The organism is Actinoplanes auranticolor (assembly GCF_018332655.1).
Taxonomy (GTDB): domain Bacteria; phylum Actinomycetota; class Actinomycetes; order Mycobacteriales; family Micromonosporaceae; genus Actinoplanes; species Actinoplanes auranticolor.
The window spans coordinates 170,359-225,346 of sequence record NZ_BOQL01000006.1 but is presented as its reverse complement, the minus strand read 5'-3'; the positions used below and the strand labels follow the sequence as shown (position 1 = coordinate 225,346).

57 protein-coding genes and 1 pseudogene (2 of these 58 running past the window's edge) are annotated in these 54,988 nt (G+C 72.2%); 30 read left to right on the top strand and 28 right to left on the bottom strand.

The genetic code is table 11. The features are described 5' to 3' along the window. Positions 1–839: the 5' portion of a serine hydrolase domain-containing protein gene (locus Aau02nite_RS04020; RefSeq protein ID WP_212986928.1), read on the bottom strand. It extends 508 nt beyond the left edge of the window; only the first 839 of its 1,347 coding nucleotides appear in the window; the start codon lies at positions 837–839; its stop codon lies beyond the left edge, outside the window. 783 nt (positions 840–1,622) lie between these two features. On the opposite strand from Aau02nite_RS04020, the gene Aau02nite_RS04015 reads away from it, so the two are divergent. After that, the gene (locus Aau02nite_RS04015; RefSeq protein ID WP_212986927.1) at positions 1,623–2,816 is read left to right on the top strand and encodes a right-handed parallel beta-helix repeat-containing protein; all 1,194 of its coding nucleotides are present in this window, start codon (positions 1,623–1,625) and stop codon (positions 2,814–2,816) included. Positions 2,817–2,824: 8 nt separating this feature from the next. Here the strand turns inward: Aau02nite_RS04015 and Aau02nite_RS04010 are convergent, their stop codons facing one another. Continuing rightward, a complete protein-coding gene (locus tag Aau02nite_RS04010; protein ID WP_212986926.1) occupies positions 2,825–3,238 on the bottom strand; it encodes a rhodanese-like domain-containing protein in 414 nt (137 codons plus the stop codon). A 154-nt stretch (positions 3,239–3,392) separates the two neighbouring features. Here Aau02nite_RS04010 and Aau02nite_RS04005 point away from each other — a divergent pair, with 154 nt between their 5' ends. From Aau02nite_RS04005 to Aau02nite_RS03995, 3 genes are read left to right on the top strand one after another with little or no spacing between them, the layout of a single operon-like run. Next, positions 3,393–3,815 carry an ArsR/SmtB family transcription factor gene (locus Aau02nite_RS04005; RefSeq protein ID WP_212986925.1) on the top strand — a complete coding sequence of 141 codons (423 nt, stop codon included), beginning with the start codon at positions 3,393–3,395 and terminating at the stop codon, positions 3,813–3,815. Further along, positions 3,748–4,230, top strand: a complete 483-nt coding sequence (locus tag Aau02nite_RS04000; RefSeq protein WP_246594875.1) for an SRPBCC family protein — start codon at positions 3,748–3,750, stop codon at positions 4,228–4,230. The genes Aau02nite_RS04005 and Aau02nite_RS04000 overlap by 68 nt, the downstream gene beginning before the upstream one ends. Further along, on the top strand, positions 4,217–4,801 hold the full coding sequence (locus Aau02nite_RS03995) for a TIGR03086 family metal-binding protein (protein WP_212986924.1): 585 nt from the start codon (positions 4,217–4,219) through the stop codon (positions 4,799–4,801). The genes Aau02nite_RS04000 and Aau02nite_RS03995 overlap by 14 nt, the downstream gene beginning before the upstream one ends. Here the strand turns inward: Aau02nite_RS03995 and Aau02nite_RS03990 are convergent. Both Aau02nite_RS03990 and Aau02nite_RS03985 read right to left on the bottom strand, forming a co-directional pair. Then, a complete protein-coding gene (locus Aau02nite_RS03990; RefSeq protein WP_212986923.1) occupies positions 4,798–5,727 on the bottom strand; it encodes a diacylglycerol/lipid kinase family protein in 930 nt (309 codons plus the stop codon). The genes Aau02nite_RS03995 and Aau02nite_RS03990 overlap by 4 nt on opposite strands. A 61-nt stretch (positions 5,728–5,788) precedes the next feature. Then, complete coding sequence (locus Aau02nite_RS03985) at positions 5,789–7,390, bottom strand: alkaline phosphatase D family protein (RefSeq protein WP_212986922.1); 1,602 nt, start codon at positions 7,388–7,390, stop codon at positions 5,789–5,791. 206 nt (positions 7,391–7,596) lie between these two features. On the opposite strand from Aau02nite_RS03985, the gene Aau02nite_RS03980 reads away from it, so the two are divergent. Next, the gene (locus Aau02nite_RS03980; RefSeq protein WP_212986921.1) at positions 7,597–7,800 is read left to right on the top strand and encodes a hypothetical protein; all 204 of its coding nucleotides are present in this window, start codon (positions 7,597–7,599) and stop codon (positions 7,798–7,800) included. Between the two features lie 7 nt (positions 7,801–7,807). On the opposite strand, the gene Aau02nite_RS03975 is transcribed toward Aau02nite_RS03980, so the two are convergent. After that, positions 7,808–8,488 carry an alpha/beta fold hydrolase gene (locus tag Aau02nite_RS03975; RefSeq protein ID WP_212986920.1) on the bottom strand — a complete coding sequence of 227 codons (681 nt, stop codon included), beginning with the start codon at positions 8,486–8,488 and terminating at the stop codon, positions 7,808–7,810. Between the two features lie 61 nt (positions 8,489–8,549). On the opposite strand from Aau02nite_RS03975, the gene Aau02nite_RS03970 reads away from it, so the two are divergent. Then, positions 8,550–9,212 (top strand): winged helix-turn-helix transcriptional regulator, encoded by a 663-nt coding sequence (locus Aau02nite_RS03970; RefSeq protein WP_212986919.1) that lies wholly within the window; start codon positions 8,550–8,552, stop codon positions 9,210–9,212. A 6-nt stretch (positions 9,213–9,218) separates the two neighbouring features. Here Aau02nite_RS03970 and Aau02nite_RS47260 read toward each other — a convergent pair whose 3' ends face one another. Beyond that, complete coding sequence (locus Aau02nite_RS47260; protein WP_281420955.1) at positions 9,219–9,344, bottom strand: hypothetical protein; 126 nt, start codon at positions 9,342–9,344, stop codon at positions 9,219–9,221. A gap of 239 nt (positions 9,345–9,583) precedes the next feature. Between Aau02nite_RS47260 and Aau02nite_RS03965 the strand changes: the two genes are divergently transcribed. Genes Aau02nite_RS03965 through Aau02nite_RS03955 form a run of 3 tightly spaced genes read left to right on the top strand, consistent with a single transcriptional unit; the run spans position 9,584 to position 11,996 of the window. Then, positions 9,584–10,102 carry a SigE family RNA polymerase sigma factor gene (locus tag Aau02nite_RS03965; RefSeq protein WP_212986918.1) on the top strand — a complete coding sequence of 173 codons (519 nt, stop codon included), beginning with the start codon at positions 9,584–9,586 and terminating at the stop codon, positions 10,100–10,102. After that, positions 10,099–10,923, top strand: coding sequence for a hypothetical protein (locus Aau02nite_RS03960; RefSeq protein WP_212986917.1), 825 nt, complete (start codon positions 10,099–10,101; stop codon positions 10,921–10,923). Before Aau02nite_RS03965 ends, Aau02nite_RS03960 begins: the two co-directional genes overlap by 4 nt. Next, positions 10,920–11,996 carry an amidoligase family protein gene (locus Aau02nite_RS03955; protein ID WP_212986916.1) on the top strand — a complete coding sequence of 359 codons (1,077 nt, stop codon included), beginning with the start codon at positions 10,920–10,922 and terminating at the stop codon, positions 11,994–11,996. Before Aau02nite_RS03960 ends, Aau02nite_RS03955 begins: the two co-directional genes overlap by 4 nt. Before the next feature lie 7 nt (positions 11,997–12,003). On the opposite strand, the gene Aau02nite_RS03950 is transcribed toward Aau02nite_RS03955, so the two are convergent. Then, the gene (locus Aau02nite_RS03950) at positions 12,004–13,041 is read right to left on the bottom strand and encodes a Gfo/Idh/MocA family protein (protein WP_212986915.1); all 1,038 of its coding nucleotides are present in this window, start codon (positions 13,039–13,041) and stop codon (positions 12,004–12,006) included. Positions 13,042–13,087: 46 nt separating this feature from the next. On the opposite strand from Aau02nite_RS03950, the gene Aau02nite_RS03945 reads away from it, so the two are divergent. Continuing rightward, positions 13,088–13,855 carry a lipase family protein gene (locus Aau02nite_RS03945; RefSeq protein ID WP_246594874.1) on the top strand — a complete coding sequence of 256 codons (768 nt, stop codon included), beginning with the start codon at positions 13,088–13,090 and terminating at the stop codon, positions 13,853–13,855. Here the strand turns inward: Aau02nite_RS03945 and Aau02nite_RS03940 are convergent. From Aau02nite_RS03940 to Aau02nite_RS03920, 5 genes are read right to left on the bottom strand one after another with little or no spacing between them, the layout of a single operon-like run. Then, a complete protein-coding gene (locus tag Aau02nite_RS03940; RefSeq protein WP_212986914.1) occupies positions 13,852–14,685 on the bottom strand; it encodes an ABC transporter permease in 834 nt (277 codons plus the stop codon). The two genes, Aau02nite_RS03945 and Aau02nite_RS03940, sit on opposite strands and share 4 nt — an antisense overlap. After that, a complete protein-coding gene (locus Aau02nite_RS03935; RefSeq protein ID WP_212986913.1) occupies positions 14,682–15,596 on the bottom strand; it encodes an ABC transporter ATP-binding protein in 915 nt (304 codons plus the stop codon). The genes Aau02nite_RS03940 and Aau02nite_RS03935 overlap by 4 nt, the downstream gene beginning before the upstream one ends. Beyond that, on the bottom strand, positions 15,593–16,723 hold the full coding sequence (locus tag Aau02nite_RS03930; RefSeq protein ID WP_212986912.1) for a LolA-like protein: 1,131 nt from the start codon (positions 16,721–16,723) through the stop codon (positions 15,593–15,595). The genes Aau02nite_RS03935 and Aau02nite_RS03930 overlap by 4 nt, the downstream gene beginning before the upstream one ends. Next, a complete protein-coding gene (locus Aau02nite_RS03925; protein ID WP_212986911.1) occupies positions 16,723–17,817 on the bottom strand; it encodes a Gfo/Idh/MocA family protein in 1,095 nt (364 codons plus the stop codon). The genes Aau02nite_RS03930 and Aau02nite_RS03925 overlap by 1 nt, the downstream gene beginning before the upstream one ends. Further along, on the bottom strand, positions 17,802–18,503 hold the full coding sequence (locus tag Aau02nite_RS03920) for a ThuA domain-containing protein (RefSeq protein WP_212986910.1): 702 nt from the start codon (positions 18,501–18,503) through the stop codon (positions 17,802–17,804). The genes Aau02nite_RS03925 and Aau02nite_RS03920 overlap by 16 nt, the downstream gene beginning before the upstream one ends. 202 nt (positions 18,504–18,705) lie before the next feature. Between Aau02nite_RS03920 and Aau02nite_RS03915 the strand changes: the two genes are divergently transcribed. Together Aau02nite_RS03915 and Aau02nite_RS47255 are read left to right on the top strand one after the other, a co-directional pair. Further along, on the top strand, positions 18,706–20,091 hold the full coding sequence (locus Aau02nite_RS03915; protein ID WP_212986909.1) for an AI-2E family transporter: 1,386 nt from the start codon (positions 18,706–18,708) through the stop codon (positions 20,089–20,091). A 116-nt stretch (positions 20,092–20,207) separates the two neighbouring features. Further along, complete coding sequence (locus Aau02nite_RS47255; protein WP_212986908.1) at positions 20,208–20,891, top strand: DivIVA domain-containing protein; 684 nt, start codon at positions 20,208–20,210, stop codon at positions 20,889–20,891. A gap of 117 nt (positions 20,892–21,008) precedes the next feature. On the opposite strand, the gene Aau02nite_RS03905 is transcribed toward Aau02nite_RS47255, so the two are convergent. Beyond that, positions 21,009–22,403, bottom strand: coding sequence for a PepSY-associated TM helix domain-containing protein (locus Aau02nite_RS03905; protein ID WP_212986907.1), 1,395 nt, complete (start codon positions 22,401–22,403; stop codon positions 21,009–21,011). 388 nt (positions 22,404–22,791) lie between these two features. Here Aau02nite_RS03905 and Aau02nite_RS03900 point away from each other — a divergent pair, with 388 nt between their 5' ends. The 3 genes and pseudogenes from Aau02nite_RS03900 to Aau02nite_RS47805 form a co-directional block, all read left to right on the top strand. Then, positions 22,792–24,300, top strand: coding sequence for an FAD-dependent oxidoreductase (locus Aau02nite_RS03900; RefSeq protein WP_281420954.1), 1,509 nt, complete (start codon positions 22,792–22,794; stop codon positions 24,298–24,300). A gap of 140 nt (positions 24,301–24,440) precedes the next feature. Continuing rightward, entirely contained in the window at positions 24,441–24,686 is a 246-nt protein-coding gene (locus Aau02nite_RS03895) for a PspC domain-containing protein (RefSeq protein WP_212986906.1), read from the top strand. A 393-nt stretch (positions 24,687–25,079) separates the two neighbouring features. Next, positions 25,080–25,415, top strand: a pseudogene (locus Aau02nite_RS47805) (DedA family protein); the annotation flags it as partial. 180 nt (positions 25,416–25,595) lie between these two features. On the opposite strand, the gene Aau02nite_RS03885 reads toward Aau02nite_RS47805, so the two are convergent. After that, a complete protein-coding gene (locus Aau02nite_RS03885) occupies positions 25,596–28,262 on the bottom strand; it encodes a M14 family zinc carboxypeptidase (RefSeq protein WP_246594871.1) in 2,667 nt (888 codons plus the stop codon). A 225-nt stretch (positions 28,263–28,487) separates the two neighbouring features. Here Aau02nite_RS03885 and Aau02nite_RS03880 point away from each other — a divergent pair, with 225 nt between their 5' ends. Further along, positions 28,488–29,783 (top strand): M20 metallopeptidase family protein, encoded by a 1,296-nt coding sequence (locus Aau02nite_RS03880; RefSeq protein WP_246594870.1) that lies wholly within the window; start codon positions 28,488–28,490, stop codon positions 29,781–29,783. Between the two features lie 179 nt (positions 29,784–29,962). Here the strand turns inward: Aau02nite_RS03880 and Aau02nite_RS03875 are convergent, their stop codons facing one another. After that, on the bottom strand, positions 29,963–32,029 hold the full coding sequence (locus tag Aau02nite_RS03875) for a cellulase family glycosylhydrolase (protein ID WP_438841096.1): 2,067 nt from the start codon (positions 32,027–32,029) through the stop codon (positions 29,963–29,965). 1,077 nt (positions 32,030–33,106) lie between these two features. On the opposite strand from Aau02nite_RS03875, the gene Aau02nite_RS03870 reads away from it, so the two are divergent. The 3 genes from Aau02nite_RS03870 (at position 33,107) to Aau02nite_RS03860 (ending at position 34,190) form a co-directional block, all read left to right on the top strand. Continuing rightward, entirely contained in the window at positions 33,107–33,433 is a 327-nt protein-coding gene (locus tag Aau02nite_RS03870; RefSeq protein ID WP_212986904.1) for a hypothetical protein, read from the top strand. Positions 33,434–33,492: 59 nt separating this feature from the next. Continuing rightward, positions 33,493–33,825: a hypothetical protein gene (locus Aau02nite_RS03865; RefSeq protein ID WP_212986903.1), complete on the top strand. Its 333-nt coding sequence runs from the start codon at positions 33,493–33,495 to the stop codon at positions 33,823–33,825. A 134-nt stretch (positions 33,826–33,959) separates the two neighbouring features. Then, positions 33,960–34,190: a hypothetical protein gene (locus Aau02nite_RS03860; RefSeq protein ID WP_212986902.1), complete on the top strand. Its 231-nt coding sequence runs from the start codon at positions 33,960–33,962 to the stop codon at positions 34,188–34,190. A gap of 383 nt (positions 34,191–34,573) precedes the next feature. Here the strand turns inward: Aau02nite_RS03860 and Aau02nite_RS03855 are convergent, their stop codons facing one another. Further along, positions 34,574–34,780: an LLM class flavin-dependent oxidoreductase gene (locus Aau02nite_RS03855; RefSeq protein WP_212986901.1), complete on the bottom strand. Its 207-nt coding sequence runs from the start codon at positions 34,778–34,780 to the stop codon at positions 34,574–34,576. After that, the gene (locus tag Aau02nite_RS03850) at positions 34,777–35,124 is read right to left on the bottom strand and encodes a hypothetical protein (protein ID WP_212986900.1); all 348 of its coding nucleotides are present in this window, start codon (positions 35,122–35,124) and stop codon (positions 34,777–34,779) included. Before Aau02nite_RS03850 ends, Aau02nite_RS03855 begins: the two co-directional genes overlap by 4 nt. Positions 35,125–35,200: 76 nt before the next feature. On the opposite strand from Aau02nite_RS03850, the gene Aau02nite_RS03845 reads away from it, so the two are divergent. The 5 genes from Aau02nite_RS03845 to Aau02nite_RS03825 all read left to right on the top strand — a co-directional run bounded on the left by Aau02nite_RS03845 (position 35,201) and on the right by Aau02nite_RS03825 (position 38,435). Next, positions 35,201–35,554, top strand: coding sequence for a LysR substrate-binding domain-containing protein (locus Aau02nite_RS03845; protein WP_212986899.1), 354 nt, complete (start codon positions 35,201–35,203; stop codon positions 35,552–35,554). Between the two features lie 97 nt (positions 35,555–35,651). After that, positions 35,652–35,810, top strand: coding sequence for a hypothetical protein (locus Aau02nite_RS03840; RefSeq protein WP_212986898.1), 159 nt, complete (start codon positions 35,652–35,654; stop codon positions 35,808–35,810). Between the two features lie 9 nt (positions 35,811–35,819). Then, the gene (locus tag Aau02nite_RS03835; RefSeq protein WP_212986897.1) at positions 35,820–36,041 is read left to right on the top strand and encodes a hypothetical protein; all 222 of its coding nucleotides are present in this window, start codon (positions 35,820–35,822) and stop codon (positions 36,039–36,041) included. Positions 36,042–36,074: 33 nt separating this feature from the next. Next, on the top strand, positions 36,075–36,950 hold the full coding sequence (locus tag Aau02nite_RS03830) for a bifunctional helix-turn-helix transcriptional regulator/GNAT family N-acetyltransferase (RefSeq protein WP_212986896.1): 876 nt from the start codon (positions 36,075–36,077) through the stop codon (positions 36,948–36,950). 21 nt (positions 36,951–36,971) lie between these two features. Continuing rightward, entirely contained in the window at positions 36,972–38,435 is a 1,464-nt protein-coding gene (locus Aau02nite_RS03825) for a protein adenylyltransferase SelO (protein ID WP_212986895.1), read from the top strand. 15 nt (positions 38,436–38,450) lie between these two features. Here Aau02nite_RS03825 and Aau02nite_RS03820 read toward each other — a convergent pair whose 3' ends face one another. From Aau02nite_RS03820 to pdhA, 5 genes are all read right to left on the bottom strand, one after another. After that, positions 38,451–39,308, bottom strand: coding sequence for a hypothetical protein (locus Aau02nite_RS03820; protein ID WP_212986894.1), 858 nt, complete (start codon positions 39,306–39,308; stop codon positions 38,451–38,453). An 11-nt stretch (positions 39,309–39,319) separates the two neighbouring features. After that, complete coding sequence (locus tag Aau02nite_RS03815) at positions 39,320–39,814, bottom strand: SigE family RNA polymerase sigma factor (RefSeq protein ID WP_212986893.1); 495 nt, start codon at positions 39,812–39,814, stop codon at positions 39,320–39,322. A 148-nt stretch (positions 39,815–39,962) separates the two neighbouring features. Further along, positions 39,963–41,216 (bottom strand): dihydrolipoamide acetyltransferase family protein, encoded by a 1,254-nt coding sequence (locus Aau02nite_RS03810; RefSeq protein WP_212986892.1) that lies wholly within the window; start codon positions 41,214–41,216, stop codon positions 39,963–39,965. Beyond that, positions 41,213–42,214, bottom strand: coding sequence for an alpha-ketoacid dehydrogenase subunit beta (locus Aau02nite_RS03805; RefSeq protein WP_246594869.1), 1,002 nt, complete (start codon positions 42,212–42,214; stop codon positions 41,213–41,215). Before Aau02nite_RS03805 ends, Aau02nite_RS03810 begins: the two co-directional genes overlap by 4 nt. Next, complete coding sequence (gene pdhA / locus Aau02nite_RS03800; protein ID WP_212986891.1) at positions 42,211–43,305, bottom strand: pyruvate dehydrogenase (acetyl-transferring) E1 component subunit alpha; 1,095 nt, start codon at positions 43,303–43,305, stop codon at positions 42,211–42,213. The genes Aau02nite_RS03805 and pdhA overlap by 4 nt, the downstream gene beginning before the upstream one ends. Before the next feature lie 131 nt (positions 43,306–43,436). Between pdhA and Aau02nite_RS03795 the strand changes: the two genes are divergently transcribed. The 3 genes from Aau02nite_RS03795 to Aau02nite_RS03785 all read left to right on the top strand — a co-directional run bounded on the left by Aau02nite_RS03795 (position 43,437) and on the right by Aau02nite_RS03785 (position 44,914). Next, a complete protein-coding gene (locus tag Aau02nite_RS03795) occupies positions 43,437–43,901 on the top strand; it encodes an Lrp/AsnC family transcriptional regulator (protein WP_212986890.1) in 465 nt (154 codons plus the stop codon). Between the two features lie 81 nt (positions 43,902–43,982). After that, a complete protein-coding gene (locus Aau02nite_RS03790) occupies positions 43,983–44,498 on the top strand; it encodes a hypothetical protein (RefSeq protein ID WP_212986889.1) in 516 nt (171 codons plus the stop codon). Beyond that, positions 44,495–44,914 (top strand): adenylyltransferase/cytidyltransferase family protein, encoded by a 420-nt coding sequence (locus Aau02nite_RS03785; RefSeq protein ID WP_212986888.1) that lies wholly within the window; start codon positions 44,495–44,497, stop codon positions 44,912–44,914. The genes Aau02nite_RS03790 and Aau02nite_RS03785 overlap by 4 nt, the downstream gene beginning before the upstream one ends. A gap of 131 nt (positions 44,915–45,045) precedes the next feature. On the opposite strand, the gene arfA is transcribed toward Aau02nite_RS03785, so the two are convergent. From arfA to Aau02nite_RS03765, 4 genes are all read right to left on the bottom strand, one after another. Next, entirely contained in the window at positions 45,046–46,554 is a 1,509-nt protein-coding gene (gene arfA, locus Aau02nite_RS03780) for an arabinosylfuranosidase ArfA (RefSeq protein WP_212986887.1), read from the bottom strand. Between the two features lie 26 nt (positions 46,555–46,580). Further along, positions 46,581–47,426, bottom strand: coding sequence for a carbohydrate ABC transporter permease (locus Aau02nite_RS03775; protein ID WP_212986886.1), 846 nt, complete (start codon positions 47,424–47,426; stop codon positions 46,581–46,583). Next, positions 47,423–48,385, bottom strand: a complete 963-nt coding sequence (locus Aau02nite_RS03770) for a carbohydrate ABC transporter permease (RefSeq protein WP_212986885.1) — start codon at positions 48,383–48,385, stop codon at positions 47,423–47,425. The genes Aau02nite_RS03775 and Aau02nite_RS03770 overlap by 4 nt, the downstream gene beginning before the upstream one ends. 90 nt (positions 48,386–48,475) lie before the next feature. Then, positions 48,476–49,804, bottom strand: coding sequence for an extracellular solute-binding protein (locus Aau02nite_RS03765; RefSeq protein WP_212986884.1), 1,329 nt, complete (start codon positions 49,802–49,804; stop codon positions 48,476–48,478). 300 nt (positions 49,805–50,104) lie between these two features. Between Aau02nite_RS03765 and Aau02nite_RS03760 the strand changes: the two genes are divergently transcribed. Both Aau02nite_RS03760 and Aau02nite_RS03755 read left to right on the top strand, forming a co-directional pair. Further along, complete coding sequence (locus Aau02nite_RS03760) at positions 50,105–51,130, top strand: LacI family DNA-binding transcriptional regulator (RefSeq protein ID WP_212986883.1); 1,026 nt, start codon at positions 50,105–50,107, stop codon at positions 51,128–51,130. Positions 51,131–51,297: 167 nt separating this feature from the next. Further along, entirely contained in the window at positions 51,298–52,335 is a 1,038-nt protein-coding gene (locus Aau02nite_RS03755; protein WP_212986882.1) for a hypothetical protein, read from the top strand. Between the two features lie 45 nt (positions 52,336–52,380). Here the strand turns inward: Aau02nite_RS03755 and Aau02nite_RS03750 are convergent, their stop codons facing one another. Then, complete coding sequence (locus Aau02nite_RS03750) at positions 52,381–53,064, bottom strand: DUF4190 domain-containing protein (protein ID WP_212986881.1); 684 nt, start codon at positions 53,062–53,064, stop codon at positions 52,381–52,383. A gap of 135 nt (positions 53,065–53,199) precedes the next feature. On the opposite strand from Aau02nite_RS03750, the gene Aau02nite_RS03745 reads away from it, so the two are divergent. Beyond that, positions 53,200–54,819: a methyl-accepting chemotaxis protein gene (locus Aau02nite_RS03745; protein WP_212986880.1), complete on the top strand. Its 1,620-nt coding sequence runs from the start codon at positions 53,200–53,202 to the stop codon at positions 54,817–54,819. 12 nt (positions 54,820–54,831) lie between these two features. Here the strand turns inward: Aau02nite_RS03745 and Aau02nite_RS03740 are convergent, their stop codons facing one another. After that, a protein-coding gene (locus tag Aau02nite_RS03740) for a DMT family transporter (protein ID WP_212986879.1) crosses the window boundary here: on the bottom strand, positions 54,832–54,988 show its final stretch. It continues 164 nt past the right edge of the window; 157 of the gene's 321 nt are visible here — the last part of the coding sequence; its start codon lies beyond the right edge, outside the window — the gene reads right to left on this strand; its stop codon occupies positions 54,832–54,834.

Here is a 54,988-nt window from a genome sequence, read left to right as displayed (position 1 = left end):
CAGCCCCGCGCCAGCCCGAACGGAACCGCGCCGGGGACCACCGACCGCATCCGGGCGGCGTATCCGGCCGGCAGTACCGACGGCACACCACCGTCCACGTGCAACCGGCCGAGAGCTACCAGGTCGGCCGCGCTCAGCGCGAGGGCGCCGGCCGCCGCCTCGGCTTCCGGCAGAGACTGCCGGACCGGCCGTACGCGGCCCGTGCGCTCGTTGACCGAATGACCGATCGCCAGCGTACGGCGCGGACCGGCGGCGGCGATCAGCCCGGGAGTCACGCCCAGCGGTTCCAGCACGATCGACTGGATCGCGTCGGCCCAGCTCATGCCGGTGACGACCGTGATGAGCCGGCCGAGCAGCACGTAACCCACGTTGGAGTACGAGAACGCCGTGCCGGGCGGCAGCACCATCAGCTCGGGACGGCAGGCGCGGGCCAGATAGCGGGGCACGGACAGACCGGCCGCATCCTCGGCGGCGGGTCCGCACGGCAGGCCACTGGTGTGGCTGAGCAACTGGCGTACGGTGATCCGGGCCGCCGCCCCGGTCAGGTCGCTGAGCAACCGGCCGACCGGCTCGTCCAGCTCGAGATCGCCGTCGGCGACCAGGGCCAGCACCGTGGTGGCGGTGACGGCCTTGGTGATCGAGCCCACCGGGAAGGCTGTGTGTGCGGTGACCCGCCGGCCGGTGCCGTACTCGTCCTCGCCGTACTCCGCAGTGACAGTCGCGCCACCCTGATGGATCGCCAGCTGCGCGCCGGGTACCCGGTGACGCCGGGCACATCCGGTCAGAATATCCGCGGCCACTCGCTCGTCGAGAGCGGATCGCAATGCCACACCGATCATCGGGACACCTCATTCCCGCAGGCCGGCACAGATCCGGTAATGGGCACTGAACGCCTTCGCGACAGGCGAGAACGCACGTGTCCGTCCTTTCGTCGACAACAGATTCGTCTTGCGCGTGCAACTTGCACGCCCGGTGGCACGCACCGCGTCACCGGAGCAACGACCGGACGAACAATTCGAGCCGGTCGGTGTATTAGCTTGGCCGCTTGGTACCCGGCGGCACGGCGCCCAATCCGCAATCCGGCCGCATTCAGCCGGCAAATGTGTCGCCAATCCATCAGGTCGCGGGCAGATCAACGACACAAGGAATGTGTCGCACACCGAGTCCGGCCGCCATTGACCCGATTGCGGTATTGACATTCGTCGCGCCGACGACCCGATCATCACCCGGACCTGAACCAGAACCTGAACCGAACCCGAACCTGAACTCCCAGACCGGTCACCCGCGTTTGATCACCCGGACCGCTCACCCGCGTCCGATCACGCGGACCGGCCGCGCGGACGGAGCAGCCCGGCTCGCAGAACTCGGGCCAGCCGCGGACCGAGCCCAGACCGATCACGAACCGGGGCGCGCAAGCCAGGCGCGCGGACATCGTTGACAGTCGATCGACGCCTGGCTAGCCTCGCCAGGAAAGCGCTTACCAGAGCCGGGCGCTTCCCGGGATCCCACCGCGCCCCAGGGCAGGACGCGAGTGCAGGCCCCTCGACACCGGCGCGCACACGGTGGACATCGACGCGATGCCCCTCGCCGCGCCTTTCTCCCTCACCCCTCGGAGGTCCCCCATGCCTGCCCGCAGCACCGCCACGCTCGCGGCCGTCGCCGTCGCCCTCGCCGCCGGAGTCACGCTCGGCCCACCGGCCCCCGCGACCGCCGCCGCCCCGGCTCCCCTGTTCGTCGCCACCACCGGCAACGACAGCAACGCCGGCGACCAGGCCCGTCCGCTGCGCACCATCCAGCGGGCCGTCGACCTGGCCCAGCCCGGCACGGTCATCTCCGTTCGCGGCGGCACCTACGCCCTGACCACCAACATCCAGATCACCCGCAGCGGCACCGCGAGCCAGCCGATCACCCTGACCCGGTACGGCTCCGAGCGGGTGGTCATCGACGGTGAGGACCTGCCCAACACCCCGGCCCCGGTCGGCGGCAGCGTCCCCCGGGCACAGCGCGGCGCCGTGCACATGGAGGCCTCGTACTGGCGCCTGGTCGGCCTGGAACTGGTCAACGGCCCGTACGGGCTCTACTGCGACGGCTGTAACGGCAACGTCTTCGAACGCCTGTCGACCCATGACAACTACGAGTCCGGCCTGCAGATCCAGGGCGCGTCGAGCAACAACCTGGTGCTCAACCTGGACAGTTACCTCAACCGGGACCCGCGCAAGAACGGCGAGAGCGCCGACGGCCTGGCCATCAAGGAGGGCAGCGGCAGCGGCAACGTGGTCCGCGGCGCCCGGCTGTGGAACAACGTCGACGACGGGTTCGACGCCTGGATGTTCACCTCACCGATCACCGTCGAGGGCAGTATCGCCTACGGCAACGGGGTCAACCGGTGGAACTTCCCGGACTTCGCCGGGGACGGCAACGGCTTCAAGATGGGTGGCGGCGATCCCGACCCCGCGGCCAACCACGTGATCCGCAACAGCATGGCGTTCAGCAACGCCGCGCACGGCTTCACCGACAACGGCAACCCGGGGACGCTGGTCTTCGATCGCAACACCGCGTACGCGAACCCGAAGACCGGCTTCGACGTGGATTCCAGCACGTCGCGGCTCACCGCGAACCTGTCCGTCCGCAACGGCACCGCGGTGGCGCCCGGCCGTTCCACCGGCAGTGGCAACTCCTGGAACCTGAGCTCGGTGCCCGCGCCGGCCAGCACGGACAGTTCGGTGATCACCGGGCCGCGGACCGCCACCGGCGCCATCGCGAGCTCGCCCTTCCTGCGCCCGGCGGACGGAGCCGACCTGGGCGCCCGGATCTGAGCGTCCCCTCACAGACGGACGTCGGCGGGGCCGTCGGTCATCGGCAGACCGGCGGCCAGCCACGCCTCGACCCCGCCGGCCAGATCCGTGGCCCGGCGCAGTCCCACCGCCTGCAGACCGGCCGCGGCCAGGCTGGAGCTGTAGCCCTGCCGGCAGACCACGATGACGTGCCGGTCGTATCCGGTGGCTTCGGGGATCCGGTCCGGTGACGCCGGGTCGAGGCGCCACTCCAGCACCGTACGGTCGATCACCAGCGCCCCCGGCAGCTCCCCCTGCACCCGCCGCTGACTCTCGGTGCGGGTGTCGACGAGCAGCGCGCCGGCGGCGACAGCCGCGAGGCACTGGTGCGGGTCGAGCCGGCGCAGGCCGGCCCGGGCCCGGGTCAGCAGGGCGTCCACTCCCCGCGTCTCAGTGATCGTCATGCCCCGATCATTCCCCCGGCCCCGGACCGGCGCACGGCCAGGCATCTCCGCGAAGGACCGGCTTGCGGGAGGAGACGGCAGCAACGGCGGTCGTTGACGTACCGGCCGGCCCGGTCTACCGTGCGTTTCAACCGATGAGTTGAAACCAGGGACCATGACCGGAGACACGCTGACCCGGGTGTTCGCCGCCCTCGCCGACCCGACGCGCCGCGACATGGTGGCCCGCCTGGCCGAGGGCGACGCGACCGTGAGCCAGCTGGCCGAGCCGTACCGGATGACGCTGCAGGCCGTCTACAAACACCTGCGGGTGCTCGAGGACGCCGGGCTGGTCAGCCGGCCCCGCGGGCCGCAGCCCCGGCCGGTGCGTCTGGAGGCCGGGGTCTTCGACCTGATGGATGACTGGATCGAGCGCTACCGGGCCCGCGCCGAGCAGCGTTACCGCCGCCTCGACACCGTGCTGGCGGAGATGAAGCTCGACGCCGTGCCGGCCGAGATGAAGGGAGACGAGCATGACCACGATCGCGCAGACATCGATCGAGGCCGACCCCAAAGTGCCGGTGATCCGGCTGAGTCGTGACTTCGAAGCCACACCTGAACAGCTCTTCCGCGCGCACACCGACCCCGTGCTGTTCGCCCGGTGGGTGGGACCCGACGCCATGACCACCCGGATCGAGCACTGGGACGCCACCAGCGGTGGCAGCTGGCGCTACGTCTCGGTGCGCGACGGCACGGAGTACGGCTTCCACGGCTGCTTCCACGAGGTCCGGCCGGACCGGATCGTGCAGACCTTCACCTACGACGGCGATCCGGACGGGGTGTCCCTGGCGACGATGTGGTTCGAGGATCTGGGCGGCGGCCGCACGCGACTGCGCAGCCAGTCGCTGGTCGACAGCTTCGAGGCCCGGGATTCGTGGCTGCGCAGTGGGATGGAGGTCGGCGTCGATCAGGGTTACGCGAAGCTGGAAAGGATGATCCACGATGGCACTGTCTGAGATCCCCGCCGAGCGGCACCGGCAGATCGCCGGCCTCTTCACCGACCGCGTCCGCGGCACCCGGTCCTGGGACGTGCCGGCCCCGGTGGCCGGCTGGACCGCCCGCGACGTCGTGCGGCACCTGACCGACTGGTTCCCCGGTTTCCTCGCCGCCGGCGCCGCCATCGACCTGCCCCGCGGCCCGTCGGTGGACGACGACCCGGTCCGCGCGTGGCAGGTGCACTGCGACGGCGTGCAGGCGGTGCTCGACGATCCGGCGACCGCGCACCGGGAGCTCAGCAACCCGCACCTCGGCAGCCTGCCGCTGGCCGACGCGATCGACCGGTTCTACACCTCGGACGTGTTCATGCACACCTGGGACCTGTCCCGGGCCACCGGTCAGGACGACCGGCTGGACCCGGCCTTCTGCGCCGGCCTGCTCGCCGGGATGGAGCAGATGGAAGAGGTCATGCGCTCCTCCGGCCAGTACGGCGCCCGGGTCGAGGTACCCGCCGACGCGGACGTCCAGACCCGGCTGCTGGGCTTCATCGGCCGCGACCCGGCCTGGCGGAGCGAGGTGACCCGGCCCTAGAGGTCACGTGTGTCGGCCGGGGCCATCAGGCGCAACGCGTTGGGGTCCAGGCCGATCCGCAGCGGGGTCCGGCCGGACGGCTCGCCGTCGACCTCGACCCGGGCCGGGCGGTCGGTCTCCACCCACAGTTCGCCGACCGCCAGGAACGGCTCCTCGCCGAGCGTGCGCCGGTGGCCGGTCGCCGCGTTGCGCGCCGTCTCCCGCAGCAGGCCCCATCGCCCCCGGCCACCGACCGGATACGCCACCAGCAGCCGGTCGTCGGCGTGGGCGTCAGCGGCGATCGGCCGCCCGGCGTGGAAACCGCCGTTGGCCACGTACAGCTGATGCGTCACGAACGTGTGCTCCCGCCCGCCCGCGCGCACGGCGATCCGCAATGGACGGTGCCGGGCCAGCAGACCCAGAGCCGTGATCGGGTACGCCGTCCGGCCGATCACCCGTTTCAGCAGCCGCGGTGCCGACAGCATGAGGTCGGCGGACAGTCCCACACCGACGTGGTTGGTGAACGCGGTCGCCCCGGCCAGCCCCAGGTCGACGTCGATGACCTTGCCGTCGGTCAGCGTCGTCACGGCGTCGTCGAGGGCCAGCGGCACGCCGACCGTGCGGGCGAAGTTGTTGGTGGTGCCCAGCGGCAGCAGGCCCAGGGCGATGTCGCGGTGGGCGAGCAGCCGGGCGGCCGTGCTGATGGTGCCGTCGCCGCCGCCGGCGACGAGCAGGTCCGGGCCGCGGTCGATGACGGCGGTGAGGATCGCCTCCAGCTCCCGGGGCCGGTCCACCGGGTACGCGTCCAGCAACGTGAACCCCGCCGCGAGCAGCCGGGTCCGGGCGGCGTCGTACAACCGCATCCCCTGCCGGGAGTGCGCGTTGACGACGAGCGCCGCCCGCCGGTCCCGTTTGACTGCCTCGGTGAGCTCCTGCTTGGTCCGCATCCGAGCAGTTTCCCGTACGGGTCCGAAGCGATGTCATCTGGGTTTTCCGCCGCGGGTGAGCTCAGGACGGGTGCACAGCCGAGGTCCCCGCTTCCACCGAGTACGACGCACTGGTGCTCACCGGCGTACGCCGTACCTCGATGGTCTCGACCGTGCGCACGTCGGTGCGCCACTCGCCCCGCCCGACCCGGCAGCGCAGGTAGCCGCGCCGGGAGCCGTCGAAGTACCGCACGTGCGGGTTCAGGGTGGGGTTGACCGCCTTGAGCGGGGCGTCGTAGGCCGCCGGGAAGTCGGAGCTGATCGAGGTGGCCGTGAACTCGGCGGCGACCGGCGCCTGCTCCGGACGGTCGAAGTCGGTGCGCAGCTCGCTGATCCAGGTGGAGTGGATGTCGCCGGCCAGCACGACGGGGTTGGCGATCGGGGCCTGGGCGAGGTGGCGCAGCAGCCGGTCGCGTTGCGGCGCGTAACCGTCCCACTGGTCGAGGTTGGCCAGCAGCGGCGGCACCGGCCCAGCCGGGTTGGGAAACTTGATCCGGCTCATCATCACCTGCTGGGCGATGACGTTCCACCGGGCCGGGGAGTGGTCGAGCCCCGAGCGCAGCCAGCGTTCCTGCGCCTCGCCGGTGAGCGTGCCGGTGGCGTTCGCCGTGCCGGCCGCCGCGAGGCCGAAGTCGCCGGGGAAGGCCCCCGGCTGGTCGCTGCGGTACTGCCGGGTGTCCAGGACGTGGAACCGGGCCAGCCGGCCGAAGTCGAAGCGGCGGAAGATCCGCAGGTCGGTGCTCCCGGGGCGCAGGTCGGCCCGGATCGGCATGTGCTCGTAGTACGCCTGGTAGGCGGCGGCGCGCTGGCGGGCGAACACGGCCGGGGTCTGCCGGGCCGCCCCGGTGTCGTCGATCTCGTCGAGCAGGTCGGCGTAGTTGTTCTCGGTCTCGTGGTCGTCCCACGTGACGATCCACGGGAACGCGGCGTGCGCCGCCTGCAGCGCCGGGTCGCTCTTGTACTGCGCGTGCCGGTCGCGGTAGTCGGCCAGGGTGACCAGCTGGTTGAGGCCCGGCGTACGGGTGGCGGAGTGCCGGCGGTCGGCGAACCGGCTGCTCGCGTCGTACTCGTAGATGTAGTCGCCGAGGTGCAGCACGACGTCCAGGTCCTCATCGGCCAGACCCCGGTACGCCGGCCAGTACCCGTTCTGGAAGTCCTGGCAGTTGACGACGCCGAAGCGCAGGCTCGACCCGTCGTGCCGCGGGTGCGGGGCCGTCCTGGTGCGACCGGCCGGGCTCAGCGCGCCCAGCGCCCGGAAGCGGTAGAAGTATTCGTGTCCCGGCTCCAGGCCCCGCGCGTCGACGTGCACGGAGTGCGCCAGCTCGGGCCGGGCCACCGTACGCCCGCTGCGCACCACCCGCCGGAAGCGCTCGTCCCGGGCGACCTGCCAGCCGACCTCGACGGGCCGGCGCGCCCACCCGGCGGCGGCCGATCCGCCGTCGCCGGTCATCAGCCGGGTCCACAGGATGACGCCGCCGGGCAGCGGGTCGCCGCTGGCCACACCGAGGGAGAACAGTCCGGCGGCGGAGGCGGCGTGCGCGGAGGCGCGGGCCGGATCGGCCGGCAGCGCGGCGGCTCCCGCGGTGACGGCGATGCCGGTGAGCAGCTGACGGCGGGTGAGCATGTGACCTCCTGCGGTCCGGACCGGCACGATCGCCGGGCCCCTGCCGGGTGACGCTAGGGACCGCGGGCCACGCTGAGTCCACGCGCAGGTATCCGGCCGGTGATGACCTGACGGATGCGGCAGGTGCGACGTGGGCCCGGGTGAAGGATCGGTGAACATCACCGGCTGCGGGCATGCCCCCGCGCCGACCAGGGTAGCCCGCCGGCATGACGAACCCGCATGACGATCTCAGCAGTGTGGCCGACCCGGGCTCGATGGACCCGGACGCGATGACGGAGCCGGACAACGGCAACCCCGGCGACCTCACCTACGACGAGGCGCACCGGGCGCAGGACGGCGGACCCGGCGTTCCCGGCGAGGCCGCGGACAGCCCGGCCGCGCAGGGCGCCCCGGTGGGACCGCCCGACTAGACCCTGATCACGCGGTGAGCAGGGTGGCCAGCTCCGCCGGCCGGCTGAGGGCCAGCAGGTGACCGCCCGGCATGGTCTCGGCCGTGACCCCCAGCCGTTCCCGGGCCACCCGGATCTGGAAGTCGACCGGGAACAGCCTGTCCTGCCGTCCGCAGAGCACCCGGGTCGACACGTCCGGCCACCCGTCCAGCGGCCACGGCTCACCGAACGGCGTGCCCGACTGCCCCGGATCGACCGTCAGGCCCTGCTCGGTGACCTCCGCCGGCACGTCGTGGAAGAACATCACGCGCGGGTCGAACGGCGCGTCCGGGTCGCGGCCCTCGCGCCGGTCGAGCTCGCGGCGGGCCTGCTCCTGGCCGGTCGCCGTCCACCAGTCACCGCCGGTCTCGCCGGGCGCCGGGATCATCGCGTTGACCAGGACGATCTGCTCGGCATCGAGGCGGTCGCAGGTCAGCGGGGCGCTGAGGCCGCCCATCGACTGGGCGACCAGCACCACCCGCCGGTGGTCTCCCGCGGCGGTGACGATGGCGTCGGCGTAGTCGCGCAGGCCGGCTTGGTCGTCGGCGGCCGGCAGCTCGACCGCGATCGCCTCGTGGCCACGACGGCGGAGCTCCGGCCCGAGCCGGTGCCAGTACCAGGCGCTGCCGCCGGCTCCGGGAACCAGGACGTAAGTGCGCGTCGTCGGCATGAACCCTCCGCATGTGGTTCTGTTTTCGTACCTTCAGGTTCGGCAACGATACTATGGGGCCATGGCCCGGACCTACGACGACCCCTGCGGAGTGGCTCGCGCGCTCGATCTCGTCGGTGACCGGTGGGCGTTGCTGGTCGTCCGGGAGCTGCTGCTGGGCCCCAAACGCTTCAGCGAGCTGCGCCGCGGCCTGCCCGGCGCCGGGCAGAGCATGCTGACCCAGCGCCTCGCCGAGCTGGAGCGGGCCGGCGTGCTGCGCCGCCGGCAGCTGGGGCCGCCGGCCAGTGCCCAGGTGTACGAGCTGACCGACCGCGGCCTCGGCCTCGAGCCGGTCCTGCTGGCACTGGGCCGCTGGGGCAGCCGCACACCGATGACCTCGACCGCGGCGCTGAGCGTGGACGCCCTGGCCCTCGCGATGCGTACGACCTTCGACGCGACCGCGGCGGGCACCCTGGCCGCCCGGTGCGAGCTGCGGCTCGACGGCGACATCCTGCTGGCCGAGGTGGGCGAGGGCCGGTTCACGCTGACCCGGGGCCCGGCTCAGGTGCCGGACGCGGTGATCGAGACCAGCGCGACGGTGTTCCGGAGGCTGATCTTCGGCGGCAGCACTCTCGCCGCCGCTGAGGACGCGGGGCTGGTCACCGTTCGCGGGAACCGGGAGGCCGCCGACCGCTTGCTGACGGTGTTCCCGCGGCCCCGGGCCGAGGCCGCCCCGGCGCCCTGAGCGGGCTCAGGCGCCGCGGATGAGCCGGTAGGACCGGCGCAGATGCACAGCCCAGACCGCGACGAGTTCGCGGGCGGTGTCGAGGCGACCCTGCGGCTTGTCGGTGATGCTCCACCGGCTGATGACGACCATGGGCCCAGTCTGGACGGCCCGGGGCGGCACGCCGGGAGCCGTCGAGCAGCAGGACGGTTGCAGGGACCGATCGCGAAGAACGCAGCCGGGGGGTGCGGAGCACCTCTAGAGTCGGCGGCGCGGTGCACCGCCATCACCGTGCGTGACCACTTCATCGCCGGCGCGGGGAGCACACCATCGTGGGAAAAAGTTCGGATCATGAGTGCACAACCGACCACCCGGCACCCGTCCTAGAGGGTGTGACCTTCGAGCAGTTCGCGGTGGCCCGGCTTCCCAGTCTGCTGCGTTACGCGGTCGTCCTCACCGGCGACCGTGACCTGGCGCAGGACGTCGTCCAGGAGGTGCTGGCCAGAGCGCAGGTCCGGTGGCGGCGGATCACCGTGGCCGACTCCCCCGAGGCCTACGTCCGCCGGATGGTGCTCAACGAGTATCTGTCGTGGCGGCGCAGCTGGGCGGCGCGCAACGTGCACGCCGTGGGGGAACGGCTGGTCGACATCGACGACGCGAGGGGCGGGGTACGCGACCACGCCCACGACGTCGTCGAGGCCGACGAGCTGTGGAACCGTCTGGCGGCGCTCGGGCGCAAGCAACGGGCGGTGCTCGTGCTGCGCTATTACGAGCAGCTCGACGACGATGCCATCGCCGATCTGATCGGCTGTTCACCGGCGACGGTGCGCAGCCACGCTTCGAGGGCGCTCAAGACACTCCGGCTCTCGTCGGAGCACCAGCACAGGATCCACGCCGAGGAGAAGTCGTGACCGAGCACGGAGACCAGCTCCGCACCGCCTTTGAAACGCACGAACATCTGGCACCCGACGCGGCCGAGGTCTACAGCCGGGTGCAGGAGCTGTCCCGCTCGTACCAGCGCCGCCGCTGGGGCATGCAGGCCGCCGGCGGCGCCGTGCTGGGCGTCAGCCTGATCGCGGGGGCGATCAGCCTGCCCGGCCTGCTGCCGGGACAGCAGCAGAATCAGTCCGTCGACGCCGGCGCCGCCGCCACGATGCCGAACATGGCCCCGCCGGCCGCACCCTCCACCCCGTCGCCGGCGACCGAGCTGGAGAAGCAGTACGACGCCTTCTTCGCCGCGGGCTACGACTACGACGACGCGCTCAAGCTGGCCGGCATCTGGCGGTCGAGGGACATCGACACGGTCAAGGCCGAGGCCGGGCGCCGGCTGCTGGCCGGCGAGACGCTGCCGATCACGCCCACGCCGGGTGACCCGCTGCCGGACGAGGAGATCGACCCGAAGGAACAGAGGCAGCTCGACGCGTACTTCGCCGCCGGTTACAACTACGACGACGCGGTCAAGCTGGCCAAGCTGTGGAAGCTGGCCGACCCGTACGCGGCCAAGGTCGAGGGCGGCAAGCGCCTGCTGGCCGACAAGAAGTTGCCGGTCAAGCCCAGCGCCCTGGCCGAGGCCAAGGAGGCGGCCCGGGTGAACAAGTTCTTCACCGCCGGGTACGACTACGACGACGCGGTCAAGCTGGCCAAGACGTGGAAGCTGGCCGACCCGTACGCGGCCAAGGTCGAGGGCGGCAAGCGCCTGCTGGCCGGCGACTCTCTGCCCTTCAAGCCGTGACCGCCACGCTGCACCGGCGCACGGGATTCGAGATCGAGCTGATGGCCCCGCCGGGTCACAGCCGGCGGACTCTCGCGCGGGACCTGGCCGACCGCTGCGGCGGCCGGGTCCACCCGGTGTGGCACCACGACAGCGAACCGTCCCTGGTCCCGGGCCTGGGCCGGTTCCTGCACCTGACACAGGGCTTCGAGGTACGCCGGGCCGACGGCTCACCGCTGTGCACGCTGGTGGACGACGTCACCCTGATGGCGGGCCTCGACCCGCGCACGCCCGCGCCGCCGGGCTGGTTCCGCATCCTCAGCGACGACCCGCGCCTGCTGAGCCTGCTCGCGGCGCACAGCGACCCGGGCGGCACACTGGGCGCCGCGCTGGACGCGACCGCTCAGCTCTGGGGCAGCAAGGTCCACCGGTACGGCGACGTGTACCGGCTGGACGACGTCTCCGGCGCGACCATCGCGCTGGCCGCGCCGCACGGCGGGGAGCGGGAGCGCCCGTGCGAGATCGTCACGCCGCCGCTGAGCACCGATCACGGCGCCGCGCTGGAAGAGCTCCTCGGTCCCGCCCGTGAGCTGGGCTTCACCGTCCCGCGCGAGGCCGCCGTGCACATGCACGTGGACGGGGCGCCGTTCCGCGAGCCGCACGCCCTGGCCAACGTCGTCCGGCTGTTCGCCCACTGGCGCGAGCCGCTGCGGCTGCTGCTGCAGACCAACCCGGCCTGCCGGCGGCTCGCCCCGCTGCCGGAGCCGCTGGTCGAGGCGGTGGCCGGCCTGCCCTCCGCCGACGACCTGCGCAAGGCCGCGGCCGACGGCGGGCTCAGCAAGTTCTTCGACGTGAACCTGACCCAGTTGCTCACCGACACCCCGATCCGGGACACGATCGAGATCCGCATCCTGCCGGGCGCCCTGACCGCGGACGACGTCCTGCACCGCGCCGCGCTCGTGGAGCTACTGCTCGATCGCTGCGTGGACCCGGAGCCGGTGCCCGCTCCCCCGGCCGGCCCCGGTGCCGCCGTCGAGGAGTTGCTGCACATGGCGGCGCGCGTGCTCGCCGATCGGGAGGACGCGCCGCACTGACCGCGGCTCAGCCGGTGCCCCAGGGCGGCGTGCTCGTCGTGACGGTACGACCGGTCTCGGCCGCCTCCTCGATCGCCAGTCCGATCAGGTGGTCGTGAGCACCCTCGGCCAGCGGATACGGTTCCGGGCCGGCCCCGCGCACCCACGCGGCTGTCGCCTCGAGCAGCGCGGCGGTGGCGATCTCGTCGTCGTTGAAACGCGGTCCGGCGTACGGGTTGCGGAAGAGCACCTCGTCACCCAGCGTGATGTGCGCGGTGTCCGGGTCGTGGGCGCCGCGGCCGCGCACCAGCGGAGTCCGCACGATCGTGCGCGGGCCGGCGAGCCGGACGATCTCGTCGTCGCGCAGCTCGCCGTGGCTGCCGCGCACCAGCAGGCGCCGGAAGCGCAACTGGTTGCGGGTCTGGTTGTCGGTGAAGTCGTACAGCCCGCGGCGGCCGGCGCCGAAGTCGAGTGTGGCGATGGTCGTGGTGGCCGTCTCCGGCTCGGCGGCACCGGTCCAGCCGGCCCGGCTCAGCGGGTCGAGCAGCGGGGCCCGGTGCCGGGTCGCCCGGACGGTGACGGGCTCGCGGCCGGTGCCGAGCAGGCCCCGGATCAGCGACACCGCGTGGTAGAGCTGCGTCGACGAGACGTGCACCTGGCTCGGCGCGCCGATCAGCCCGCGGTCGACGACCGCCGCCCGGGCCGCATGGGTGGGCATGAGCAGATACTGCTCGGCCACCTGGACCAGCCCCGACTCGCCGACGGCGGCCCACAGCTCGCGCAGACCCGCGGCGTCGGCGGCGGGCGGCGTCTCCGCGAGCACCGGCACCCCGCGCTGCACGGCGGCGACGATGACGTCCGGATTGACCGTACGGGGCACGGCGGTGACCAGGAAATCGGGTCGGGCCCCGGCCAGACACTCGGCCACCGACCGGTACGCCGGGACCGGCAGCCGGCGGGGCGTGCGGACCACCGCGCCCACACAGGACAGACCCTCGAGCCGGGTGGCGATCCGCCAGTACGCCGCGGCCCGGAAACCCGCCCCGACGACCGCGAACGACGTCACCGGCCGATCCTAGTACGGTGCCGCGGCCGTCGAGTCATGATGAAGTGTGTCCCCACGCCGCCGTCTGCTGCTCGGTGCCGCCCTCGCCGTCCTGCTGGCGGTGCTGGCGGTGGTGGGCGTACGCCTGATCAACCGCGCGGATCCGGTCGCCCGACCGGATCAGGCCAGGCCCGGGCCGGTCCTGCTGGTCCCCGGGTACGGCGGCAGCCGGACCGGCCTGTCGCAACTGGCGGCCCGGCTGCGCGCCGAGGGCCGCACCGCGTCGGTCCTGACCCTGCCCGGCGAGGGCACCGGCGACCTGCTCGTCCAGGCCGGTACGGTCGACGCCGCCGTGCGCGCCGCGCTGGACGAAGGGGCACCCTCGGTCGACGTGGTGGGCTACTCCGCCGGTGGGGTCGCCGTCAAGCTGTGGGTGGACCGGCACCGCAGCGCCGACTCGGCCCGGCGCATCGTCACCCTCGGCTCGCCCCTGCACGGCACCCGGATCGCCGGCGCCGGCTCCGCACTGGCCCCCGGCTCGTGCCCGGCCGCGTGCCGCCAGCTCGCCCCCGGCAGCGCGCTGCTCGACACCGTCGACGAGGAGCCGGTGCCCGACGGCCTGCCGTGGCTGTCGCTCTGGACGGACGACGACGAGACCGTGCAACCACCGGACTCGGCCCGCCTGGACGGCGCTACCAACCTGGCAGTGCAGACGCTGTGCCCGGACGCGCGCATCTCCCACAGCGCGTTGCCCACCGACCCGATCGTCACCGCCCTGGTGCTGGAAGCGCTCGGGACGACACCGTGGTCGGCGCCCGCGAGCTGTCCCGCCTAGTTGGTCACGTCCTTGGTCATGAAGTTCGCCCACGCCGCGCCGAGCAGCACCACCAGATAGACCAGTTGCAGGGCGGCGCCGCGTTCGATGTCGCGCCAGAGCACCGGCTCCCGGAAGAAGTCGATCCAGGCGAGCCAGTAGCGGGTCGGCAGGTACGGCCGGACGGCGGCGGCCGCGTCCAGGGTCACCAGCACCTGGCTCACGACCAGCGCGGCCAGCGCCCCCATCGCCGCACCCAGTGCCGAGTCGGTGACGGTGGACAGGAACAGCGCGATGGCCGCCACGCCCAGCATCGACACCGTGATGTAGGCGACCGTGGCGAGCAGCCGCCAGGCCAGCCCGGCCGGGGTGATCGTGACGCCGGACAACGAGGTGACGTCGGCCGGCAGCGTGACCCCGGTGCTGTCCGGCTCCGCGCCGAACAGCAGCAGTCCGGTGAGGTAGGAGGTGACCAGCACGGTCGCGATGGCGAACAGCACGAACACCACCAGCGAGACCAGCTTGGCCACCAGCAGCCGGGTCCGGCCCACCGGACGGATCAGCAGATAGCGCAGGGTGCCCGCGGACGCCTCGCCGGCCACCGCGTCCCCGGCCAGCACGGCCACGGAGACCGGCAGCAGCACCGGCAGGACCAGGGCCATCGCGGCGGCCGGATACAGCGCGCCGTTGCTCAGCACCGCGGACAGGAAGGCACCCCCCTGTCCCGGCGGCGGCGGGATCCGGGTGGTCGCCAGGAACACCGCGACGATGAACGGCAGCGCGCACAGCAGCGCCGCGATCACGTACGTGCGCGGGCGGCGGAACAGCTTGGCCAGCTCGACCCCGATCATGGCGTGGCCCCTTCGACGCGGTCCGAGCTCGTGGTGGTGGCCTCCAGGACGACCTGTTCCAGCGAACGCCGCTCGCCGGCCAGCTCGACGATCCGCACACCGGCGCCGACCAGCTCGGCGTTGAGGTCGTCGGGGGCCTGGTGGCGTACCGTCAGCCGGTCGCCGTCGCGGGCCTCGACCCGCCCGTCGAGCAACGCGATCACCCGGTCCGCGTCCGGGGTGTGCAGCACCACCCGGCCGGTGGGCGCGCGCAGCGCGGCGAGATCGTCCTGGAGCACCAGCCGGCCGCTGTCCATGACGCCCACCCGGCTGCAGAACGCCTCGATCTCGGTCAGCAGGTGGCTGGAGAGCAGCACCGTCGTGCCCTCCCGGTTCAGCTCGGTCAGCAGGTCGCGGATCTCCCGGATGCCGCGCGGGTCCAGGCCGTTGGTGGGCTCGTCGAGGATCAGCAGCCGGGGCGTGCGCAGCAGGGCCGCGGCCAGGCCCAGCCGCTGCCGCATGCCCAGCGAGTACGCCCGGACGGGCCGCCGGTCGATACCGGCCAGCCCGACCCGTTCGAGGGCCTGGTCGACCCGCCGCCGCCGGTCGCGCCGCCCGCCGCCCGGCCCGGCCGCGTCGAAGAGGTTCAGGTTGGTGCGCCCGGGCAGGTGCGGGTACATGCCCGGGCCCTCGACCAGTGCGCCGACCTGGGGCAGCACCTCCCGTACCCGCCGGGGCACCGGCAGGCCCAGCACCTCGATCTCGCCGCGGGTGGCGAAGACCAGCCCGAGCAGCATCCGGATCAGGGTGGTCTTGCCGGAGCCGTTCGGCCCGAGCAGGCCGTAGCGGTCACCCTCGCGGACCTCCAGCCCGACCTCCCGTACGGCCGTGGTGTGGCCGTAGCGCTTGGTCAGGTCCCTGGTGATGATCATGCGGTCCCTCCGGCGAGATCGGCGGCCACCCGCTCCAGCAGCGGCGCGTCCACGAACCCGGTGACCAGGTACGTCCGCTCCGCCCGTACCGCGAGGACGTTGAGCAGGCCGGCCGTGATGAGCACGGCCTCGCCGCCGGACACGGTCAGCCGGCGGCCCCACCGGGCCGCGTTACCGAACACGTCGTCGCCGAGCCGGCCGGGCAGGCCCAGCGCCACGAACCGGGCCAGGCCGGTGCCGTACACGCCGACGACCGGCACGCCGTCGACACTGTCCTGGCGGGGGTAGCCGGCCAAACTGTCCGGCGGGGTCAGCGAGTCCCAGCGGTCGAGCGCGGCCAGCACGTCGGCCGCCGAGGTGGTGGCGGCCCCGATGCCCGGCCCGGGAACCGGTGGGTCCAGCACCGCGGCGGCCGGGGCGGTCAGCGAGACCTCCAGGAACCGGGTGACGAACACGGGCCGCCGGGCTCCCCGGGCGGTGATCTCCGCCTGCAGGGGCAGCCCGCTGTCCGGGTCGGCCCACACGTCGATGTGCGCGACGGTGGTCCCCGGCGCGACCGGGACGACCCGCAGCCCCGCCGCGACCACCCCGGCGACCCGCTTGCCGGGCAGCGGCTCGACGCGGTCACCCGCGGCCAGGCTCAGCAGCCGGCGGACCAGCTCCGGCGGCGTCAGATCGGCCGCGCGCGGCAACCGAAGCGGCTGTTCCCCGACGATCCGGGTGAGCCGGCTCTCGCCGTAGTCCCAGAGGTACTGCTCGCCGGGCAGCTGGTAGAGGCCCTGCTCGGTGCCCGGCCCCAGGACGTCGACCCGCCACCGGTCCCGGGCGCCGCGCCAGACGCGCATCTCGGTGGTCCCGCTGACCAGGGCGGTGACCTGCTCCAGGTTGGGCAGCGCGGGCAGGCCCAGCGCTCCGGCGCTCTGCGCGTACCCCTGGTGGACCTGCCCGGCCGAGGCCGCGATCCGGTCCCGCAGCGCGGCCGGCGTGATCCCGGTGGCCGGCACCGGCCGGTGGGCCAGCAGCACCGGTACGGCGCCCAGCACGACGACCACAGCCAGCACGACGCTGCACCGGCGCCGGGCCTGCCCCGCCACCACCGTCCGGCCGGCGCCCGTCAGCTGCCTCATCAGCCGAGGTCGAGCACACCGGAGATGCGGTCCGGACGCCGGCAGGTGGTGCGCACCGACACCGAGGAGCCGCCACGCGCGCTCAGCTGGATCGCCTCCATCACGTCCAGCACGTGCAGTGCGACATCGGCGGCGGCGCGGTGCGGCCGGTCCTCGACCAGCGCCTCGGCGAGGTCCAGCAGACCCACACCGCGGCCCGCATCGGCGTAACCCGCCGCCGGGGGCAGCACCCGCCAGCTCTCGCCACCCGCGGTGAACAGGCGGACGTCGCCGTCGAAGTAGTTGGGATCCGGCACCGACAGGGAGCCCCGCGAACCGTACAGCTCGATCCGCGGCAGACGGGCGGCCCAGATGTCGAAGCTCATCATCAGCGTGGTCAAGGCGCCGCTCTCGTGCTCCAGGACGCCGGTGACGTGGGTGTCGACGTCGACCGCGAAGGCCGTACCGGCGCGCGGGCCGTCGCCGATGGTGCGCTCGTGGCGGGGCCGCGACGACATGCCCATCACCCGGCGGACCGGGCCGAGCAGCTGCACCAGCGAGGTCAGGTAGTAGGGGCCCATGTCCAGCAGCGGACCGCCGCCCTGCTGGTAGTAGAACTCGGGGTCGGGGTGCCACCGCTCGTGGCCGGGACCGGTCATGAAGGCGGTGGCCGCGTGCGGGACGCCGATCTCGCCCGCGTCCACGGCGGCCCGGGCGGTCTGCACGCCCGTACCCAGCACGGTGTCGGGGGCACAGGCGACGCGGACCCCGGCGGCGGCCGCCGCCTCGACCACGGCGACCCCGTCGGCACCCGTCGCGGCCAGCGGCTTCTCGCCGTAGACGTGCTTGCCGGCGGCGATCGCGGCCAGGGCCACGGCGGCGTGCTGGTTCGGTGTGGTCAGGTTGAGCACCACGTCGACGTCGGGTGCGGCGTACAGCTCGGGCAGGTTCACCGCCCGGGCTCCCGGATGCTGCCCGGCCAGCAGCTGCGCCCGGCCCGGGTCCAGGTCGGCCACCGCGGTGACCGTCACCTGCGACAGCCGGGCGAGGGTGGCGCTGTACTGGCCGCTGATCTTGCCGGCGCCGACGATGCCGACTCTCAACGACTCGCCCACAGCAGTCCTCTCTCCACGATGGTCCGCACGTTCGGGTCCTGCAGGACCTCGACGGTGTGCCCGGGCGTGGCGACGAACACCCGGCCCCGGCCCCACTGCCGGGTCCACACCGCCGGGCAGGTCACCGGCCGCTGCCAGGGCGCCCACGGCCGGGGCGCGGTCGTGGTGGTGGCCAGCACGTCGTTGTAGTCGTCGGTCAGCACCCAGTACTGCTCGGTATCGAGGTTGAAGTCGGCCAGGCCCTCGGTGACGGGGTGCCCCGCGGCGGCCGGCGTCATGGTGATCCGGTGCTCGACGTAGTTGTCGGACTGGTCGCCGGTGCGCTCACCGGGTGCCTCCCGGGCGGCGTGCGCGGCGAACTGCCCGCCGATGAGCTGCAGGTAGTCGGCGCTGGCGCGGTAGGCGTCGGCGATGCCGCCGTGCCAGCCGGCCAGGCCGGTGCCGGCCTGCACCGCGGACACCAGGCCGGCGACCTCCTCGCCGGAGATCGTCGCCATGGTCATGCACTGCACCACCAGGTCGGTGACCGCCATCAGCGCGGCGTCGGCGTACGGGGCCGGCGAGTCCGCCACCTCCACGGCGAAACCCTGCTCGCGCAGGTACGGAATGAACAGGTCGGTGGCCTTGACCGGCTCGTGCCCGGCCCATCCACCCCGGACGACGAGTGCGCGCCGCTGAGATGTCATCTGTCCCCTCTCGTGCCACGATCCACAGCCAGCCTAACCACCGCCCGCAGCGCGGCACCGTCTCCGACTGCCCGCTGCCGGGCCGGTCATTCCCGCTGCCGGGAAACCGCGTTGCCGGACGCGTGAATCCACTCCGATGCGGGCAGTTACATGCTGCCCGGCCGGTTCGGCCGGAGTGGTTCAGCACCATCTGGAGGATCCGATGACAGGTACGCCCAGCGCGGGGAGAGGTACCTGGGCCGGGACCCTGCGGTCCCGGACGCGCGAACGGCTCGCGGCGGCCGCGGCCCGTAACGCTCCCCCGCCGTTCGTGCCGGGTGACCTCCAGGAGCCCGCCACCCCGGTGCTGGTCGTGCAGGAGCAGCGCCCCAGCACCGACGACGTCCTGCCCCGCAGCGTGCGGACGGCCGGCGCCTGGGCGCTGCGGTTCATCCTGTTCGTCGCCGCGGCGTACCTGTTCCTGCGGGTCGTCGGGCTGCTGCACGTGGTCATCATCCCGGTGGTGGTCGCGCTGCTGCTGGCCGCTCTGTTCCAGCCGGCCGCCGCCGCGCTGGTTAAGCGCGGGATGAAACGGTCGCTGGCCGCCGGGCTGGTGCTCATCGCCGCGCTGCTGCTGGTCTTCGGCGGGCTCAGCCTCATCGTGCGGACCTTCATCTCCCAGATCGACGACCTGTCCGCCCAGGTCAGCGACGGCATCAACGAGGTCCAGGACTGGCTGTCGCGCGGTCCCCTGCACCTGTCCAACGCCGAGGTCAGCCAGTACGTCGACCGGGTCCAGCAGGCGATCACCCAGAACCAGGGCGCGCTGACCTCGGGTGCCCTGAGCACCGCGACCACGCTGGGCGAGGTCGTCACCGGCTTCTTCCTGGTGCTGTTCACGCTGTTCTTCTTCCTGCGCGACGGCGGCCAGATCTGGTCCTTCCTGTGCCGGCTGCTGCCCCGCGAGGCCCGCGTGCCCACCGCCCGGGCCGGGCACTACTCCTGGCACACGCTGGTGTCGTACGTGCACGCCACGGTGCTGGTGGCGTTCGTGGACGCCGTCGGCATCGGCATCGGCCTGTTCGTGCTGCAGGTGCCGCTGGCCCTGCCGCTGGCCGCCCTGGTCTTCCTCGGCGCATTCATCCCGGTGGTCGGCGCGACCATCACCGGGCTGGTCGCGATCCTGGTCGCCCTGGTCGCCAACGGCCCGGTCACCGCGCTCATCGTGCTGGCCGTGGTCATCGCCGTCCAGCAGCTCGAGGGCCACGTGCTGCAGCCGCTGATCATGGGCCGGGCGGTCGCCCTGCACCCGCTGGCGGTGATCCTGGCCATCGCGACCGGCATCGTCGTCGCCGGCATCGTCGGCGGCCTGATCGCCGTCCCGCTGCTGGCCGTGCTCAACACCGCCATCCGCTACCTGGTCCGGCACCCGAGCGGCGACCCAACCCCGGACCGCAAGCCGCCGGGCACCGAATCGACCGACGACGGCACCGCCGAGGCCGAGGACCGGGTGGAGGACGCCGAACGCCGGACGGACCCGGCCGAGCCCCCGCCCGCGGACACCTCGGTCACCCACGACGAGCCGGCACCGGCCGCCCGGACCCCCTGAGGCGCGCGCAACCCGGCCCGCCGTCGCGGCCGGGTGATCACGCCCACGTCGCCCGCCGTGACATCGTGCGTAGGATCGATGCGCAGAACCTGAACAGACATGATCCAAGGAGCACGATGCCGTTAACTCCCGCTGACATCCACAACATGGCCTTCAAGAAGCCGCCGATCGGCAAGCGCGGCTACGACGAGGAGGAGGTCGACGCCTTCCTGGACGAGGTCGAGCAGGAGCTGATCCGCCTGCTGGAGGAGAACGGCGCCCTGCACGGTCAGGTCCAGCGCGGCCCGGGCGGTCCCGGCCCCGCGGCCTCGACCATGGTGCTCAGCTCGGAGTTCTCCGACATCACGGCCCAGCTGGAGCGCATGCAGGAGGCCCGCGCGCGGGCCGAGCAGAACGCCCGCAGTATGCAGGCGCAGCTCGAGCAGGCCCGCAACCAGGCACCGGCCGCACCCACGCACTCCCCGGACAGCGAGGACCGCAACGCCCGGGTCCTGATGATGGCTCAGCGCACGGCCGACGACCACATGCGCGACGCCCGCCAGGAGTCCGAGACGCTGCTGGCCAACGCCCGTAACAAGTCGGAGCAGATCACCAGCGAGGCCCAGCTCAAGGCCGGCACGATCGAGGGTGACGCACGTCGCAACCACAGCGAGGCGATGAACAGCCTGGGCACCAAACGCGCCGCCCTGCTGGACGAGATCGAGCGCCTGGGCCAGCTCGCGCAGAGTTACCAGGCGGCGCTGGACAGCCACATCAGCCAGCAGCTCCAGGAGCTGAACAGCTCCCCCGGAGCGAGCTAGCCCGTTGCACCCGCCGGGCGTCGCGGCGCCGCAGGTGCTCGCCGGCCGGCTCCGGCTGCGCCGCGACGGCGGTGATCCCGGTGGTCACCGCCGACGCCGCCCGGTAGGTGCTCCCTGTCACATTCGCGGAGCCACCCTTCTCGCCCGAAGGCCGCCGGCGATCGCATCCACGAGCAGAAATACCGCCAGGGGTACGCCGAACAGCGGCAACGCCCAGCCCAGGGCGAACACCAACGGCACGCCGACCGCGACGGCCCAGCCGGGCAGCCCCAGCCAGGCACCGCGGGCCGGCGGCGTACCCACCACCGCCCGGCGGCCATCCCGGGTCGGCCGCCGCTGCCACCACATCCGGTAGCCCCAGACGATCACGCAGATCAGGCCCAGGGCCAGCGCGGCCAGCAGCACCTGGTTGACCACGCCGAACAGCACGCCCATGTGGGCCTGCACGCCCAGCTTGCTGAGCTGCGCGAGCACCGGCCAGTCGGCGAAGTCGCTGCGGGCCACCACCGCCGAGGTCTGCGGGTCGACGGCTACCCGGTCCAGGCCGACCGGCCAGGTGTTGTCGACGCCGGCCACCGTCCACGCCGCGTTCGCCTCCTCCGGAACGGCCAGCTCGACCGGGCCGGTCATCCCGTGCTGCCGCGCGACGCTCCACACGGTGTCGGCCGCGGCCGGATCGACGGGCGCAGCCGGTGCCGCCGAGCCACCGTGGTGCCCGCCGGCCGGCTCGGCGGCAACGGCGGTGACCAGCTCCGGCTGATGGGCGTCGAAGGTGTCGAGCACCGCGGTAAAGTTGCCGCCGGCGTACCGGGACCAGGTCAGGCCGGTGGCGGACAGGATCACCAGGCCCACCGCCAGCCACAGCCCGGTCGCCGCGTGCCAGCTCCGGGTGCGCCGCACCCCCTTGGCGGACAGGTCCGGCACGAGCAGGCGTTTGCCGCGGGAACGCCGCCACCACAGCACGACGCCGCCCAGCGCGATGACCCACAGCCAGCTCGCGGCCAGCTCGGAGTAGAAGCGGCCGGCCGCCCCGAGGTGCAGGTTGCGGTGCAGGTCGTCCAGCCAGGTGGTGGCCGGGGTCGAGCCGAACCAGGTGGTGAGGGTGCCCTGCACCCGGCCGGTCGCCGGGTCGACGTGCACGGTGTGCTGCTTCTCGCCCAGCTCGGGCTGGGAGAACACGACCCGGGTGGTGCCGTCGCCCGATCCGGGCTGGATGGCCGACAGGGTCCCTTCGGGGTGCGCGGTGCGGGCGGCCGCGATCTGGTCCGCGAGTGGCAGCGCCGGCCCGTCCCCGCCGGACGCGGCGGTGAGCTGGTCGCGGTAGAGGCTCGCGTCGAGCTGCGGGGTGATCGTGTAGAGCAGCCCCGTCACCGCCGCCACCAGCAGGAACGGCGCGACCAGGACGCCGGCGTAGAAGTGCAGGCGCAGCAGCAGCGCGCCGAACGCGGACGGGCGCCGGGGCTGGGGGCCGCGGGTGCCGGCATCCGGCGTGGCCTCCTCGGTGATCGTCATCGGCTGTCCTCGGAGGTCGGCGGCTCGGCTGCGGAAATCGTCATCGGCTGTCCTCGGGGGTCGGCGCGCGGCCGCAGGGATCGTTATCGGCTGCCCGGGGCGGGCCGGCGACGCTCTCGCGGAATCGTCGTCGGTTGTCCTGGGCGGGTCGGTGACGCTGCTGCGGGAATCGTCGTCGGTCGATCCCGGTGTCGGCGGCGCGGTCGGGGCGGAAGTGGCAGCCGAGGCGTTCGGCGTCCGGCAGACAGGTCGGCCGGCGCGGCCGATCAGTTCCCGCCACGGGCCGGTCATTTCCCGCCCGCGCCGGGAAAACCGGGCGAACTGCGGTTGTAAGGTCGTCGGACGGGCGTAGGCCCGCATTCGCACTTCTGATGGGGGACCTGACACCGTGATCCGACGTCTTGGCGGCGAGCGTGCCCACCGTGTCGTGCGCTCCCGTCCGGAGCTGCCCCGCACGGTCGGCACACCGGTGACCGCGGTGGTCGTCGGCGGCGGGATCGCCGGGGTGACCGCGGCCCTGCTGCTGGCCGAGCGCGGCGTACACGTGACCCTGCTGGAGCGGGCCGCCCAGCTCGGTGGCCGGCTGTCCGCCTGGCCGAGCACCCTGCCCGACGGCACCCGGCACATGGTCGAGCACGGCTTCCACGGCTTCTTCCGGCAGTACTACAACTGGCGCAACGTACTGCGCCGCATCGACCCGACGCTGTCGTTCCTGCAGCCGGCCGGGCGCTATCCGATCATCTCGCAGGAGTGGCCCGAGGAGAGCTTCGCCGGGCTGCCCAAGACCCCGCCGGCCAACCTGCTGGCCCTGCTGGCCCGCTCCCCCAGCATGCGGCTGCGTGAGCTGCGCGGACTCGACGGCACCGCCGCCCTGCCGCTGCTGAACTACGACCGCGAGGAGACGTACCGGCGCTTCGACGACGTCTCGGCCAAGGACTTCCTCGACGCGCTGGGCATGCCGCCGCGGGCCCGGGCCATGCTCTTCGACGTCTTCGCCCACTCGTTCTTCAACCACCAGGAGGACATGTCGGCGGCCGAGATGCTGATGCAGTTCCACTTCTACTTCCTGCGCAACCCGGAGGGCCTGGACTTCGACGCGCCCAACCAGGACTACGAGACCGCCATCTGGACGCCGCTGGCCCGGCAGTTCGAGGCGCTGGGCGGGGAGATCCGCACCGGGACGACCGCCGAGAGCGTCGAGCCGGGCTGGACGGTCACGCTCGGCGACGGCAGCCGGCTCAGCGCGGACCACGTGGTGCTGGCGGCCGATCCCGGCGCCGCCCGTACCATCGCGGCAGCCTCCCCCGGCCTGGAGCGGCACGCGCCCGAGCTGGCAGCTCAGCTCGCCGCGGTCGAGACCACCGCCCCGTACGCGGTCAGCCGGCTCTGGACCGACCGCGACTGCCGGCCGGAGCGCGCGGTCTTCAGCAGCGTCTCGCGGGAGGCGACGCTGGACTCGGTCACGCTGTACCACCGCATCGAGCGCGCCGCCGGTCAGTGGGCGCGGCGCATCGGCGGGTCGGTCATCGAGCTGCACGCGTACGCGGCGCCCACCGGCCTGGAGGCGGCCGAGCTGACCAAACGGATGTGGACCGAGCTGGGCGGGCTCTGGCCGGAGACCGTCGACATGACGATCCTGCACGTCGAGGAGCGGGTGGGCCACGACGCCCCCGCGTTCAACGTGGGCAGCGACGCCGGCCGCCCAGGGGTGGTCACCGACGCCGACGGGCTGTACCTGGCCGGCGACTGGGTCCGGATGCCGTTCCCGTCGGCGCTGATGGAACGCGCGGCCGGCTCGGCGATCCTGGCCGTCAACGCCATCATCGAGCGGTACGGCGTGGGCCCGAACCAGGTGTGGTCGGTGGCGCCGCGCGGCCTGCTGGCCCGGGACCGCTGACGCTCCTCGCTTCCCGCAGCTCGACCCCGAGACGGTGGCTCAGGGACCGGCCAGGGTCGTTCCCCGATGCATCTGCGGCCCGCCGGATGGGACTGTTCAAGGGTCGAGTTCGACGCCACCGGCAAGGAAAGCGAGACACCATGAACACCGTCCACGACTCCATGGCCCGCCAGGGACTGGTCCGTCCGCGCGAGGGCCGGATGCTCGCCGGCGTGTGTGCGGGACTGGCCCGGCGTTTCGGGATGGACCCCTGGCTGACCCGGGTGCTGTTCGTCCTGACCCTGTTCGTCATCCCGGGCAGCCAGATCCTGATCTACCCGGTGCTGTGGCTCCTGATGCCGTCGGAGGAACGCTCCTACGCCACGACGTTCCCGCCGGCGGCCTGACCGCCCCGCTCGTCCAGCAAGGCCCGGCCGTTCGCGGCCGGGCCTTGCCATGTCCCCGGCTGCCTTCGCGTGCCCCTCCCACCTCTTGGTGCGCCCCACCAACCTCTTCGCGCGTCCCCCATGCACCTCTTCGCGCGTCCTCGCCCATCTCTTCGCGCGTCCTCGCCCATCTCTTCGCGTGTCCTCGCCCACCTCCTCGCGTGTCGTCGGTCACCCTGAGGCGGGATCAGGGGTTTCTCGGGGCTAAAACCGATATCCCCGGCGACAGCGATCGACAAGGCTGAACCTGTGCTCGCAGACCTGCTCAACGCCGCGACCGTTCTCGTCGACCGGCTGACCACGCTCGATGAGTGGTCGGTCCTGCTCTTCACGTACCTCTCGACCGCCGTCGAGATGACGTTCCTGCTCGGCCTGCTCGTGCCCGGCGAGTCCGTGGTCATGCTGGCCGCCTCGCTGCACGGCCCGGGCGGTTTCGCCCTGGCGGTCGCGGCGGGCACGGCGGGCGCGCTGACCGGGCAGGTCGTCGGGTACGCGATCGGCCGTGTCTTCGGCACCCGGCTGCGCAGCACCCGCCTGGGCCGCCGCATCGGCGCCGAACGCTTCGACCGCGCCGAGGACTACCTGCGCGAACGGGGCGCCCCCGCGCTGGTGGCAGTGCGCTTCGTCGCGGTCATCCACGCGATCGTGCCGATCGTGGCGGGCGTGGCGCGGATGCCGTTCGGCCGCTTCCTCGGCTGGTCGGCGCTGGGCACGGTGTTGTGGGTCGGCACGTTCGCCGGGGTCGGCGCGGCGACGGCGAGCGCCGACTCGACCGGTGGGGTCGGAGTCGTGCTCACCGCCGTCGCGGCAACCTGCCTCGGCGTGGTGCCCTTCGTCGTACGCCTCTTCCGCCGGTCCCCTGCCCCGGCGCTAGCCGGCAGCCCAGTAGAGAGCGCGGGCGAACTCGGCGTACAGACCCTTGGGGTGGGCGCGGAACAGCGGCTCGGTGCCGAAGAGCACAGCCCGGCCACCACGGGCCGTCCGGCCCGAGACGACCGAGGCCTGCCCGGCCGCCTGATCCGGCCCGCCTACGCCGGGCCCGGTCGGCAGCCAGTGACCGGCCACCAGTGGATCGGCGGCGTAGCGCTGCTCCACCGTGAAACCGGAGCCGGTGAACCAGATCGGCGAGTAGACGAACGCGTGCGGCAGCGCGTCAGCGCCGATCACCGCCCCGGTGTTGCGCACCGCGACGACCCCGTTGGCATCACCGCGGCCGGCCACCGCCGTCCCCGGCAGCAGACCCGCCGCCGCGTTGAAGGCCGCGCCGGTCGCGCCCCGCGTCACCACGCCACCACGGCTGAGCAGGTCGTCGACCGCCGCCTTGCCGGCCGCTGTGAGCTGCGCGTACGACAGGCCGGAGGAGACCACGAGGGCGTCGACGCCGGACAGGTCCGCACCCGCGTTCAGCAGGGCCGTGGAAACCGGGCGTACCTCGAAGCCCATCTCGCGCAACGCGAACAGCTCATCGGCAGCTACGGCGGCGGCGAGCACCGGCCGGGTGAACGGGGTGCCGGCGGAGCCGCGCGGCGCGGCGGTGAACCGTACCCCGAAACGCCGGGCCAGGACCTCGGCCTCGGGGCGCGCCGCGGCCGGGACCACGACGGTGCCCGCGTCGGTGCGGCGCAGCTTGACGCCCAGGTCGAGCAGGGCGTTCGTGGCCCGGACATCGGCTGGGTCCCGCAGCAGCAGGGCCAGGTCGCGGCCCTTGCCGGCGGTGACGGACCCGGTCGCGGACGCGGCCCTGACCGGCGTGGTGCTCACCCTGGGCGCGGCCGCACGGCTGATGTCGACCGAGGCGCCCCACAGCAGGCGGTGACTCCAGCCGGAGATGTCGTACATCTGCGGCACCAGGTCTGAGATGTCCCGGCCCGCTTCGAGCAGCACGTTGGCCAGACCGCGCTTGGGCTGGTGCATGTCGACGAGGTAGGACGCGGCTGGGTAACGCCGGCCGTTCAGCGAGAAGGCCCGGCGGGCCTTGGTCACCCGTACGTCATGAGCCACCAGGTGGTCGACCAGCCGGGCAGCGGCCGGAGCCGAGCGCTGGCCCGCGCCGACCGGGATGACGTAAGCGCGCGGGAACTCGGTCGAGTAGCGGTCCTCGGGGCCGAAGCCGGGTACGAAGCCGTCCGGGATCCGCGGCGAGGGCGCACCGGCCCAGCCGCGGCGGAACTGCTCGATCTGACCGGCGAGCAGCGAGGCCCGGTGGGTGTCGGCGTAGGTCAGGGCGGCCTCGATCGTGGCCGCGGCCACGGCGGTGTTCACCGCGGACCGCCGGCGCAGCTCCTCGACCGGCAGGCTGGTGTACGCAGCCCGGTTGACCTGCCACGGAATCTCCACGGTGTGCCCGACGGCGCCCTGATAGATGGCGTACATCGGGGTGAAGATCGGCGGCCAGTCGTCCCAGTCTCCCGGCGCGTAGTCCCGGAACGGGATGTCGACGCTCTCGGTCCCGGGCAACCCCAGCCCCTTGACCGCGGCCTCCATCCCCAGCGCGTTCGGCAGTGCGTGCTTGATGTAGAGGTCGTACTCGTAGTTCTGCCCGTGCGGCGGCGTGGCCGGCTCGATCAGCGTCGTGCCGGTGTAGCCGTGCTCGTCGAGCATCACGAGCGGCTGGGTGGCGATGACGACGTCGCGCACGGCCCGCGACTCCGGCTGCGAACTGGTCGCATGGTCCCGGTTGATGTCGAAACCGGCGCCGTTGGCCCGGGTCCCGGCGATCCGGCCGTCCGGATTGTTGGTGACGGTCACATAGAACCTGGTCCGCCGCAGCAGCGCGGCGGTGGCCTGGTCGGTGGCGGTGGCAAGGCGCTCGATCACCCGCAGGGCGCCGTCGGTGCCCTCCCACTCGTCGCCGTGGATGTTCGCGTTGATCCATACCGGGGTCTTGTAGCCGCGGTGCAGGGCCCGGTCGCGCGCGGCGGCCCGCGGGTCGTTCTCGATGAGGGCCCGCCAGCGGTCCTGCCGGGCGGCCTCGGCGGCCGACTCCGGGGCGGTCACGGTGACGAGGTAGAGGTCGCGGCCGAGGGCGGAATGCCCGACCACCTCGGCGGAGACCCGGTCGGAGGCGTCCTGCAGGGCGTTGAGCCGCGGCGCGATCGCGTGGTACGGCACCAGGCCCAGCTTGATCGACCTGTCGGCGAGGTCCTGCGGGTAGACCCTCAGCTCGGTCTGCCGGGGGTAGCCCTGGCGCTTCGGGGTCCACGGCTGGTCCGGGGTGGCGCTCAGCGGCGTGGCGGCCGAGCCACGGAGCTCGGGGGCCGTCGCGGCTACCTCGTGGCGCTCCGGGCCGTTGCCGAATTCCCTGGTCGCCGGGCTTCCCGGCGCGGGATCGGTCAGCGCGGGATCCTTCAGCGCCGGATCGGCCAGCGCGGCTCGGGCCGGTGCGGTATCGGTCAGCGCGGCTCCGGCCGGTGCGGTATCGGTCAGCGCGGCTCCGGCCGGTGCGGGATCGGCCGGCGCGGCTGAAGCCGGGCCGGCGGCGGCTCCGACGGCGAGCAGCAGGGCACAGAGTCCGGTCAACGCCCGGGATGAGTCCACAAGCACCTCCTTGTCGTGCCCTCGACCTTCTCGCGCCCACCCTCGTCCACGCAATGACGACGGTGGATGGCGGCCATACCGATCCTGCCATCACACCGGCTTGCCGACAGTGGGGTTAACCCCCGGCAGATGAGGGGGTTTACCGCAATGTGCCTTCCGGCCGAGTGCGACAGGCTCTTGTGGACCGGCTCGCCGAGGGGCAGCCGCGATCCAGGAGGAGGGGCCATGTCGGACTCGGGGGACCGCGTCATCAGCCGGCGCGTCATGCTCGGCAGCGCCGCCGGCGTCATCGGAGCGGGGCTGGTGCCGGCGGGATCCGCACAGGCTGGCGGGGGCTCCCGGCGCGGGCCGGTTGACCAGGACGCGGTGGATGCCGTCGCGGCCCGGCTGGACGACGATCTGATCGAGCTACGCCGCGACCTGCACCGGCATCCCGAGATCGCGGGTCAGGAGGAACGCACCGCCGAGGTGGTGGCCCGTCGTCTGCGAGCGGCCGGGCTCCACGTCACCACCGGCGTCGGCGGGCACGGCGTGGTGGCCTTGTTGACCGGTGCCCGGCGCGGCCGGACGGTCGCGTACCGGGCGGACATGGACGCGGTCGCGCCGGATGAGCAGGTGGGTGGCGGCCCGCAACCGGCTCACCTGTGTGGACACGACTTGCACACCACCGTGGGTGTGGGCGTCGCGGAGGTGCTGGCCCGCCTGAGACACCGGCTCGCCGGCACCGTGGCGTTCTTCTTCCAGCCCGCCGAGGAGAGGCTCACCGGTGCCGCCGCGATGCTCGACGCGGGCGTGCTGGGCCGGGTCCGTCCGGCGGAGATCCATGCCCTGCACTGCGGCCCCTTCCCGGTCGGCCAGTTCGTCGTCACACCCGGGTACGGCCTTCCCGGTCAGGATCGCGGCGTCATCACCCTCACCGGCGCCGACGCGATGGCACGGGCACAGCGACTCGCCGCACAGGTTGCAGCGCTCAGCACGGTGACGCGGCCGAGCACCGGCGCGGATCTCGAGCAGCTCGTGGCCGACTTCCAGACGCCGGACGGACCACTGGCCGAGTTCGTGGCCATGCAGGCCGGCGTCCCGGCCGGGGACCGGGCGGAGGTCCGGGTGTCCTACCGCTGCTGGCCCGAGGAGCGGTACGCCGGGGTCCGCGAGGACATCCGCCGGCTGGCACGGTCGGCCGGCCCGGCAGTGGTGGACTTCCCGAAGGACCCCTTCCCGGCCATGGTGTGTCCACCGAAGGATGCCCTTGCTCTCAAGCGGTATCTGCAGCAGACCGCCGGTCGTGGCCGGGTGGCGACGGCGTATGCCGCGCTCCCGTTCAGCGGTGAGGATTTCGCGCTGTTCCTGAACCGGATTCCCGGCACGTACACCTTCCTCGGTGTCCGTTCGCCCGGTGCCGCGATCGAGACGAGCTATCCGCACTTCGGCGCCTTCACCCCGGACGAGCGGGCCATCGGCCATGGCGTCCGCGCGATGGCGGGCTGGCTGGCCAAGCGCGCCGCCATGCCAAGAGAGTGACCGGGACGGACGAGCGAAGTCAGACGGACCGAGGGCAGAGGCGACACGGACCGAGCCCGGCCCGGGCCAGGATGAGAGACCGGAGCCGGGCCGATAACACGAGATGGACCGGGGACGACGCCCGTGCGAACGCAATTCGCGGTCTGCGTCGTCCCCGGTCCGGTTCCGAGGGGAGCCGGTCAGGCGAGGGTGCCGGTGACCGTGGTGCCGGACTTGGTGACGTAGTAGGTCACCACGGCACCACTCCAGAAGTGGAACTTCAGGGTGACCCGGGAGCCGTCCGTCACGTCCGCGAAGAACTCCGGCTTCAGCGTGATGACGTTGCCGGTGTAGTCCGGGGCGAAGGTGTAGTCGAATTCCTTGAACGGGGTCCAGTTCTGCGGGCCGGCGTTGCTGCCATCGGCGTAGGTGGCCTCCATGGTGGCGAGCTGGTCGCCGCGGAAGGTGGTCGGAATGGTGAACGCGCTGGTTGTGCCGGTTGCGGCCGACAGGACAGGGGTGTCGTGGGTGATCAGGTTGAGCCGCCACGGCACGCCGGTGGAGAAGTGAACATGCAGAGTCGCGTTGACGCCGTAGGCGCGGGACCCGGACAGGCGGGTGAGCAGGGCGGCCGAGAGTGTCAGCTGGTCGCCGGAGATGGTGTAGTCGGTGCCGCGGACCAGTTCGGTGCTGCCCTGGCGCAGTCCCGTGAACGTGGTGCCGTTGAGGTTCAGCGTCATCGTCTTGCTCGTGATGGCGGCCGAGCGGGCGCTGAAGACCAGGTCACTCGCGGCCGTGCCGGAGCGGGTGGTCCAGCTCGACCTGATCTGGGCGATCAGTTCCGGGTCCGACCACTGCAGCGACGTGCGGCCGAAGTGCTGGCCGTTGTCCCACAGCATGGTGGTGATGTTGTTCGCCCGCGCCTGGGCCCCGAACAGCTCGAAGAACTTGAGCTTCTCGCCCTGTTCGATCGTGCCGGTGTGCCGGTCGAAGCCGAGCAGGCCGTACTCGCCGATGATCACCGGGATGCCCCGGGCCACGAAGGTGGTCGAGATCCGGTCGAACATGTCGGTCAGGTCCTTCTGCGCCGTCGCGTCGAAGCGGTAGCCGCCGGCGATGTTCACGCTGAACGGCCAGTAGCCGTAGTAGTGGACCGTGGCGATCAGGTTGGGGTCGTTCATCGCCGTGAACGTCGCGGTCAGCTCGTCGAGTCGGGCCTGGTCGGCCGAGGTGTGCAGGGTCGGCAGCACCAGCAGCCGGGTCACGTTGCCGCCGCCGGAGTTGCGGACGATGGTCCGGAACGACGTGTTCAGCTCGTTGAGCAGTGTCGCGTTCTGGGCGTCACCGGAGCTGCCGGTGAACTGCGGCTCGTTCACGCTCTCCAGCACCAGCTTCGCCGGGGAGTCACGGAACGCGGCGGCCAGCTGGGTCCAGGTCGCGTTGTAGCGGGCCAGCACGTTGGTCCGGTCGGCCGGCATCGTGTTGATCCACTGCCAGGAGTCGTGGTGGATGTTGACCATGACGTAGAAGCCGTCGTCCAGTGCCCAGCCGACCACCTCCTTGACCCGGGCCAGGTAGGCGGCGTCGATGGTGTAGTCCGGCGCGCCAGCCTGGTGCTGGCCCCAGGTCACCGGGATCCGGATGCTCTTGAAACCCTGGGCCTTGATGCCGTCGAGCAGGGCCTCGGTGATCCGCGGGTTGCCCCAGGAGGTCTCGTCGGCGCCGGTGGCATCCAGCGAGTTGCCCAGGTTCCAGCCGGGCTGCATGGCGGCGACCGCGGCCATCGCATCGCCGGCCGGTGGCGGCGTGGTGGGCGGGGTGGACGGCGAGCTGCTCGCCGACGGGCCGGGGCCGGGCGCGCTGGGCGACTGGCTGGGCTGGCCGACGCTGCCGGTGCAGGCGACGCCGTTGAGGGTGAACGCCGCCGGCGCCGGGTTACTGCCGGTCCAGGTGCCGTTGAAGCCGAACGAAGCCGAGCCGTTGGTCGCCAGCACCGCGTTGTGTCCCACGTTGGCCGCGGTGACCTGGGTGCCGGAGGCGGTCACCGTCGCGTTCCAGGCCTGGCTGACCGCCTGTCCGGAGGCGAAGGTCCAGCCCAGCCGCCAGCCGTCGATCCGGTCACCGAGGTTGGTGACCGTCACGTTGGCGGTGAAGCCGCCTGGCCACTGGCCCCCGTTGGCGTAGGTGACCCGGCAGCCCGCGGCCGCGTTCGCGCTGGTCGCGGTGGCGATGCCGAGCCCGGCCACCAGCGTGGCGACCGCCCCCACGAGGAGACCGGCTCGCCACCGGTGCCTACGGAGGGACCTTTGCAAGCCGATCATGACACTCCTCGATCCGGACAGCCCACGCGAATGACCAGCGCAGATTAAGTCTGGAGTTCAAACTATGTCAATCGACCGGGCTAGATCTTCGGGGTCAGAAGTGACTCTTCGGGATCACCCCGTGCACACCCACCGTGCGGTCGACGACCTGGGAGACGGCGAAGTCCGCGGCCGCCGACAGGTAGGCGTACGCGATCGCCCGGTCCATGCCCAGGGTCGTGCTGGAGGAAGTCGAGGGCGTTGACCACCGCCCGGCGCATGGCGACGTCGAGGTCGTTGCCCTGCCCGCCCGGCGCACCGTCCGGGTCGGACAGCCCGATCGGCACCCAGGCCTGCGGCGTCTCGGCGAACGGATAGCCGAAGGCGACCGATGGTGCTCCCTTTGCGCCCTTCTTGACCACGGTCAGCCGGTACGTGGCCCGCAGCGACCCCTCCAGCGCGGTCAGCGCCACCTCGCCGTCCCCCCATCGCCAGGTGCGGGTCGCCGACGGAGAAGAGCGCGCCGGTCGCGAAGACCGGCAGGTTTGGACCTGTGTGTTTCAGTGGTCCAGATCCGTCCGGATCATGCCGCCGACCAGGACCGCCGTGTTCGATCTTGTACGCACTCGTACGCGACCGATCAGCCCGGTGGCTCCCAGCCGCGACCGTCATCCTGGTCGACCGGGGGGGGGGCTTGAAACCCAAGACCTAGATCATGATCCGACAGCCACCGACCATTTTCCGGGACTGCGGTCCTTCATCATCAACTTCCATCGTATGACAGCTCTTTACGGACTCCGGTGTTCCCGAGTTGTTCCCGATGATCTTCGGTGGCTTAGTGCTGGCGGCGCGTATGGGACGGCAACACATCTATGAACCTCACTGCTTGGGCGGCACAACTACCCGGAGCCGTGCGTTGTCTGCGGCTGGATGCGGATACGGTGGCAGATGCGTCCAGGCTCGCACTGCCGGTCATCCGTGAACGGCCATGGTCTGATCCACGTTCGATCAGTGCAGCCATAGAGACACTGCGAAGGAGTCGGAGTGCCCGACTGGCTTGTAACGCTTGGGGGTTGGACGTCCCTGGTGTTCGGAGGGCTCGGGCTGTGGCGGGGCGCGATCCTGGTGCTTCGTACTGGTCCGGAGGCCCGTGACGCCACCGGCATGCCCGGCCAACTGGTATTGGTGGAGAGCAGCGGTCTGATCCTCGTCGGTGCGGCGGCTCTGTTGAGCGGCGGCTGGGTGCATCTGATCTGGCCGGCCGTTCTCCTCCTGACCATTGGCCAGGTACGCAGGGTCAGTAGTTGGCTGGACCGTCGACGGCGCCGTCCACCCCTGCCAGCTCGCGGCGATGAACTCGCCGGTGGGTGACCGGGCAGCGGCAGTTACGACTCTGGTGATGCAAGCTACCGAGGTGCCATGATCAGCTCGTGCCGCTGTGGGAGGAGATCTGGCGCTTCGGAGCACCGCTCGTCATCGTGCTCGGCGCCGCAGCCGCTGTCTCCGGCGCCTTCTCCGACCCGCCCGACACATTCTCCCGGCCACATGGCTGGCAGTGGGCATGGGTGGGGATATGGCTGATGACGGTCGGTGATGCGGCGTTCGGCCATGAAATATCGTGGTTCGAGCGTGCTTGGAAGGGCGTCACCGCACTGCTCTTTGCCGTGGCCGTCACGGCCGCTGCATGGCGCCACTACCGGTGGCGAAAGCGCGTTCGGCCTTCGGACGACCCGGTGCCGATCGTCACTCAGCCGGATTCGTAGCCTTCTCCAGTCGCCTGAGGGCAGCCGTCGCGCGAACAACCGCCCCAGCGCCTGGCAGGCAACCGTGACAGCAGACCCCCGAAGCGCTCCCGCCGGAGGCAGGGCCGGCTGCTCGGCGGTGGTTTACTGAGGCGATGGCGGGTCGTATCGCGTGGGTCAGCATTGTGGCCACGGCGTTTGGCGTGTGGCTTGTCTGCGGCCTTGCGATATGGCACGACTGGATCGACGGGCCAACCGCCTCGTTCATCGGCTCGTCGGCGGCGGTCTCGCTGCTGCTGCTGGAAAAGCTCGGCGTGAGACGGCGACTCGTCGGCGATCGCAGTCCGGTATCGCCGCCGTCGGATCCTCATCACAGTGACACTTGAGAGCACAGCCGCGCTTGCGCGACGCCTCGATCAAGAAGAGACGGATACGTGCAACGGCCCCCACGAGGCGACATGACTCAGCGCTCGCAGCACCAGCGGGGCGTGTGCCGTGCCTGTAAACGCCTCGTGGCCCTGACCGCCGACGGAAGAGTTCAACGGCACAACGGCACCATTCGAGCCTACGCCCCGCCCGAGGAGTGCCCAGGGGGTGGACAGCGAGCGGAAGCCCCGGGGCCATGAGTAACCGGCTGCCCGGCATGCACCCCACCCGCCCTGCCTGATGCGGTCGGTGACGTCGCCCGCCGGCGGCTGGATCGAGAAGCCGGACGTGCCGGGCTCCTCGTTGGACAGTGCCCGGCGCAGAGTAGCCAGGCCGGCGGTGGTCAGCTCCCTTTTCCTGTCGGCCACGGTGACGACAGTCCCCCGCCGCCGAGCGGGATGTGGTGCTGGGCCACCCAGCCGACGTCGAAGCCCAGCTCGTCGGCGACGACGAACAGCTCCTGGGCGTCGCGGTAGGTGGTGGCGAGGTCGTCGCCACGGCCCTGCGCGTGGGTCAGGAAGCCGAGCCGGAACCGCGGAGCAGTGGTCACCCCCGGCCCCGGACCAGGTCGGGTTCGGTGCGGCGGGCCGCGGTGTGCACGTTCTCGGGGATCGGCAGGCCGAGGTTGCCGCGCAGGGTGGTGGCCTCGTACTCGCGGCGGGCCACGCCGCGCTCCCGCAGGATCAGCAGCACCCGGTCGGTGAACAGGGCGAATTCGCTGGGCACGGTCACCGTCACGTCCTTGCCGGCCAGCGCCCCACGTTCCTTCTCCCGGGCCCGCTCGTCGGTGTCGGCGATGATCAGGCTGATGCCGGGGACGATGAGTACGTCCCCGGGGTAGGCGGCGCCGAACCGCACGCTGGTCGAACGGGACGGCCGCGGCTCGCGGTTCACCGCGGACGGCGAGGCCCTGCTCTCCCGGGCCCGCCGGATCCTCGCCCTGCACGACGAGACGCTGCGCGAGTTCGGCGTGGCGGCCTCGCCCACCCTGACGATCGGCTCGACCGAGCACGCCGCCGCCCAGCAGCTGCCCGAGCTGGCCGCCGGCTTCCCGGACCACCGGGTCCGGTTCCGGATCGACCGCGGCGCCCAGCTGCGGACCGCCCTGGCCGAGGGCCGGATCGACCTGGCCCTGCTGCTCGGCCCGGCCGGCGAGCCGGACGCCCGGGCGGTGGGCCAGCTGGAGCTCACCTGGTACGCCGCCCCGGGCTGGGCGCCACCGGCAGCCGGCGACCCGATCCCCTGGTGGCCTTCGACGCACCGTGCGCCATCCGCAACCGCGCGCTGGAGATGCCGGCCGCGCACGGGGTGCCGGCCGAGGTGAGCTGCGAGGCCGCACACCTGGCCGGGATGCAGGCGGCGGTGCGGGCCGGCCTCGGCGTGGGGCTGATGGCCACTCTCGGCCGGGGCCTCGAAGGCTGGTGGCCCGCCACGACCTGCCCGTCCCGGAGCCGGTCGCCCTGGCCGTCCGGCCGCGCCGAGGACTGTCCCCCGCCGTGGTCGAGGGTGCGGCCGGGGCGCTGGTCGAGCTCCTCGCCCGTACCCGTGGTGAGCTTTCCCGGCCGCGCAGCCGGGCGTAACCTGCCCGGATGGGAGAAATCGTGCCGTGGCTGGTGTCCGCCGCCGTTCTGGCCGCCGTCCTCGGTGCGCTCGCGTGGCTCGCGGCCCGGACCCGGCGCCGGGGCGTCGGTCAGGAGCTGATGGGGCCGGTGGACCTCATCTACCGGCCGCACACGCATCAGATCAACGCCGAGAAGAGGACGCACGAGGAGCGCATGGAGGCACGGCCATCCGCCGACGATAATCTCTGACCTGAGTCAGATATTTCGCGCTAGCATCGGCCGATGGACGCTGCTGCCTTCGCTCAGGTCGAGACGGTCCGCGACTTCAACCGCTACTACACCCGCCGCCTGGGCGTGCTGACCGATCGTTACCTCGGCCAGGACCGCCCGCTGAGCGAGGCCCGCCTGCTCTACGAGATCGGCGATCAGGCCGACGTCCGCGAGCTGCGCGCCCGGCTCGGCCTGGACTCCGGCTACCTCAGCCGGCTGCTGCGCTCACTGCAGGAGCAGGGCCTGGTCCGCACCCACGCGCACCCGGCGGACCGACGGGTCCGCGTCGCCGAGCTGACCGAAGCCGGGGTACGCGAACGCGCCGATCTCGACGCACGTTCGCGGGCCGGCATCAGTGACCTGCTGGAGCCGCTGTCCGCCGCCCAGCGCCGGCAACTCGTCGACGCCCAGCAGCAGATCCGGCGCCTGCTGCGGCTGGCCGCCGTCACGGTGCGGCCGGTCGACGCCGGCTCCCCCGACGCCCGGCAGTGCCTGCGGGCGTACGCCTCGGAACTGGCCGTGCGCTTCCCGGAGGGGTACGACGACGCGGCGCTCGTGGACCCCCGCGACCTGACCGGCGACGGCGGGGCGCTGCTGGTGGCGTACGAGGAAGACCGGCCTGTGGGTTGTGGCGCGTGGCGCCGCCTCGGTGACGGGATCTCGGAGATCCGCCACCTGTGGGTCGACGCGCGGGCGCGAGGGCTGGGGCTCGGGCGGCGGCTGCTGGAAGGGGTGGAGGCTGACGCGTACAAGCACGGCGCGACGACACTGCGGCTGGGCACGCACACCGCTCTCACCGAGGCCATCGCCCTGTACCGGGCGGCCGGGTACCGGGAGATCCCGCCGTACGACCGGTCGCCGTACAACCAGCTCGCCTTCGAGAAGTAACCCCGACGTACGCTCGAAGGCGTGAGTATCGCACCGCCCTCGACCGTCGTCCTGGACAACCGCTTCGCGACCGAGCTCCCCGGGCTGGCCATCCCCTGGCAGGCCGAGGAGGCCCCGGAGCCGCGGCTGCTCGTGCTCGACGAGGCGCTCGCCGCCGAGCTGGGCCTCGACCCCGACCAGCTGCGCAGCCCCGAGGGTGTCGGCCTGCTGACCGGCACCGCCGTCCCGGACGGCGCCACCCCGGTCGCCCAGGCCTACGCCGGGCACCAGTTCGGCGGCTACTCCCCGCGGCTCGGCGACGGGCGCGCGCTGCTGCTCGGCGAGCTGGTGGACGCCGGCGGCACCGTCCGCGACCTGCACCTCAAGGGCTCCGGGCGCACGCCGTTCGCCCGCGGCGGCGACGGCCTGGCCGCGGTCGGCCCGATGCTGCGCGAGTACGTCGTCAGCCGCGCCATGCACGCCCTGGGCATCCCGACGACCCGGGCCCTGGCCGTGGTGGCGACCGGGCGCACGGTCTACCGCGAGACCGCCCTGCCGGGAGCCGTGCTCGCCCGGATCGCCGCCAGCCACCTGCGCGTGGGCAGCTTCCAGTACGCGCGGGCCGCCGGCGACGCCGAGCTGCTGCGCCGCCTGGCCGACCACGCGATCGCCCGCCACCACCCGCACGCCGCCGGGGCCGAGCAGCCGTACCGCGCGCTGTTCGAGGCGGTCGTCGCGGCCCAGGCGGCGCTGGTGGCGCAGTGGATGCTCGCCGGCTTCGTGCACGGCGTCATGAACACCGACAACATGACGATCTCGGGCGAGACCATCGACTACGGACCCTGCGCGTTCATCGAGGCCTTCGACCCGGCGACGGTGTACAGCTCGATCGACCACGCCGGGCGCTACGCGTACGGCAACCAGCCCGCCATCGCGGAGTGGAACCTGGCCCGGCTCGCCGAGGCCCTGCTCCCGCTCCTGCACGACGACCAGGAGCAGGCGGTCGCCGTCGCGGTGGAGTCCCTCGGTGGCTTCCGGCCCGCGTACAACGCCGCCTGGTCGGCCGGCATGCGCGCCAAACTGGGGCTGCCCGACGAGGTCGATGCCACGGTGGTGTCGCCGCTGGTGGAGGACCTGCTCGCTCTGCTGCACGCGGACCACGTCGACTTCACGTCGTTCTTCCGTACCCTCGGCGGCGCCGCCCACGGTGACGCCGAGCCCACCCGCCGGCTGTTCATCGACCTGGCCGGGATCGACGCCTGGGTGGCGCGCTGGCGTGCTTTGGAGCCGGACGCCGGCGCGATGCAGCGGGTCAACCCCGTCTACATCCCGCGCAACCACCTCGTCGAGGAGGCCCTGGCCGCCGCGACGGACGGCGACCTGGAACCGCTGGAGCGACTGGTGGGGGCCGTCAGCGCCCCCTACGACGAGCGCCCCGGTCTCGAGCGGTACGCCGAGGCCGCGCCCCAGGACTTCGGCGCCTACCAGACCTTCTGCGGCACGTGAGGTCCGCCCGGCCGGTCAGTTGAGGTGGAACCGGTCGTCGGTGGCCAGGGCGGCCAGTTGCGACGCGGTCAGCGGCAGGTTCTTCAGTGGCGGCTGGGCGTTCTCGCCGTTCGTGGCCGTGCGGCTCTGTGCCACGTAGACCACGATGCCGTCCGGGTGCCGGTAGGCCGCCCACTGCTCCACCCCGCCGGTCCCGCTGGGAACCCGGGACACGCCCACCTTGGCCCGGCCGACGTCGACCACGTCGCAGTCACCCCCCAGCCCGGAGAACTGCCGGGCCAGGGCGCACGGCTCCCGGGGCAGGCCGTTGTTCGTGGTGTGCACCTCGGCCAGCAGCCGCCCGGCCCGGCCGCCCTTGGCGATCGCCGCCTGGGCCAGGTAGCCCCAGGTCGAGCCGGTGTTGTCGCCTTCGACCTGAGCCTGGTGGTAGCGCAGCGGGATGCCGTCGGCCGACTCGCCGGTCGGCGCGCTCCAGCCGTCCGGAACGACGGCCAGCAGCTCATCGAGCAGCTTCTTGCCCTGCTCGTAGCGTTCCCCCGACCGAGCGGTGGCGTCCTCCTGCGGCTCGCCGTTCCCGTCCAGCGGCCAGGCCGGCTTGGTGTACTCGCCATCCGCGGAGGGGGTCGGCAGGCCCGACGGCACCCCGGCGCCGGCCCAGGGCGCGGCGTCACCGTCCGAGGCGAGCCGCAGGCCGGAGGGCACGGCCACGGCGGTCACCGCGATCAGCGCCGCGGTCGCCCCGGCACCGGCGAGCGTCGCGCGCCGGCGGGCGGCCCGGCGGCCGGCGGTCAGGGCGGCCGCCGACTCCATCGGGGGCGGCGGGGTCAGGGTCATGCTGGCGCGCATGGCTTCGCGCAGGTCGTTCTCGTCCACAGTGCCTCTTCTCATTCGGCGGTGACGGGGTGGGACATCAGCACCCGGAGGGCGTCCAGCCCACGGGCCGCCTGGCTCTTGACCGTGCCGGCCGAGCAGCCGAGGACCGCCGCGGTCTCGTCGACCGACATGTCCTCCCAGTAGCGCAGGACCAGCACGGCCCGCTGCCGGGGCGGCACCCCGGCCAGGGCCTGCAACAGCATCAGCCGGTCATCGGCCGAGGACTGCACGGCCGCCTGCTCGATCGGCGTCTCCCGCGGCCGCTCCCGCCGCCACCAGCCCCGGCGGCCGTCGTCGATGAAGGTGCGGATCAGCACCTGCCGGACGTACGGGTCCAGCGCCTCATGCCGGGCCACCCGGTGCCAGTGCGTGTACAGCTTGGTGAACGCGGTCTGGACCAGATCCTCGGCCCGGTGCCAGTCCCCGCACAGCAGGAACGCCGTCCCCCGCATAGCCCCCGATCGGGCCGCGAAGTACTCGGCGAACGCCGTGTCGCGATCGCTCATGCCCACCCCTATCCGTTCGGTCGGGACAATCACGAGACCGGACAGGTGGAAGGTTGCACGAACCGGCGGAGATGACGAAGCGCGGCGCAGCGGCACGTTCGCCGGCCGGTGTCCGAGGCGGGACCGAAGCCGGGTGCTCAGCCGCTGGTCAGAGCCGGGCGATCGCGGAGGCCGGATCCTCGATCGCGTCGGCCACACTGCGCATGAAGCCGGCCGCCGTCCCGCCGTCGCAGACCCGGTGGTCGAAGACGAAGCTCATCTGGGTGATCTTGCGGACGCACAGCTCCCCGTCGACGACCCAGGGCCGGTCGAGGATCCGGCCGAAGCCCAGGATGGCGACCTGCGGGTGGTTGATGATCGCGGCGCTGCCGTCCACCCGGAAGCTGCCGTAGTTGTTGAGCGTGAAGGTCCCCGCCTCCTGGGCCGTCACGCGGCCCTCCCGGGCGCTCGCGGTGACCCGCCGGATCTCCTCGTCGAGCCGCGCGGTGGTCATCGTCTCGGCGCCGACGACCGCGGGCACGACCAGGCCCCGCTCGCCCTGCACGGCGATGCCGAGGTTGATCCGGTCGAACTCGACGATCTCCTGCCGCTCGGTGTCCACCCGGGCGTTGAGCATCGGGTACTGCCGCAACCCGGCGACGACGAAACGGGCGAGGTAGGCGAGCAGGCCCGGGCCGGGGGTGCTCTGCCGCAGCTCCCAGAGCCCGGTGGCGTCGACGTCGACCCAGACGGTGGCCTCGGGGATCTCGGCCCGGCTGCGGGTCAGCGCCGCCGACACCGCCTTGCGGAATCCGGACAGCGGAACGCGGCGCTCCCCCGGCACAGCCGGCACGGCCGGCTCAGGGGCGGCCGGGACAGCAGCCGGCCGGGCCACTGTGGTGGCGTGCCCGGCCAGGGCGCGTTCGACATCGGCCCGGACGATCACGCCGCCGGGACCGGTCGCCTCGACCGTCGACAGGTCCAGCCCGGCCTCCCGGGCCAGCCGCCGCACCAGCGGCGACACCACCAGCGGCACCCGGTGCGCCGTCACGGCCGGAGCAGCCTGCCGGGCCCGCGGACGGCGGCGCCGGGAGGTGGCCGTCGTGCCGGAGGTGCCGTACCCGATGAGGACGTTGCCGGATCCGGCCCGTTCCTCCTCGCGGTAGGTCTCGGCCGCGGAGACGAGCGCGGCGACCGTGAGCAGCGGCTTGCCGACCTCCAGCGTGACGCCCTCGGCGGCGTGCCGGGTCGCGATCCGGCCCGCGTACGGCGTCGGCACCTCGACCAGCGACTTCGCGGTCTCCACCTCGACCACCGGCTGGTCGACCTCGACGGTGTCGCCCTCCTCGACCAGCCAGCGCACCACCTCCGCCTCGGTCAGTCCCTCGCCGAGGTCGGGCAGCAGAAAGGTCTGCGTCGTCACGAGTCCTCCCACTGCAGGTCGTCCACGGCGTCCAGGACGCGGTCCACGCCGGGCAGCTGGAAATGCTCGAGCTTCGGCGGCGGGTACGGGATGTCGAAGCCGGTCACCCGGCGGATCGGGGCGGCCAGCGCGTGGAAGCAGCGCTCGGTGACCCGGGCGACGATCTCCGAGGAGACGCTGGCGAAACCGGCCGCCTCCGCGACCACGACGGCCCGGCCGGTGCTGCGCACGGCGGCGCACACCGTCTCGTCGTCGAACGGCACGATCGAGCGCAGGTCGACGACCTGCAGGCTGCGACCCTCGCCCGCGGCCACCTCGGCGGCTTCGAGGGCGACCGGTACGGAGGGGCCGTAGGCGATCAGCGTGGCGTCGGTGCCTGCGCGGCGTACCACGGCCGTGCCGATGCCGGGCACCTCGGCGCCGAGCTCGACCTCCTCTTTGCTCCAGTAGAGCTTCTTGGGCTCCAGGAAGATCACCGGGTCGTCCGAGGCGATCGCCTCGCGCAGCAGCCCGTACGCGTCCGCCGGCGTCGCCGGGGCCACCACGTGCAGGCCGGGGGTGTGCGCGTAGTACGCCTCGGAGGAGTCGCAGTGGTGCTCGACCCCGCCGATCCCGCCCGCGTACGGCACCCGGATCACCATCGGCAGCGTGACCCGGCCGCGGGTGCGGTTCCGCATCTTCGCCACGTGGCTGACGATCTGCTCGAACGCCGGGTAGGCGAAGGCGTCGAACTGCATCTCCACCACCGGGCGCATGCCGTTCATCGCCATGCCGACCGCCACGCCGACGATGCCGGACTCGGCCAGCGGGGTGTCGAAGCACCGGTCCTCGCCGAACTCGGCGGTCAGGCCGTCGGTGATCCGGAAGACGCCGCCGAGCGCCCCGACGTCCTCGCCGAAGACCACCACCGCCGGGTCCGCGGCCATCGCGTCGCGCAGGGCCCGGTTGAGCGCCTGCGCCATCGTCAGCTTGACGTGGTCGGTGGCCGTGACGGTCATCGCAGCGCTCCTTCGCGGTCCAGCTCGTCGGCGACCAGCGCGGCCTGCTCGGTGAGCTGCGGGGTGGGACTCGCGTACACGTGGTCGAAGAGCATCGCCGGGTCCGGCTCGACGTCGCGGTTGAGGCCGTCGCGCAGATGGGTGGCCACGTGCTCGGCCTGCGCGGTGATGTCCGCGAGCTGCGCGTCGTCCAGCAGGCCGCGCTCGCGCAGGTGGGCCTCGAGCCGGGTGATCGGGTCGCGCTCGACCCAGGCCGCGACCTCGTCGTCCCGGCGGTAGCGGGTGGCGTCGTCGGCGTTGGTGTGGGCCTGCATCCGGTACGTGTGCGCCTCGATGAGCTGCGGTCCGCCGCCGGCCCGGGCGCGCTCCACGGCGGCGCCCAGCACGGTCAGCAGCGCAGCCGCATCGTTGCCGTCGACGCGTTCACCGGGCACGCCGTAGCCGATGCCCTTGTGGGCCAGGGACGGGGCGGCGGTCTGCCGGGCCAGCGGGACGCTGATGGCGTACTCGTTGTTCTGCACGAAGAAGACGACCGGGGCGCGCAGCACGGCGGCGAAGTTGAGCGCCTCGTGGAAGTCGCCCTCGCTGGTGCCGCCGTCGCCGCAGAGCGCCAGGACGACGGTGGGCTCACCGCGCAGTCGGGCGGCGTGCGCGACGCCCACCGCGTGCGGCAGCTGGGTGGCCAGCGGCGTCGCGTGCGGCGCGACGTTGTGCTCGTACGGGTCGTAGCCGCAGTGCCAGTCGCCCTTGAGCAGCGACAGCGCCTCGACCGGGTCCACACCCCGGCCCACCGCGGCGATCGTGTCGCGGTACGTCGGGAACAGCCAGTCGCCGTCGGCCAGCACCTGGGCGGCGGCGACCTGGCACGCCTCCTGGCCGTGCGACGAGGGATAGACGGCGAGCCGGCCCTGGCGGACCAGCGCGTACGCCTGGTCGTTGAGCCGGCGCGCGGTGACCAGGGCCGCGAAGGCCCGGAGGAGCGCCGGGCCGTCCGGGGCGGCGTACCCGGAGGCGTCGACGGCGTTCCCGTGCGGGTCGATGAGCATGACCGGCTCGGCCGACGGCAGAAGGTGGTGCGGGTCACCTGTCATGCAGACATGGTCGTTCTCCGACCAATCGGTTTCCACATCCCGGGAAAAACCGAGAAGATGTACGGGTCGGGCCGCTCGCCGGCGGCCAAACGTCCGGGCAACGGCGCCCGGAGCGGAGGAGGACGAGACAAGTGGCCAGCGCCCTCGACGACATCGACCGGCAGATCCTGGCCGAGCTGACCCGCGACGGACGGATGTCGATGCGTACCCTCGCCGAGCACCTGCACATCTCCCGGGCCAACGCCTACGCCCGGGTGGAACGGCTCCGCACCGCCAACGTGATCAAGGGCTTCCGGGCCGACATCGACCCCGTCGCGGCGGGCCTGGGCACCTCCGCCTACGTCACGGTCAACCTGCACCAGGCGGAATGGCGCGACGTGGGCGAGCAGCTGCGCGCGTTGCCCGGCGTCGTGCACATCGCCCTGGTCGGCGGCGAGTTCGACGCGATCCTGCTGGTCCGGGCGCGGGACAATGCCGCCCTGGGCCGGCTGGTGCTGGACGTGATCCAGAGCATGCCGGGCATCGTGAACACCCGCACCCTGCTGGTCTTCGAGGAGGCCGAGCCGCTGTCCGCGACGGCCATCTGGGAACAGTGACGACCGGCCCCGCATGGCGTACCGATCAACGGGTATGCCCGCGGCAACAACCGCTCCCAGCCCGCGGAGGAATCACACCGGATGCCTTTGACCTGCAGTTTCGACACCGGCGCGACGACCACCGCCGTCACCGTCGAGGGAGCTCCCGACACCGGGTCCGTCCGGGCGTTGCGGGCCGGCCTGACCGCCCGGATCGCCCGGCGCCCGGCCCCGCTGCTGATGAGTCTGTCGGCGCAGGCCGTGTCCGAGCCCCGGCTGTTCCCCCTCATCGCCGAGCTTTCCGGCCGGTCCGGAACTGCCCCGGTGCCGATCGTGGCGCAGAGCGAGGGCATCGACGCCCGGCCGGCTCAGGTTCCGCTGTCCCGCGCCCTCCGCGCCGCGCGGGCCGTCCTGCTGGACGGATCATCGCCGCGGCGGACCCACGAGGAGCAGTTGCCGCCGGTCGCCGGAGCCGCGCGGCGCGGCCGGGACGCGGCGACCGACGCGTGCTGCCTGCCACCCGGCCAGGACACCATCACCTGGGCGGCCCTGGCCGGCGGCCCGCCCGGCCGGCCACCGTCGCGCCGCCCGCAGCAGGCGATCCACCAGGACCGATGACCGCGGCGGCGCGCGTCTACGTCGACATGGTGGGTGACCTCTTCCATCCCGGCCACGTGGCCCTGCTGCAGGCGGCCCGGCAGCACGGCGACCACCTGATCGTCGGCGTGCTGTCCGACGAGACCGTGGCGTCCTACAAACGCCGGCCGATCATGACCCTGGCCGAACGCGTCGCCGTGATCGCGGCGTGCCGGTACGCCGACGAGGTCCTGCCCGCGGCGCCGTACCGGGTGACCCTGGACTTCCTCGACGAGCACGACATCGCGCTGGTCGTGCACGGCGACGACATCACCCCCGAGGCGGTCGCCGAGGTCTACGGACCGGTGGCCGCGGCCGGCCGGCTGAGGCTGGTCCGCTACACCCCGGGGGTGTCCACCACCGGCCTCATCTCCCGGGTCCGGACCCGCCCGTCCTGATCGCCACGGGGATCGCAGTCTTCCGGCGCGACACAGCCACCCGCCGATCAGGCGCCCGGTCTGCCCGCCGCGGCGGCGCCGTCCGGCATACCCGGTGGGACGGCGGCGCCGTGGCGGCTGATCGGCGCTGGTCAGCCGGTGGTGAGCCGGATCGCGGTCCATGACACCGGCGGCAGGCTGGCCCGCAGCACGCCGTCGGTGATGTCCGCGTCCTTGGCCGGGCCGGGCACCACGCGCTCCGGGTCGTCGGCCGTGTTCATCGCGTAGAGGTCCTCGTCCGCGAGGGTCCACGACTCGGTCACCCGCAGGCCGGCCCGGAAGCCGGACAGCGGGACGGCCAGGTCGAGGCTGTCGGTGAGGTGCCGGTTCACCACGAAGACGGTCACGTCACCGGTCTCGGCGTCGTGGGTGGCGACCGCGTCCAGCAGTGGCACCAAACCGAAGCGGGCGGTGTCGTAGGTCGGCGACTGCGGCTCCACGCGCAGGACCTCGCCGCGGGCCAGCCGCGAGGTCAGCGCGAACGGGTGGAAGATCGTCTGCCGCCAGGCCGGGCCGCCGGGCTCGGTCCGGATCGGCGCGATGACGTTGACCAGCTGGGCCTGGCAGGCGGCGGTGACCCGGTCGCTGTGGCGCAGCAGGGAGATCAGCAGGTTGCCGACCACCACGGCGTCGGCGACGGTGTACGCGTCTTCGATGACCCGTGGCGCCACCTGCCATTCGGTCTCCTGGGTCGCCTGGAAGGCGCTCTGGTACCAGACGTTCCACTCGTCGAAGGAGATCTTGAGCTTCTTGCGGCTCTTGAGCTTGGCCCCGACGCTGTCGGCGGTGGCCGCGACGCTGGTGACGAAGTGGTCCATGTCGACCGCCGAGGCCAGGAAGCTGCCCAGGTCGCCGTCGATCGGCTCGTAGTAGGCGTGCGCGGAGATGTAGTCCACGGCGTCGTAGGTCAGTTCGAGCACCTCGGCCTCCCACGCGGCGAACGTCGGCATCGAGGACGACGAGCTGCCGCAGGCCACCAGCTCCAGTCCCGGCTCGGCACTGCGCATCGCCCGGGCCGTCTCCATCGCGAGGCGGCCGTACTCGTGGGCGGTCTTGTGCCCGGTCTGCCACGGTCCGTCGAGCTCGTTGCCGAGGCAGAACATGGTGATGCCGTACGGTTCGGTCGTGCCGTTGGCCTGTCGCAGCCGGGCCAGGTGGGTGCGGTCGGGCTGGTTCAGGTACTCCTGCACGTCCAGGGCCTCCTGGACGCCGCGGGTGCCGAGGTTGACCGCGTACATCACCTCCACCCCGGCCTTGCGCGCCCAGCGCATGAATTCGTCGATGCCGATCTCGTTGGTCTCCAGGCTGTGCCAGGCCAGGTCACGGCGCACCGGCCGGTCGGCCACCGGGCCGATGCCGTCCTCCCAGCGGTAGCCGGAGACGAAGTTGCCGCCGGGGTAGCGCACGACCGAGACGCCCAGCTCGCGGGTCAGCGCGAGCACGTCCTGGCGGAAGCCGTCGGCGTCCGCGGTGGGGTGCGACGGCTCGTAGATCCCGGTGTAGACGCAGCGGCCCATGTGCTCCACGAAGGACCCGAAGGTGCGGCGGGAGACCGGTGCGACGGTGAAGGCGGGATCGAGGGTGAAGCTGGCGGAAAGCACGGGTCTCCCGGGGGTCGAGGGGGATGTCACTTGAGGCTGCCGACGGCGAGCCCGCCCTGCCAGTACTTCTGCAGGGTGAGGAAGGCGAAGACGAGCGGGACGATGGACACCAGCGAGCCGGTGATGATCAGGCTCCACAGCGACTGGCCGCCGCCGTTGTTGGAGCTGGCCAGCTGCGACCACAGGCCGATGCCCACGGTGAGCGGGTAGAGCTTCGAGTCGGACAGCATGGTCAGCGGCAGGAAGTAGTTGTTCCAGGTCGCGACGACCGAGAGCAGCAGCACGGTGATCACGGCCGGGCGCATCAGCGGCAGCGCCACCCGCAGGAACGTACGCAGTTCGCCGGCGCCGTCGATGCGCGCCGCGTCGAGCAGTTCGTCGGGCACCGACGCCGAGGTGTAGACCCGCATCAGGTACACGCCGAACGGGCTGAGCAGCGACGGCAGGATGACCGCCCAGACCGTGTCGGTCAGCCCGGCGTTGCTCATCATCACGAACGTGGGGATGACCAGGGCGGTCAGCGGCACCATCACCGCGCCCAGCACCAGGGCGAAGGTGAGGTTGCGCCCGCGGAACCGGTACTTCGCGAAGCCGTAGCCGGCCAGCACCGAGATGACCGTCGAGCCGATCCCGCCGGTCAGCGCGTAGAGCACGGAGTTGCCCAGCCAGCGCAAATACTCGCCGTTGTTGAAGGTGAACAGGTCCCGCAGGTTGTCGACGAGGTGGAAGCCGTTGAACCACAGGGCACCCGAACCGGAGAACAGGCCCTCGGCGTTCTTCGTGCTGGCCACGAGCAGCCACCAGACCGGGACCAGGAAGTAGCAGACCAGGGCGAGCAGGAACAGCTTCGCCCCGATGTGGCGGTTGCTCACGTGAAGATGCTCCCTCGCTTGCGGGTGGCGACCATGAAGATGGCGACGGCCAGGAAGACCACGAAGCCCAGCGCGAACGAGATCGCCGAGGCGTAGTTGAACTGCGCGTAGGCGAACGCCAGGTTGAACGCGTAGATGTTGGGCGTGTAGTCGGGCGTCACCGAGCCGTTGGCGATCGGCCCGAGGATCTGCGGCTCGGCGAAGAACTGCAGCGTGCCGATCAGCGAGAAGACCAGGATCAGCACGAACGCGGACGACACCATGGGCACCTTGATGCGCAGCGCGATCTGCCGCGAGCTCGCCCCGTCGATCCGGGCGGCCTCGTAGATCGACGAGTCGATGCTCTTCAGCGCGGCGTAGATGATCACCATGTAGTAGCCGGACCACTGCCAGGTGACCACGTTGAGCAGGCCGTAGAAGATGTTGCCCTGGCTGAGCAGGAACGGCGCCTGGACGTTGAACAGCGAGGAGATCTGTTCCAGCGGCCCGAAGCTGGGGCTGTAGAGGAAGCCCCACATCAGCGCGCCGAGCACGGCCGGGACCGCGTACGGCAGGAAGATCATCAGCCGGGAGAAGCGGGCCAGCCGGCCGGTGACCTCGTCCAGCACCAGCGCCGCGACCAGCGCGACGATCATCTGCAGCGGGATCACCACCAGGCTGAACCGCAGCACCAGCCATAGTCCCTTGAGGAACGACGGGTCGGTGAAGGCCCGGGTGTAGTTGTCGATCCCGGCGAAGGTCGTGCCGGTCGCGAGCCCCTTGGTGTAGAGGCTGAGGTAGCCCGCGTACAGCAGTGGCGCGACGAGGAAGACCGCGAACACCACCAGGAACGGGAGGATGAAGAGCCAGCCGACGGCGCCGCGGCGGGCCGGGCTGCGGCGCCGGGGCGGCGCGGTGGCCCGGGGTACGCCGGTGCTGTCACGCAGCGCCGCGGGCGGTGTCGATCTGATGACGGCCATGGGGTTCACGTCTCCTCTGCGGCGTCGTCGCAGCGTGGAAGGGGACGGACGGCCGCCGCACGGTGGACCGGGCGGCCGTCCGGCCGGCGGTCACTGGACGGTGAAGCCCTGGCTCTTGGCGTACTTGACCATGATGTCCTGCAGCTCGGTGGCGGCCTGGTCACCGGTGATCTTACCGCTGTTGAGCTTCACGATCTGGGCCTGGAGCTGGGCGTAGTAGTACACGGTGAACGGGCTGTACGTCGCACCCTGGTACGCGTTCGCGGCCGGGATGTAGATGTCCTTGTTCGCCGTCTGCCCGTTGAAGAACTCCACCTTGTTGTTGACGAACGCCTCGGACTTCAGCACGTCCTGGTTGAGCGGGAAGATGGTCTGCGTCTTCCAGCCGTCGGTCAGGGACGCCTCGTCGGCGTAGAGACCCTTCGCCACCTCGGCCGCGGCCTTCTTGTCGGACGCCTGCGAGGTCACCGCGAAGGTCGATCCACCCCAGTTGACCGAGACCGGCGCGCCGGCGTCCCACTGCGGCAGCGGCGCCACGGCGAACTTGCCCTTCTCCTTGCCGCTGCCGACGCCGGCCCCGGTCAGGTAGCCGGGCGCCCAGGCGGCGGAGACGTACGTCGCGTACTTGCCGTTGACGACGCCGGCGATGTAGTCGGTGGTGAACTGGTCCTCGGTGCCGATGAGCTTCCTGGTGGCCAGGTCACCCCAGTAGTTCAGCACGTCCTTGGTGGCCTGGTCGTCGAGCTTGATGGTGATGTTCTGCTTGTTGGCCAGGTCGTAGGTGAACGGGTTGGCGCCCTTCTGGATCATCAGCGCGGTGGCCACGGCCGGCACGTTGCTGCCGAAGTCGCCGAAGTTCGGCCCGCCCGCGGCCTTGACCTTGGCGGCGGCCTCGGCGTACTCGGCCCAGGTCTTCGGCGGGGTCTTGATGCCGTACTTGGTGAACACGTCGGTGCGGTAGATCATCGCCATCGGGCCGCCGTCGACCGGGATGGCGTAGACCGCGTCGCCCTGCGACACGTCCTTCCAGGCACCCGCGCTGAACTTGGCCTTCACGTCGTTGGCACCGTACGGGGCCAGGTCGACCAGGGCGTCCTGGATCTCGAAGCCGACGAGCTGGTCGGCCTCCAGCATGATCACGTCGGGCGCACCCTTCTTGGCCGAGATCGCCGTCTGGAACTTGGCGTACTGCGGCGCACCCTGACCCGCGTTGGTCCAGCAGACCTGCACGTCGGTGTGGGCGTTGTTGAAGTTGTCGACGACCTTGGCCATGTTCGGGTACCAGGCCCAGACCGACACGGCCTTGGCCTCGGGGTGAACGATCTTGTTGGTGCAGTTGGTCGGCTTGGCCGCGGTGCCGCCACCGTCATCGCCACCCGAGCAGGCGCCCGCCCCGAGCACGAGGGCCAGCACGGACATAGCAATGATGGGACGTTTCATAGTCGGCATCTTCCGGGATCTCATGGGGTGGCCTCCTGGCTGGATTTACGCATGGTGGATCGCCGCTGCTCGCTCTGCGTAGTCAGCAGGCGGGAGCGGAACCGCGGGAGAGAGCCCGGACGACCGTGGCGCCCATCCCCGGTGAAGTGTGTTGTAAGTTACGATTGCAGCGCTGCAAAGGACTATGCACCGGCCGCTCGGCTCTGGCAAGAGGCAACCTCTCGGAAATACGATCGTCACCTCGGGCCCACGTCGGCCCGCTTCAGCAAGGAGGGCCTCATGCGGGACATCACGCTGCGTGACGTTGCCGAGCTCGCCGGGGTGTCCCCCCGTACGGTCTCCAACGTGGTGAACGGCTACGCCCAGGTGGCGCCGGCGACCCGGGAGAAGGTCGAACGGGCCATCGCCGAGCTGGGCTACCGGCCCAACGTGCTCGCCCGCAACCTGGCCAACGGGCGGTCGGGGCAGATCGCCGTCGTCGTGCCGTACCTGGACACGCCGTACTTCGCCGAGCTGCTGCAGGCGATCATCCCGGCCGCCCGCAAGGGCGGCTACAACGTCCTGATCGACCAGACCGACGGCGACCGGCAGCACGAGGGCGAGCTGATCGGCCGGGGCTCCCGGGGCTTCCTGTTCGACGGCATGATCATCAGCCCGCTGGGCCTGTCCCAGCAGGATCTCACCGTGCGTGATCTCGCCCTGCCCCTGGTCGTACTGGGCGAGCGGGTCTCCGACGGCACCTTCGACCACGTCGGGATCGACGACATCGCCGCCTCCACCGACGCGGTCACCCACCTGATCTCGCTGGGCCGCCGCCGGATCGCGGCGATCGGCGACCAGCCGTACGCGACCGGCGAGGCGGCCCAGTTGCGCACCCGCGGCTTCCGCGCGGCCCACGCCGCGGCCGGGCTGCCGGTCGACGAGTCGCTGATCATCAGCACCGCCCGGTTCAACCGGATCGACGGCGTGACCGCGATGGCCGCACTGCTCGACCGGGAGGATCCACCGGACGCGGTGTTCTGCTACAGCGACCTGGTCGCCTCGGGCGCGATCCACACCATCGTCGAGCGCGGGCTGCGCATCCCCGAGGACATCGCGATCATCGGCTACGACGACATCGAGGACGGGCGTTACAGCCACCCCACGATCAGCACCATCTCGCCGGACAAGACCGCCATCGCGCAGCTGGCGGTGGAGCGGCTGATCATGCGGATCGGCAGCCCCGGGCCGGTGCCCGGGGTGGAGCTGCTGGCCGAGCACCGGCTGATCCCCCGGCAGAGCACCCTGGGCCGCGCCGCGCCCTGAAACCGAACCGCACCCGGGCCGGGCCGCGGAGGTCCCGAATACCCGGGACTTTGGTCCTGAGCCGGCCCGCAACCACCCCACAGAGCTCAGTCCGCCCGTAGAAAGGACGACGTACAGCGGGACAGGCGCCGCAGCCGAGCGGCGCCGGGTGAGAGGGAGCGGGAACGATGAAGGTCACTCTGGGACGCGGTGCGGCAGTTGCCGGCACCGCCGCCGCGGCGCTGCTGGCGTCGCCCTCCCCGGCGTCGGCGCACGAGAAGTGGTTCGTCGACGAGCCCGGCTCCTACCCCACCGACTGGGCCTTCGCCCTGCGCCCGGTCGCCTTCGGCCTGATCCTCGCCGTCGTCCTGGTCACCATCGTGTGGCGGTACGTCGCCCTGCGGTACCTACCCACGCCGGAGCTGCGGCCGCTGCGGTTCATCGGCCGGATCGTGCCGTACGTGCCCCGGCTGCTCGCCATCCACCTCGGCGTCTCCCTGCTGGCCGCTGCGGTCACCGGCCACTTCCTCACCCACGATCTCAAGGTCGAGGACCTCGCCGGCGGATCCGCGCTGCTGCTGGCCGAGGGCGCGCTGGGCATCTGGTTCATCACCGGCATCCGGCTGCGCCCCGCGGCCCTGGGTCTCGCCGTGATCGGGCCGCTGGCACTGCTGCTCACCGGGCCGGTCGGGTTGCTCTCGGCCATGGACCTGCTCGGCGTCGCGGTGTTCCTGGCCTTCGTGCCGCCCTCGGACGACACCTTCGGCCGGGTGGAGCCGGACGCCGTGACCCTGCGCCGGGCGCTGCTCGGCCTGCGGCTGGGTGCCGGTGGCGCCCTGATCACGCTCGCCTTCGCGGAGAAGCTCGCCAACCCGGCGCTGGCCCGCGAGACCCTGCACCTCTTCCCGCAGCTCGACGTCTTCGCGCTGGTCGGCATCCACCTGAGCCCGGACACCTTCGTCGCCGTGGCCGGGGCCACCGAGCTGCTGTTCGGCCTGCTGGTGATCTCCGGGGCACTGCCCCAGGTCGCCGTGCTGGTCGCCGGCATCCCGTTCAACGCGACGCTGCTGCTCTTCGGCAGCACCGAACTGCTCGGCCACCTGCCGGTCTACGGCATCTTCCTGACGCTGCTCGCCTACGGCTCCCACGAGCGGACCGCCGCGCTGGTGCGCTGGCTGCCGCCGGTGCGGACCCGGCTGCTGCGCCGCCCGGCCCTGGCCAGCTGACAAGACCCGCACCGGCCCGCTGATCCCGTCGCACCCGCGGCGGGATCAGCGGCGTAGCGATCCGGTCTTCGGCACCCGCAGGTGGTGGGCGACGCACAGGGCGTCACGCTCCGACGGCCAGCCCAGCTCCTCCGGCGGCACGGCGAGCACCGTCCACGAGTCCTCGTCCAGCTCCACCCCGGCGTACGCGGCGAAGCGGTCGTCGCAACCGGCCTGGGCAGTGCCCTTGACCCGCGCGTCGCCCGGCCACTCCCCCGGCGGCAGCGGGAACACGGCGAAGACCTCGCTGTAGTGCGAGGTCGCACAGGGCACCACGTCCACATGGCTGCCGGTCTGCGAGCGGACGTCCTGGAGACAGTCGCCCGCCCGCAGGTCGGTCACCTTGATCGAGCGTGCACCGTTGATCGCCCCGGTCGCGTCGCGGTCCGGGCCGTCGGCGGCGTCGCGGGCCACGGCCACCCCGACCACGACCCCGATGGCGAGCACCCAGCAGCCGCAGATGACCAGCGCCGCGATCGCGTAGAAGCGGCCGCGCCGGTCGCCGTTGCGCTTGCTCTGCCGCAGGCCGATGACGCCGAAGATGACGCTGGGCAGTCCCGCGCAGCCCAGCAGGGCCAGGGCCAGGCTGGCGATGGAGAAGCCGTTGGTCTTGCCGTTCCAGGCCGGCCCCGGCGGAGGTGGCGGGGTGTAGGCCGGGTACCGCGGGCCGGGCGGGGGCTGGTGATCCACAGCGGGCACGGTACAGCCGCGGCCGGCCCCACGCCGCCCCGCGGGCGCCGCGGAGACTTGACTCCTGGCGACTCCTCAGGAAAGGGGCGCGGCGACCGATCATGATCTGGGGAGAACGAACGGGGCGAGGGACACATGAGGGTCGGGCTGCGTAGCGTACGGATCAGTAGCCGGCTGGTCGGCGCGATGGTGGTGCTGCTGGCACTGCTGAGCGCGGTGGTGGCCATCGGCCTGTCGGCCATCGCCGACCAGTCGCGCGCCACCGCCACGCTCGCCGACTACTCGACGGCCAACCAGCTCGCCAAGCAGGTCAAGTTCCGTTCGGCCGACTTCAACGGCTGGCAGACCGCGTACGCGTTCGACATCGTCCGGGGCGTCGAGGGTGCCGCCGCCGACACCGCCGAGGCCCGGGCCGCGTTCCTCGCCTCGGCCGCCGCGTTCCGTCAGGAGCTGCAGGCGCTGCGCGGCGCGCGCATCACCGCCGCGGAGTCGGAGCTGATCGACCGGATCACGCAGCACTTCGACGAGTTCTCCACGCTGGACGGCACGATCGTCGAGGCGTACCGCAGCGGGGCCGCGACGCAGGTCGCCCGGGCCAACCAGCTGGTGGCCGTCGACGAGATCAAGATCTTCAACCAGATCGCCGCGAGCGTGGACTCGCTCACCTCCTCGATCGACGCCCGGTCCGCTGCCGCGATGACCGACGCCTCCGCCGCCGCGGACCGCTCCTCGGTGGTCATGGTCTCGTCCGGCGCGCTCACCGTCCTGCTCGGCGCCGCGCTCGCGTTCGTGCTGATCCGGTCGATCATCCGTCCGCTGGGCACCCTCAACCACCGGCTCGCCGAGATCGCGGACGGCGACGGCGACCTGACCCAGCGGATCCAGGACGACGGCCGTGACGAGATCGCCGAGGCGGCGGGCGGCTTCAACCGCTTCGCCGACCGGATGCAGGAGCTGGTCACCGCCGTCGCGGCCGGGGCGCGCCAGGTGTCCGACGCGGCCGACGAGCTGAGCACGGTCAGCACCCAGCTCGCCGGGGGCGCGGAGGAGACCAGCGCGCAGGCCGGGGTGGTCAGCGCCAGCGCCGAGGAGGTGTCCGCCATCGTCTCGACGCTGGCGGCCTCGGCCGAGGAGATGAACGCCTCCATCGCCGAGATCTCGCGCAGTGCCTCCCGCGCCAGCGACATCGCGCGCGGCGGCGTCCAGGCCACCCGGGAGGCCGACGAGACCGTCACCCGCCTCGGCGCCTCGTCGGCCGAGATCCAGACCGTGGTCAAGCTGATCACCGACATCGCCGCGCAGACCAACCTGCTCGCCCTGAACGCCACTATCGAGGCCGCCCGGGCCGGCGAGGTCGGCAAGGGCTTCGCCGTAGTCGCCGGGGAGGTCAAGGAGCTGGCCCAGCAGACCGCCTCGGCCACTGAGGAGATCGCCCGCAAGGTCGAGGCGATCAACCAGGGCTCCGGCGCCGCGGCCTCCGTCATCGCCCGGATCTCCCAGGTGGTGACCGAGATCAACGACACCCAGCTGACCATTGCCTCGGCCATCGAGGAGCAGACCGCGACGACCCAGGAGATGTCCCGCAACGTCGGTGAGACCGCGGTGGGCGCCGGCGAGATCGCCACCAACATCGTCGGTGTGGCGCAGGCAGCCGAGCAGGCCAGCGCGGGCGCCCAGACGACGCAGACGACCGCGCGGACCCTGGTCGACGCGGCGACGACGCTGAACCGGCTGGTCGCCACCTTCCGCTACTGACGACCGCGGCGGTCAGTGGGCCGCCTGGGCGCCGAGCTCGACGAGCAGGACCCCGGCGGAGATCAGCAGGATGCCGGCGCCCATGGTGCGGGTCAGGGGTTCGTGGGGGATCAGGCGGGCCAGCACGGCGGTCAGCGCCACGCCGGAGGCGGCCCAGACGCCGTACGCG

Excerpts from the sequence above, each read along its gene's own strand:
- Aau02nite_RS47255 (WP_212986908.1), top strand. The coding sequence starts at position 20,208 with ATGCCGTTAACTCCCGCTGACATCCACAACATGGCCTTCAAGAAGCCG.
- Aau02nite_RS03905 (WP_212986907.1), bottom strand. The coding sequence starts at position 22,403 with ATGACGATCACCGAGGAGGCCACGCCGGATGCCGGCACCCGCGGCCCC.
- pdhA (WP_212986891.1), bottom strand. The coding sequence starts at position 43,305 with ATGACAGGTGACCCGCACCACCTTCTGCCGTCGGCCGAGCCGGTCATG.
- Aau02nite_RS03940 (WP_212986914.1), bottom strand. The coding sequence starts at position 14,685 with ATGATCGGGGTCGAGCTGGCCAAGCTGTTCCGCCGCCCGCGCACGTAC.
- Aau02nite_RS03760 (WP_212986883.1), top strand. The coding sequence starts at position 50,105 with ATGCGGGACATCACGCTGCGTGACGTTGCCGAGCTCGCCGGGGTGTCC.
- Aau02nite_RS03985 (WP_212986922.1), bottom strand. The coding sequence starts at position 7,390 with ATGCTCACCCGCCGTCAGCTGCTCACCGGCATCGCCGTCACCGCGGGA.
- Aau02nite_RS04010 (WP_212986926.1), bottom strand. The coding sequence starts at position 3,238 with ATGACGATCACTGAGACGCGGGGAGTGGACGCCCTGCTGACCCGGGCC.
- Aau02nite_RS03935 (WP_212986913.1), bottom strand. The coding sequence starts at position 15,596 with ATGATCATCACCAGGGACCTGACCAAGCGCTACGGCCACACCACGGCC.
- Aau02nite_RS03980 (WP_212986921.1), top strand. The coding sequence starts at position 7,597 with ATGACGAACCCGCATGACGATCTCAGCAGTGTGGCCGACCCGGGCTCG.
- Aau02nite_RS03745 (WP_212986880.1), top strand. The coding sequence starts at position 53,200 with ATGAGGGTCGGGCTGCGTAGCGTACGGATCAGTAGCCGGCTGGTCGGC.
- Aau02nite_RS47260 (WP_281420955.1), bottom strand. The coding sequence starts at position 9,344 with ATGGTCGTCATCAGCCGGTGGAGCATCACCGACAAGCCGCAGGGTCGC.
- Aau02nite_RS03995 (WP_212986924.1), top strand. The coding sequence starts at position 4,217 with ATGGCACTGTCTGAGATCCCCGCCGAGCGGCACCGGCAGATCGCCGGC.
- Aau02nite_RS03790 (WP_212986889.1), top strand. The coding sequence starts at position 43,983 with ATGCCTTTGACCTGCAGTTTCGACACCGGCGCGACGACCACCGCCGTC.
- Aau02nite_RS03815 (WP_212986893.1), bottom strand. The coding sequence starts at position 39,814 with ATGAGCGATCGCGACACGGCGTTCGCCGAGTACTTCGCGGCCCGATCG.
- Aau02nite_RS03835 (WP_212986897.1), top strand. The coding sequence starts at position 35,820 with ATGGGAGAAATCGTGCCGTGGCTGGTGTCCGCCGCCGTTCTGGCCGCC.
- Aau02nite_RS03930 (WP_212986912.1), bottom strand. The coding sequence starts at position 16,723 with ATGAGGCAGCTGACGGGCGCCGGCCGGACGGTGGTGGCGGGGCAGGCC.
- Aau02nite_RS03970 (WP_212986919.1), top strand. The coding sequence starts at position 8,550 with ATGGCCCGGACCTACGACGACCCCTGCGGAGTGGCTCGCGCGCTCGAT.
- Aau02nite_RS03895 (WP_212986906.1), top strand. The coding sequence starts at position 24,441 with ATGAACACCGTCCACGACTCCATGGCCCGCCAGGGACTGGTCCGTCCG.
- Aau02nite_RS03880 (WP_246594870.1), top strand. The coding sequence starts at position 28,488 with ATGTCGGACTCGGGGGACCGCGTCATCAGCCGGCGCGTCATGCTCGGC.
- Aau02nite_RS03830 (WP_212986896.1), top strand. The coding sequence starts at position 36,075 with ATGGACGCTGCTGCCTTCGCTCAGGTCGAGACGGTCCGCGACTTCAAC.
- Aau02nite_RS03755 (WP_212986882.1), top strand. The coding sequence starts at position 51,298 with ATGAAGGTCACTCTGGGACGCGGTGCGGCAGTTGCCGGCACCGCCGCC.
- Aau02nite_RS03975 (WP_212986920.1), bottom strand. The coding sequence starts at position 8,488 with ATGCCGACGACGCGCACTTACGTCCTGGTTCCCGGAGCCGGCGGCAGC.
- Aau02nite_RS04000 (WP_246594875.1), top strand. The coding sequence starts at position 3,748 with ATGACCACGATCGCGCAGACATCGATCGAGGCCGACCCCAAAGTGCCG.
- Aau02nite_RS03920 (WP_212986910.1), bottom strand. The coding sequence starts at position 18,503 with ATGACATCTCAGCGGCGCGCACTCGTCGTCCGGGGTGGATGGGCCGGG.
- Aau02nite_RS03765 (WP_212986884.1), bottom strand. The coding sequence starts at position 49,804 with ATGTCCGTGCTGGCCCTCGTGCTCGGGGCGGGCGCCTGCTCGGGTGGC.
- Aau02nite_RS04015 (WP_212986927.1), top strand. The coding sequence starts at position 1,623 with ATGCCTGCCCGCAGCACCGCCACGCTCGCGGCCGTCGCCGTCGCCCTC.
- Aau02nite_RS04005 (WP_212986925.1), top strand. The coding sequence starts at position 3,393 with ATGACCGGAGACACGCTGACCCGGGTGTTCGCCGCCCTCGCCGACCCG.
- Aau02nite_RS03990 (WP_212986923.1), bottom strand. The coding sequence starts at position 5,727 with ATGCGGACCAAGCAGGAGCTCACCGAGGCAGTCAAACGGGACCGGCGG.
- Aau02nite_RS03860 (WP_212986902.1), top strand. The coding sequence starts at position 33,960 with ATGGCGGGTCGTATCGCGTGGGTCAGCATTGTGGCCACGGCGTTTGGC.
- Aau02nite_RS03805 (WP_246594869.1), bottom strand. The coding sequence starts at position 42,214 with ATGACCGTCACGGCCACCGACCACGTCAAGCTGACGATGGCGCAGGCG.
- Aau02nite_RS03770 (WP_212986885.1), bottom strand. The coding sequence starts at position 48,385 with ATGGCCGTCATCAGATCGACACCGCCCGCGGCGCTGCGTGACAGCACC.
- Aau02nite_RS03915 (WP_212986909.1), top strand. The coding sequence starts at position 18,706 with ATGACAGGTACGCCCAGCGCGGGGAGAGGTACCTGGGCCGGGACCCTG.
- Aau02nite_RS03785 (WP_212986888.1), top strand. The coding sequence starts at position 44,495 with ATGACCGCGGCGGCGCGCGTCTACGTCGACATGGTGGGTGACCTCTTC.